Origin of the sequence: Paraburkholderia sp. J41, assembly GCF_905220235.1 — a bacterium.
In the GTDB taxonomy this organism is placed as follows: Bacteria; Pseudomonadota; Gammaproteobacteria; order Burkholderiales; family Burkholderiaceae; genus Paraburkholderia.
This window is the reverse complement of record NZ_CAJMZE010000019.1, coordinates 1-56,221: the sequence shown is the minus strand read 5'-3', so window position 1 is coordinate 56,221 and position 56,221 is coordinate 1. Positions and strand designations below refer to the sequence as shown.

Here is a 56,221-nt window from a genome sequence, read left to right as displayed (position 1 = left end):
CCAGGGCGCGCGGTGTCTTGATCCTGTTTCGGCCGTCAGCTTCGTGCCGGCGCCTTCGCGGGATCATGCAACATGGGGAGATCTGTAGATGAATACCTGGTTATCGTGGTGGCGTGCCGATGAGCGTGTCGCTCTCGGCCTCCGTGCGCTGCTGCGTCGTGGCACCCGCCTGAGTCATCACCTGTTCAGCATCGTCGGCGGTTGCGCCTTCGTGCTCGCGCTCGCCCTCTGGCTGCTGCCCGCGTGGCGCGGCACGCTGGCGGCGCGCATGATGCCCTTCGTTTCGGCGGCCGTGCAAGCCGGCCCCGCGCGCCTGCTGCAAGGCAATCCGCTGCCGTCCTTCACGCCGTCCGGCGCCGGCGCCACCGACAACGAACCGCTCGCCAGCAACGGCGCCAACGATTCCGGCGTCGGCGAGGGCGGCGAAACGCCCACCGTGGCGCCCGCGCTCGTGCCCGACACGGGCGTGACGCCCGCCGGCTCGAACGGCGCCGTCTCGCGCGTCGCCAGTTCGGTGTCGAACGGCGGCATCGCCACGCTCGACGCCGTCACGCTGAACGGCCTCGATCCGCGCGCGTTGCCGAGCGTCGGCTCGCTCGCCCGCATGATTCCCGCTCAGCGCATCACGCCGGACGCCCGCGACGACCGCGTGCTCGTTTCGGCGCGCGAGCAGGCGCTCGTCGCCACCTACCTTTCGCGCCGCTATCGCGTGGCCCAGGAACCCGTGGGCGAACTGGTGAAGGCGGCGTTCGACACCGGCCGCGAAGTCGGTCTCGATCCGCTGCTGCTGCTCGCGGTGATGGCCATCGAATCGGGCTTCAACCCGTATGCCGAAAGCGGCGTGGGCGCGCAAGGCTTGATGCAGGTCATGTCGAAGGTGCATTCGGACAAGTTCCAGTACTTCGGCGGCCAAAGCGCGGCACTCGACCCGCTCGCGAACATCAAGGTCGGCGCGTTGGTGCTGAAGGATTGCATCGCGCGCGGCGGCTCGCTGCCCGGCGGCCTGCGCCTGTACGTGGGTTCGTCGACCCAGGACGACGGCGGCTACGGCGCCAAGGTGATGGCCGAGCGCGGACGCCTGCGCGACGTCGCGCACGGCCGTAGCGTGCCGATCAACGCGCCGCAGGCGCCCGCGACCACCACGGCGAGCGCGCCCGTGCAGAAGGTGGCGAGCGAGGCCGGCGACAAGCGCGTACACGTGACGCTCGACGGCGCGCATGCGCTCGACGAAAAAGCCGCGACCACGCCGGTCAAGGCTTCGTCCGAGCAGGACGACGCCAGCAGCGGTTCGCCCGCGCCGAAGCGCGCGGCGCCGGAACTGGGCGCCTGATCCGGGCGCCTGATTCCCGCTTGCGTGGCGGCGTCGCATAAGGAAAAAGGCACCTTCGGGTGCCTTTTTCATGCGTACGACAAACTTGCGGGCTTGCGCGAAATCAACGTCCGAAAAAACCGCGCAGCCGCTCCACGGCTTCCTCCAGCCGCGCATACGCCGTGGCGTAGGACAGCCGCACGTACCGGTGCGGCGCGGCCACGCCGAAGTCCATCCCCGGCACGATCACCGTGCCCGCCTCGTGCAGCATCGCGCGCGTGAGCGCGTCGCTGTCGCCGGCGGCGGGATGATTGACGTTCGAGCAGTCGGCGTACACATAGAACGCGCCGTCGGGCATTACGGGAACCGTGAAGCCGAGCGATGCGAGCGCGGGCGCGATGAAGTCCCGGCGGCGCTTGAATTCGAACCGGCGCGCTTCGTAGATTTCAAGGGTGTCCGGCTCGAAGCAGGCGAGCGCCGCGTGCTGCGCGAGCGCCGACGCGCAGATGAACAGGTTCTGCGCGAGCTTCTCGAACGCGCCCACCAGCGCGGGCGGCACCACCAGCCAGCCAAGGCGCCAGCCGGTCATGTTGAAATATTTCGAAAAGCTGTTGACGGTGACGACGTCCTCGCCGAACGAGAGCGCGGAAACGGGCGGCGCGTCGTACGAGAGGCCCTGGTAGATTTCGTCGACGATCGTGAAGCCGCCGCGCTCGCGCACGGCATGCACGATGCGCTCGAGTTCGGCGGGTTCGATCGACGTACCTGTGGGATTGGACGGCGAAGCGAGCAGCACGCCGCGCGTGCGCGGCGTCCATAGGCGCTCCACGTCGGCGGCCGTGAGCTGGAAGCGCGCTTCGGGGCCGCTCGGCACGAGCACCGGTTTGCCTTCCGCGGCGGCCACGAAGTGCCGGTTGCACGGATAGCTCGGGTCGGGCATGAGCACTTCGTCGTCGCGGTCGACGAGCGCTGTGCATGCCAGCAGCAGCGCCGCCGAGGCGCCCGCCGTCACGACGATGCGCGCGGGGTCGACCTCGACGCCGTAGGCGTTCCGGTAGTGCCCGGCGATCGCCTCGCGCAGCGCATGAATGCCGAGTGCGCCCGTGTACTGCGTGACGCCGCGGCGCAGCGCGGCGGCCGCGGCCTCGACGACGGGCTCGGGCGCCGTGAAGTCGGGTTCGCCGATACCCATGTGGATGATGTCGCGTCCGGCGCGTTCGAGCGCAGCCGCTTCCTTCGCCAGTTCCATGACGTAGAAAGGCTGGATCGCGTCGACGCGCGCGGCAAGCCGCAGCAGCGGTTCGGCAACGGTGTTCATGCGGGCGTTTCCAATGCAGACAGATCGCGGCGCGGGGCAGGGCGCGCGTTCGAACGTGAATACGAACGCGAATCCCGCCGCGCGGCGCTCGGGTACGACCGGGGGCTAACGGCCCAAGACCTACGACTTACGACTTGCGCGCGGCCTGCGCTTCGGTCGAGCGCAGTTGCGCCGCGATCTTGTCGAGCACGCCGTTCACGTACTTGTAGCCGTCCGAGCCGCCGAACGTCTTGGTCAGTTCGACCGCCTCGTTGATGACGACGCGATACGGAATGTCGACGTGATGCTGGAACTCGTAGGTCGCGACCATCAGCACCGCGCGTTCGACGGGCGAAAGCTGTTCGATCGGACGGTCGAGACACGGTGCGATCGCGGCCGACAGCGTGCCGGCTTCGCGAATCACGCCGTGCAGGAGCGCGTCCAGGTGCTCGTGATCGGCCTTGTCGTAGCCCTGCGAACCGCGCAGTTGCGCGTCGATTTCGCCGGCGGGCACACCCGACAGCAGCCACTGATACAACCCCTGCGTGGCCAGTTCGCGGGAGCGGCGGCGCGCGCTCTTCATTGCTGTTCCTCTTCGTCTTCCTCGTCTTCTTCGTCGTCGCCGCCGTCCAGTTGTTCGAGCGCGACCGTGAGGTTCGCCATCTCGACTGCGACGCGCGCGGCGTCACGACCCTTTTCGGTCATGCGCGCGACGGCCTGTTCGTCGTTTTCCGTGGTCAGCACCGCGTTGGCGATGGGCACGTTGAAATCGAGCGAAACGCGCGAGATGCCCGCGCCGCTTTCGTTCGAAACGAGTTCGAAATGATAGGTTTCGCCGCGCACGACCGCGCCGAGCGCGATGAGCGCGTCGAACTGGCCGCTTTCCGCGAGCTTTTGCAGCGCGAGCGGAATTTCGAGCGCGCCGGGCACCGTGACGAGCAGCACATCTTCGCCCGTCACGCCGAGGCGTTCGAGTTCTTCGATGCAGGCGTCGGCGAGGCCGTTGCACACGGGTTCGTTAAAGCGCGACTGGACGATGCCGATGCGCAGTCCGTCGCCGTCGAGGTTCGGTTGATATTGTCCGATTTCCATGTGGTATCCGTTGTCCGTTGGTTCGGTTGAGCGTGGTGACGCGCGTTGATATGTTGGGTTGTGAGTGGGCGCGGCGCTGGTTGCTGGGCTTTCCGCGGTGCCGTTGCCGTGTTCGTCAGCGTTCGTTCGTGCCCGTATTACGCGCGTTCGGCCGCGTCGGGCGGGCACGGCGCCTGGGCGCTGCTGCCGGGCATCGGCACGAAGCCCGTGACTTCCAGACCGTAGCCCGACATGCTGCCGAGGCGGCGCGGCTTCGAAAGCACCTGCATGCGGCCTACTCCCAGCTCGCGCAGGATCTGTGCGCCGATCCCGTACGTCTTGAAGTCGACGGGACGCCGCGCGAGCGCCTCCGCGCGCTCTTTCTGGTCGAACGCCTTGAACACGTCGATCAGATGTTCCTTGCTCTCGCCGCAATTGAGCATGACGATCACGCCAAGTTCCCGCTCGGCGATTTCGCGCATGGCCGCGTCGATGGTCCACGAGTGCGTGGACGAGCTGGTTTCGAGCAGATCGAGCATCGAAAGCGGCTCGTGTACGCGCACGGGCGTTTCCTTTTCGGGCGTGGGCGCGCCGCGCACGAGCGCGACGTGCGGCGTGCCGGTCGGCTGATCCACATACATGATCGCGCGAAACGCACCGTGCGCCGTTTGCATGGTGCGCTCGGCCACGCGTTCGACGATCGATTCGGTGCGGCTGCGATAGTGGATCAGGTCGGCGATCGTGCCGACTTTCAGGCCGTGCTCCCGCGCGAATTCCATGAGGTCGGGCAGGCGCGCCATGGTGCCGTCGTCCTTGATGACCTCGCAGATCACCGAAGCCGGCGTGAGGCCCGCGAGCGCCGTGAAGTCGCAACCGGCTTCCGTGTGGCCCGCGCGCACGAGCACGCCGCCCTGCTGCGCCATGATCGGAAACACGTGGCCCGGCTGCACGATGTGCTCGGCGCGCGCGTTGGGCGCGACCGCCGCCTGGATCGTGCGCGCGCGGTCCGCCGCCGAAATGCCCGTCGTGACGCCTTCCGCCGCCTCGATGCTGACCGTGAACGCCGTGCCGTATTGCGTGCCGTTGCGATGCGTCATGAGCGGCAGGTTGAGCAGCTTGCAGCGCTCCTGCGTGAGCGTGAGGCAGATCAGACCGCGGCCGTGCTTCGCCATGAAGTTGATCGCTTCGGGCGTGACGAATTCCGCCGCGATGACGAGGTCGCCCTCGTTCTCCCGGTCTTCTTCGTCGACGAGGATGACCATCTTGCCGGCTTTGAGTTCGGCGATGATCTCTAGGGTGGAAGCGAGCGTCATGTTCGGATTCTGGCTGGAAAGCGCGTATTTTACGCCACGCGGACGGGCGCGTCGCCCGAACGCGGGTCGCGCGCATGCGTTTTTGCCGGCTCGCCGCGCCGCCGGCGCGGCAATCGGCGCCGGTTTGCATTGGCCGAATGGCCGAAGGGCCGACCGGTGCGGACATCGAAGTTTACGACGATAGTAACGCTTGACGTTATTAACGTGATCCGTTACTACCGTAATCAGTTTGTTTGCGTGGCGCGGCCATTCGCAAGCCGCAGCGGATTCGCGCGGCGGCCACGCTTTTGTTTCGGCCGCGCGCCGCCGGCCAACCGGCTTGAGCGCCCGGGCGGCGAACCCGATGGCCGGCACCGCATCCGCATCGAGGCGCAATGGCGCATCCGTTTTCATTTCGCGCACGGCGAGCATCCGAAGTGCGCATCGTCGGCCTGTCACCGAGGAGTTCCATCATGTCGCGCGAAGTCCCGCTTGCCACGCCAGGCGAGATTCTCAACGAGAACTGGCTCAAGCCCATGGGCATCAGCCAGTACGCGCTCGCCAAGGCGATCGGCGTGCCGGCGCGCCGCATCAACGAAATCGTGCTCGGCAAGCGCGCGATCACGGCCGACACGGCCGTGCGCCTCGCCGTCTATTTCGGCACCGACGCGCATGGCTGGATGGAACTGCAAGCGCGCTACGACACCGAAATCGCGCGCGAGGCGCTCGCCGAGGTGCTCGCGGCCATTCGCCCGCATCCGCGTGCGGGCGCGGCCACCCCCGCCGCCGAACCGTCCGCCTGAGGCGCCGCGCCCGGTCTCTCGCCGCGCCGGCCGGGAGCAGCCGCGCGGGCGGCGGCGCTAGCGGAGGATCACGTCGTCGGCGAGACCTTTGGTCAGTTCCAGCGCCTGGCGCTCGAACAGGCGGCGGTAAAGGCCGTTCTCGCGGCGCACGAGCGCGTCGTGCGTGCCTTCCTCCACCACGCGCCCGCGATCCAGCACGAGCAGCCGGTCGAGCGCGCGCACGGTGGAAAGCCGATGCGCGATCACGACCGTCGTGCGGCCGACCATGAGCCGCTCCATCGCTTGCTGGATCAGCACTTCGCTTTCGCTGTCGAGGCTCGAAGTGGCTTCGTCGAAGATCAGAATGGGCGCATTGGCGAGAAACGCGCGCGCGATGGCCACGCGCTGGCGCTCGCCGCCCGAAAGCTTCACGCCGCGCTCGCCCACGAGCGTGTCGTAGCCGTGGGGCAGCGCCATGATGAAGTCGTGCGCGCTCGCGAGCTTCGCCGCGTGTTCGATTTCGGCGCGCGTCGCGCCCGGCCGCGCATAGGCGATGTTTTCCGCGAGCGAGCGGTGGAACAGCACGGGCTCCTGCTGGACGATGGCGATCTGCGAGCGTAGCGAAGCCTGCTGCACGCGCGCGATATTTTGGGCGTCGATGCTCACGCGGCCGCCCGAGACGTCGTAGAGGCGCTGGATCAGCTTGACGAGCGTCGTCTTGCCCGAGCCCGAATGGCCGACCAGCCCCACGCGCTCGCCCGGCGCGATGCGCAGCGTGAGATTTTCGTAGAGCGGCCGTTCGTGCGCGCCGTAGCGGAACGTCATGTTCTCGAAGCGAATGTCGCCTTGGTCGATGACGATGGGCGGCGCGCCGGGTGCGTCGTCGATGCCGAGGGGTTCGGCGTCGAGCATCACGAGTTCTTCCATGTCGTTCACGGAGCGCTGAAGGTTGCGCACGTGCATGCCTACGTCGCGCAAATAGCCTTTCAGCAGGAAGAACAGCGTGAGCGCGAAGGTGATGTCGCCCACGCTCGCGAGGCCGCGCGCCCACAGCAGCAGCGCCGAGCCGAGAATGGCCGCCTGCATGCCCACGAGCAGCACGCCCTGCACGCCGCCGTTGAAAGTGCCGCGCCGCCACGTGCGCCGCGTGCGGCTATTCCATTTGGCGATCACGCGCGCGAGCCGCGCTTCCTCGCGCGACTCGGCGCCGAACGCCTTGACCACGGCGTTGCAGGAAATGGCGTCCGCGAGCGCGCCGCCCATTTTGGTGTCCCACTGGTTTGCGAGGCGTGCCGAGGGCGCGACGTAGAACAGCGAGAGCGAGACCGTGATCGCGAGATACAGCACGGAGCCCAGGCCCACGACGAGCCCCATCACGTGCCATTGCAGCGCGAGCAGCAGCGTCGAGCCGACCAGCATCACGAGCGACGGAAAGAGCGCGACGAGCAGCGTGTCGTTGAGCAGATCGAGCGCCCACATGCCGCGCGTGATCTTGCGCACGGTCGAGCCCGCGAAGCTGTTCGCGTGCCAGTCGGTCGAGAAGCGCTGCACGCGGTGGAACGCCTGCGTGGCGATCTCGCTCATCATGCGCAGCGTGAGCACGATGATGTTGCGAAACGCCGCCTGGCGCATCATCGTGCCGATCAGGCCGAGCGCCGTGAGCGCCCAGAACGCGACGACGGCCGCGTGCCACGCGGCGGCGTTGCCCGCCGTGGCGTCGTGCGTGAGCGCGTCGACCAGTTGGCCCGCGTAGTGCGGCGTGAGCACGTCGGCGACGGCGCCCAGCAGCGAGGCGAGCGCGACCGCGCTCACGCGCACCGGCTGGCTCGCCCAGTGGCGGAAGGTGAAGCCGAGAACCTTGCGGAACGTCTGTCCGCCCGACTCGGGCTTCGCGTCGGATGATCTGTTGGACTCTGTCATGGACAGCCTGCTCCGGGCCGATGCCCGAAGACTCTCCTGGAATAGTGCGTTGATGCGGCGAGCAAGCGGAATACGGCATACGCGCGCCCGAACCCGGAAGGCCGGACGGCGCAAATTCGAAAAACCGCAAAAACCGTAAAAAACCGCGAGGGGCCACTGAAGGCCGAAGCGGCGGCTGGAAACCGCTCGCCGGCCGGGAAACCGCGCTAACGCGCTACGGCAGCGCGGGAAGCGGAAGCGTTGCGCGCATGCCGGACGGCGCGGGCAACGGCGCCCGAACCGGCGGCATGGCGGCGGTCGTGTCGATCAATGCCATGCATGCCTCCCTGTGCGGTTCGGGTGATGAAGGCGCAACGCGAAGCCGCGCGCGCGGAAAAAGAATGCCGATTCTATCAGCGGCCGGCCGCGCATGCTCGCGCCCCGGCCGGTTCGGGCTCGCCCGCGCCTAGTCCTTGTCGACGAGCTTGTCGGCGGACAGCATGCGCTCCACGTACCGCGCGATCAGGTCGATCTCCAGATTGACTTTCGAGCCCGCCTGCAAATGCTTGAGCGTCGTCACTTCAACGGTGTGCGGGATCAGGTTGATCGAGAATTCGCAGCCGTCCGCGCGGTCGTCCACCGTATTGACCGTGAGGCTCACGCCGTTCACCGTGATCGAGCCTTTGTAGGCGAGATAGCGGCCGATTTCGGCTGGCGCGAGCACGCGCAGCTCGTGCGATTCGCCCACGGGCGCGAAGCGCGTGACGGTGCCCAGACCGTCCACATGACCGGAAACGATATGGCCGCCCAGCCGGTCGTTCGCGCGCAGCGCTTTTTCGAGATTCACTTCGCCCGGCTGCGTGAGGCCGACCGTGCGGTTCAGGCTTTCGCGCGATACGTCGACGTCGAAGGTCGTGGCGGTCTTGGCGATGGCGGTCATGCACGCGCCCTGAATGGCGATGCTGTCGCCGAGCTGCACGTCGTCGAGGCCGAGCGTGCCCGCGTCGACGGTGAGGCGCACGCCGGCGTTTTCGTCGGCGCCCAGCGGCGTGATCGATTCGATGCGGCCCACTGCCGCGACGATTCCGGTAAACATCGTGTGGTTCCTCGTATTCGATAGGGATAAACGGTTCAGTCGTCCTGCGTGGCGACGACGCGCGCGAGCACGCGCAGGTCGGCGCCGACGCGATCGACGGCATGGAAGGCGAGCCGCGTGCGCCAGTCGAGCTTGTCCGGCGCGGCGATGTCGATCATGCCGAGCGCGTTCGTGCCGAGCAGCGAAGGCGCGAGGTACACGAGCAGTTCGTCGACGCAGCCTTCGCGCATCAGCGAGCCGTTGAGTTTGTAGCCGGCTTCCACGTGCAGCTCGTTCACGCCGCGCGCGGCGAGTTCCGCGAGCATCGCGGGCAGATCGACCTTGCCGTGCGGGTTGCCGAGCGCGACGATCTCCGCGCCGCGCGCGCGCAGTTGCTCCGCGCGTTCCTCGTTGCCGGCGTCGAGCGCCGCGCAGAACACGAGCGTGGGCGCGCCCACGAAAATCTGCGCGAGCGGCGAGACGTCGAGGCGGCTGTCGATCAGCACGCGCCGGGGCTGGCGCGGCGTGTCGATCGCGCGCACGGTCATGCGCGGGTCGTCTTCCTTCACCGTGCCGATGCCCGTGAGGATCGCCGAGGCGCGCGCGCGCCACGCGTGGCCGTCGGCGCGCGCGGCTTCGTCGGTGATCCACTGGCTTTCGCCCGAGGGCAGGCCGGTGCGGCCGTCGAGCGTCGCCGCCACTTTCATGCGCACCCAAGGGCGCTTGCGCGTCATGCGCGAGACGAAGCCGATGTTCAGCTCCCGCGCCTCGTTGGCGAGCAGCCCGCAGCGCACGTCGATACCGGCTTCGCGCAGCATCGCGAGACCCCGGCCCGACACCTGCGGATTCGGGTCTTCCATCGCCGCGATCACGCGCGCGACCTTCGCCTCGATCAGCGCATTCGCGCAGGGCGGCGTGCGGCCGAAGTGGCTGCACGGTTCGAGCGTCACGTAGGCGGTCGCGCCGCGCAGATCGTGGCCGCGCGCGCGGGCATCCTTCATCGCCTGGATTTCGGCGTGATCGAAACCGGCGGGCTGCGTGAAACCTTCGCCGATCACCACGCCTTCCTTCACCAGCACGCAGCCCACGCGCGGGTTCGGGTCGGTCGTGTAAAGGCCGCGCACCGCGAGGGCGAGGGCGCGTTCCATATGGACGAAATCGGATTGCGAGAACATCGGTGTGCTTTCTCTCGGGCGGCGGTTGAGCGCGGGTGCGTGGCGGCGCGGTGGTGCGGTGGTGCGATACGCGCCCGGCCTGAAAGGCGCGGGCGCGCCGGTGCGGCTTGCGCGGTTATTGCGTGACGTTGTCCGCGGCGGCTTCGGCGGCGAACGCGCGGCGCGCGGCCTCGATGGTTTCGTCGAGAATCGCGTCGTTGTGCGTGCTGGAAACGAAGCCGGCTTCGTACGCCGAGGGCGCGAAATAGACGCCCGCATCGAGCATGCGATGGAAGAAGCGGTTAAAGCGCGCGATGTCGCTCTTCGTGACCTCGGCGAAGCTGCCCGGCACGGCGTCGGCGAAATAAAGGCCGAACATGCCGCCCACGGAGTCGGCGGCGAACGGCACCTGCGCCGCGCGCGCGGCTTCGCTCAAGCCTTTCACGAGGCGCTCCGTTTTCGCGCCCAGTTGCTCGTAGAAGCCCGGCGCCTGGATCAGTTGCAGCGTCTTGAGACCGGCCGCGACGGCGATCGGGTTGCCCGAGAGCGTGCCCGCCTGATACACCGTGCCGTTGGGCGCGAGGTGGTCCATGATCTCGCGGCGCCCGCCGAAGGCCGCTGCCGGCATGCCGCCGCCGATCACCTTGCCGAGACACACCATGTCGGCTTGCACGCCGTAGAGCGCTTGCGCGCCGCGCAGGCCCACGCGGAAGCCGCACATCACTTCGTCGAAAATCAGCACGCTGCCGTGCTTCGCCGTGAGGCTGCGCAACGCGCCGATGAATTCGGGCGTGGCCTTGACGAGATTCATGTTGCCCGCGACGGGCTCGACGATCACGGCGGCGATCTCGTCGCCGAACGCCTTGAACGCTTCTTCGAGCGCGGCGACGTTGTTGTATTCGAGCACCGTGGTGTGCTTCGCGACGTCCACCGGCACGCCCGCCGAAGTCGGATTGCCGAACGTGAGCAGGCCCGAGCCGGCCTTCACGAGCAGGCTGTCGGCGTGGCCGTGATAGCAGCCTTCGAACTTCACGATGCGATCGCGCTTCGTGTAGCCGCGCGCGAGCCGCAGCGCGCTCATGGTCGCTTCGGTGCCGCTCGAAACCATGCGCACCTGTTCCATCGACGGCACGATCTTGCAGATTTCCTCGGCGATCTCGATTTCGGCTTCGGTCGGCGCGCCGAACGAGAAGCCGTTGGCGAGCACGCGCTGCACGGCTTCGAGCACTTCGGGATGCACGTGACCGACGATCATCGGGCCCCACGAGCCGATGTAGTCGATGTAGCGCCGGCCTTCGGCGTCCCAGAAGTACGGGCCTTGCGCTCGCTCGATGAAGCGCGGCGTGCCGCCCACCGAGCGGAAGGCGCGTACCGGCGAGTTCACGCCGCCGGGAATCGTGCGCTGGGCGCGTTCGAAGAGGGCGGCGTTGCGCGACGTCGTGCTGGACTGCGGAGTAGGGTTGGCGGACATGAGTGCGGGACCTGCGAGAGTGATGTGGCGCGCGGCGGCGCGGCGCGCGGCAACCGCGCGGCGAGCGCGGGCAGTGCGCCGCTCATGCCGTCGGGCGGACCCATGCGGCGCGCGAGGCGCGGGCACGGGGCGGGCGATAAGCGATTTTCCTGAAATTGTACCTAAGACGGGCGGATCGGGCCGGGCGCTCCGGCGGCGCTGCCTGGGCGCGAGGAACGGGGCCGCCGTTGGCGGCCGCCCGCGGGCGATGGGGCGGGCCGCCCGTTCGCGCCGGCGGCAACGCGGGTTCGGCCGCGCACGAGTGCCGAATGAGCGTGGAAAGAAGGGCTTCTCGTTGCGTCGAATGGGCGTCAGGGACGGGAAGGGCGGCTGCGCCGGCGCCTGGGCGCGGCGGGTTGCTGCGGCGCGGTGTCGCGCGTCGTACCGGCCGTGCGGGTCTGGCTGGCCCGTTTTCGCGCGGGTTTGCCATCGCCCGGTTCCAGCGGCGATGCCGCTCCCGTGCGTTGCGCGTCGTGCCACGCCTGCATGGCCGCGAGCGCGGCCACAGGCATCGGCCGCTTGCCGGTCAGATCGGCCCAGCGCTTTTCGAGCGGTCCTTCCGCTACCGGCTTGATGACGGTGCCCGAGCTTTGCGCGTCCCAGGTCTGCACGGAAAACGGATGCGCGCGCAACGCGTCGCGCGCGATCACGACGTTCTCGCCCGCATCGACGAGCCAGTCGTAGACGAAGTCGATGCACAGCCGGTAGCCGCGCTTGTACGCGGCGTCCGGCACTTCGTAAGGCGCGCGCGTGACGTAGCCGGAGCCGAACAGCCCGCGCGGCTCGGCGGCCACGCGGTGCAGGAACACGCGGTCGCCGGGGAGGATGCCGCGCGCGAAGCCGCAGCCCCACGTATCGGCGACGGCCTCGCCCGCGCGCACGCGGCGCGCGAAGTCGGGCAGTTCGGGCCAGGGCCACTTCTTGGGGCTCCAGATCAGCAGGAAGGCGGTCATGTGGGGCGCGGCGAGATTGGAAAACGGCGAAAGCGGCCGGGAGCGGGCAAACGCAAACGAACGCAGGCGAATGCAGACGAACGCGGGCAAACGCAAACGACTGCTGACGAACGCAGGCAAACGCAGGCAAACGCGGGCAGCTTAGCGCAAAGCGGCGTGCCGCCGCGCCGAAGGCTTCCGGTAAGCGTCGGGTACAATGCGGCGGCACCGTTGCCGCTGTTCGCGCGCCGATGGCCCGGCTTTACGCGGGCTGTCGCGCGGTGGCCTCGGTTGTCTTCGTCGTCGTCACACTCGAAGCGCGCCGCATCGCGCCATGCAAACGCAGTGCCGCGCAATGCCGCGCGCAACACAACGCCACGCAACGCAACGCACAAGCGCACCTCGTCGCCACTCACACCATGTCCCATTCCCCGCGCCGCCGGCCCGATGGCCGGCTGATCGTGTTGCTCGGTGCGCTGGCCGCTTGCGGCCCGCTCGCCACCGACATGTACCTGCCGAGCCTGCCCGCCATCGCCCAGTCGTTCGGCGTGAGCGCTTCGGCGGCCGCCGCGACGCTCACGAGCTTCATGGCCGGCTTTTCGGTCGGCATGCTGCTCTACGGTCCCGTTTCCGACGCCTACGGCCGCCGCCCGGTGCTGCTCGGCGGCATCGCGCTGTTCACGCTCGCGAGCATCGCGTGCTGGCTCTCGTTTTCGGCGGGCGAACTGGCGATCGTGCGCTTTCTTCAGGCGCTCGGCGCGGGCGCGGCTTCGGTGCTCGCGCGCGCCATCGCACGCGACGCCCACGAGCCGTCCGACGCGGCCAAGGTCTTGTCGATGGTCGCCATCGTCACGTCGATCGGGCCGCTGCTCGCACCGCTCATCGGCGGGCAGTTGCTGCTGATCGGCGGCTGGCGCGTGGTGTTCGTCGCGCTCACGCTGTTCGGCATCGCCTGCGGCGTGGCCGCCTGGCTGCGCGTGCCCGAAACCTGGCCCGCCGAAAAACGCGAGAGCGCGGCCGTGCTGCGTTCGTTTGCGGCGTACGGGCGGTTGCTGCGCGACCCGCTCGTGTGGGGGCACATGCTCTGCGGCGGCATGGCATTCGCCTCGATGTTCACCTATATCTCGGCCACCCCCTTCGTCTACATCGAATACTTCCACGTCTCGCCGCAGCACTACGGCTTCTTCTTCGGCATGAACGTGTTCGGCATCATGCTCGGCAATTTCCTCAACACGCGCTTCATCGGCCGGTTCGGCACGCTGCGCATGGTGTCGGCAGCGTCGGGCGTGAGCATCGTCGCGTCGTTGTTCGTCGCGTTCGTGTGCCTGACGGGCCTGGGCGGCTTGTGGTCGATCGTCGCCGGGCTGTTCTTCGTGGTGAGCGTGGTGGGGCTGCTGGGCGCGAATTGCGCGACCGACCTCATGTACCGCTACCCGAAAAACGCGGGCGCGGCGGCGGCCGTATTCGGCGCGGCGCAACTCGGGCTGGGTGCGTTGGCGAGCGCCGTGGTCGGCTGGTTTCCGGGCGTCTCGCCGTTCGGCATGGGCTGCACGATCGGCGCGTGCGGCGTGATGACGTGGATCGGACGCCGTATCGTCGTGAAATGGCACGGCCGTCCCGCGCCGGGCGCGGCGGCGGTTTCGCCGCGGCAGATTTGATTCGCCGATGTCGGCGATCGGGATGCGCGATCGCAACTAACAGCCGAGCGTGAGCGCGCGACGACGTGGGGGAGCACGCCGCAGCGTGAATGCGCGCGCCGCAGCGTAAGTGAGCACGCGACAACGTAGGTGAGCGCGCCACAACGTGGGTGAGCACGCGACAACGTGGGTGAGCACGCCACAACGTGGGTGAGCGCGCCGCAACGTAAATGCGCGCGCCACAGCGTAACTGAGCACGCCACAACGTAAGTGAGCACGCGACAACATAGGTGAGCACGCCACAACGTAAATGCGCACGCGACAACCTAACGACGCCCACGCCGCATAAAGCAAAACGGGACGCCCGCTGGACGTCCCGTTTTTTCATGGCGCCGCGTGAATCCGCGACCTCAGCCAGATCGCCGCGCTCACTCGCGCGCCGATGGCGAAGCGCCGTGGCTCAGCCAGTCGAGCACGGCCGATGCGTCGTCGTCGGCATGCTCGCGCGCTTTCTCGACCGCGTTGCTCACGTTCGCATCGGGCGAGGCGCGGCGAATCGCAACGCCGACCGCGAGGATGTCGATCATCAGCAAATGCAAAATGCGCGAGATCATCGAAAGCTGCGACTCGCGCATTTCGATGTGATCGGTTTCGAGCGCCACCGTCGCGCGCTTGGCGAGCGGCGTGTTGCTCGACGTGATGGCGATCACCTTCGCGCCCGCCTGCATCGCCACGTCCAGCACTCGCAGCAGCTCCGGCGCGCGGCCCGACTTCGAAACGGCCACGATCACGTCGCCCTTGCCGAGCAGCGCGGCCGAAGCCGCCTGCATGTACAGGTCGCCGTAGGCAATGGTCGGAATGCCGAAGCGGAAGAACTTGTAATGCGCGTCCTGCGCGACGATGTGCGAGTTGCCGAGCCCGTAGAACTCGATGCGGCGCGCGCCGTTGAGCAGCGTGATGGCCTGTTCGACGTGCTCGAAATTCAGATGCTCGCGCAGTTGCAGAATGGCCGACACGGTGTTGTCGAGCACCTTCGCGCCGAAGTCCGTGGCCGTATCGCCGAGATGCACCTGGCTATGGCTCACGGGAATCGTGCCCGTCAAACCGGTGGCGAGCTTGAGCTTGAAGTCCGACAAACCCTGGCAGCCGAGCGAGCGGCAGAAGCGGATCACGGTCGGCTGGCTCACGTCCGCCTTGCGCGCGATGTCGACGATCGGATCGTTGATGATCGAGCGCGGGTGGTTCAGCGCAAGGTCGGCCACGCGTCGCTCGGCGGGCGTGAGCGCGTCGCGCATCTGGCGAATGCGCTCGAACACCGCCGACGAGCCGCCGCCCGCGCGGTTCGACAGTTGTTCCGCGAGAATCGCCGAAACGCCGAGAAACGCCGGATATTCGGCCGTGATCACGTAGGTGGGCACGTTCGCGAGATAGCTGTCGAAGCGGCCCTTCGCCTCGAAACGCTGGCGGAACGACGAGCGCGTGAACAGTTCGCCCAGCCGCGGCACGACGCCGCCGCCCACGTAGATGCCGCCGAGCGAGCCGAGCGTCATGGCGATATTGCCCGCGAAGCTGCCGAGAATGCCGCAGAAGCATTCGACGGTTTCGAGCGCCAGCGCGTCGCCGTCATGCGCGAGCTTCACGATGTCGGCGACTTCGAGCGTCTCGGGCAGCTTCTTCTTGTCGCGCGCGGCCAGCGCCCGGTGAATCAACTCGATGCCGGGACCGGCGCACACGCGCTCGAACGAGACATGCGGCCACTTCGTGCGCGCGTGCCGCAGCACCAGATCCTCGCGCTCGTCCTGCGGCGAGAAGCTCGCGTGGCCGCCTTCGCTGCCGAGCGCGATCCAGCGGTCGTCGGCGGGAATCAGGCCCGAAACGCCGAGACCCGTGCCGGGCCCGAGCAGGCCGATCACGCTGTTCTGGCGGCGCTGGCCGCCGCCCACCTGCACGCGCTGCGTGTCGGTGAGGCCCGGCAGCGCCATGGCGAGCGCGGTGAAATCGTTCACGACCAGCAGCGTGTCGAAGCCGAGCGCGCGGCGCGTGGCCTCGATCGAGAAGGTCCAGTCGTGATTGGTCATGCGCACCTGGTCGCCGTCGACCGGGTTCGCGATGGCGATGGCCGCGTGGTTGACGCGGCCGATCTTCGTGTCCTTCAAATACTGCTGAATCACCTCCGCGACGCCCGGATACTGCGCACACGGATACACGCGCACCTGGCCGATCTCGCCGGGCGCCGTCTCCAGCGCGAAACGCGCGTTGGTTCCGCCGATATCGGCGAGCAGCCTCGGTCCGTCGGCGTGCTGGCCCGCGCCAGGGGCAGTTCTAGTTTGCACACCAGTAGACATCGAGTCTCACTCCCTTGTCGTTCGCCAGTCTGGAAATGGCGTTGTTTTGTTCGGCCGCAGCGGCCTGTTGCAATACTTCGAGCTTGCGTTGTCCCGCGATCAGCAGAAAGAGGCGGTCGACCTGGCGCAGCGCCTGCATCGACCACGAAACGCGCGCGTGCGGCGCGGCCTGCGGATGCACGGCGACGAACGGGCGCGCGGTGGTGATCGCCTCGTGCCATTCGGGCGCGTCGGCGAAGATCGAGGCCGTGTGGCCGTCCTCGCCCATGCCGAGCACGGCGACGTTCGGCAGTTTGCGCGCCGGGTCGGCGTTGAGCGCGGCCACGTGCGCCTCCAGCTCCCGCGTCACGTCGACGAGCGGCAGGAAATGCGCGTGCGCCGCCTCGTGCCTGAGCAGCGTTTCGCGCGCGAGACGCGCGTTGCTGGCGGCGTCGGTGTCCGGCACCCAGCGGTCGTCGACGAGCGTGACGTCGATGTTGGCCCAGTCGAACCGATGCGTCGACAAGGCTTCGAGAAACGGCCGCGGGCTCGTGCCGCCCGAGACGGCGAGCGTGGCGCGGTTTACCGCGCCGCCCGGCGCGGCGGTTTGAGTCGCGAGCGACGCATGTAGCGCGTCGCCCACGGCTCGCGCCAGCGCGTCGGATTGGGCGCGCGGGTCGTCGAATACGTGAAGCTCGATCACTTCTCCTCCATGCTGCTTTTTTGTCTAACTGCGGTGTCTGTCGTCACTTCCGGCGTCGGGTGCCGCTTCAGTTCTCTTCCTCGAGCCAGCAGGTGCCGTGCTGCGCGAGCATCGCGCTCGCCGCCGCCGGTCCCCACGTGCCCGCCGCGTACGGCTTGGGCGGACGCGGCGCGGCGGCCCATTCGTTGAGAATGGGCTCGACCCACTTCCATGCCGCTTCCTGCTCGTCGCGGCGCACGAAGAGGGCAAGCCGGCCGTTGATCACGTCGAGCAGCAGACGCTGATACGCTTCCATCTGCCCTTCGCGGAAGAACTGGTCGAACGCGAGATCGAGGTGAACGCTCGCGAGGTTCATGCCTTCGCCGGGCTGCTTGGCGAGGCAGTAAAGGCGGATCGTCTCGTTCGGTTGCAGGCGGATCACGAGCCGGTTCGAGCCCGCGCGCAGCGCCGGCGCGCCGAGCGCCGAATGCGGCACGGGGCGAAAGTTCACGACGATCTCCGCCACGCGGTCGGCAAGACGCTTGCCGGTGCGCAGGAAGAACGGCACGCCCGCCCAGCGCCAGTTCTCGATCTCGACCTTGAGCGCGACGAAGGTTTCCGTGCGGCTGTCGGGCTTTACGCCGTGTTCGGTCGCGTAGCCGGGCACCGCCTGGCCGCGGATCACGCCCGCGTGATACTGGCCGCGCACCGCGACCTTGCTGATGTCGAGCGGATCGATGGGCTTGAGCGCGCGCAGCACGCGCAGCTTCTCGTCGCGCACCGAATCGGAATCCATCGAATGCGGCGGCTCCATGGCCACGATCGAGAGCAACTGCAACAGGTGATTCTGCACCATGTCGCGCAACGCGCCGGTGTTGTCATAAAAGTCGCCGCGCGCCTCCACGCCCAGCTCCTCGGCGATGGTGATCTGAATGCTCTCGACCCATTCGCGGCGCCACAGCGGCTCGAACAGCGCATTGCCGAAGCGCAGCGCGAGCAGGTTCTGCACGGGCTCCTTGCCGAGGTAATGGTCGATGCGGTAGATCTGCTCCTCGGCGAAGATTTCGCCCACGGCGTCGTTGATCGCATTCGACGACTTGAGGTCGTAGCCGAGCGGCTTTTCGAGCACGACGCGCGCGTTCTGGTTCAGGCCGACGGTGGCGAGCGCGCGGCAGATCGGCACGAAAAGGGACGGGCCCGTGGCTAGATAGAACACGCGAATGCCGGGCAGCCCGGCAATGCCGTCGCGCAGCGTGGTGAAGTCCTCGGCGCGCGAGAGATCGAGCTTCACATAGACGATGCGCTCGACGAAGCTCGCCCACGCGGCTTCGTCGAAGCCGCCGTTCTTCTTCACATGCGGCTTGACGTGCTCGTCGACCCACTGGACATAGGCGGCACGATCCTCCTCGTGGCGCGCGACGCCGACGATCTTCCCGCTCTCCGCGAGCATGCCCGAGCGGTGCGCTTCGTACAGGGCCGGAAGAATCTTGCGCATCGACAAATCGCCGGTGGCGCCGAAGAGCACGAACGTGAAACCTGAATCGGTCTGGTTTTGCATGAGTCTCCGTCACAGTCCTGGGTGGCCGCAGCAAGGTGGGTCGAGCGCCGGTTCCGGGCTTGGCGGAAGGGCGGTTCGAGCGGCCGTAGTCCGATAAAATTTTTTTTGACACTGAATTGTAGTTTAACTACAATTCAAATCAAGAGGTAACGTTCATTCGATGTAAAAAGCGTAAGACGCAGGTGTTACGGCGGTCTTGCGCGGTTTGGCGAGTGGACGGAATGCCCCCTCATGGTAACGGAGAACGTTGCGGGACCTTGCCGCGCTCGGCCAAGCGAGCCGGCGGCCCAATTGCCGCGTATTCCGCCCTGGGAGAGCTTCGGGCCGCGCGACGCAAGCGGCGCCTCGGCCGGCCGAACGGCCGGTGAAAATCAAAAGAGGAGACAGTCAAGTTGCATTCCGAACCACTCATCTCTTGAGCGTCCTGCGGCCGGACACCGGCCCGCGGCCCGCGCGCATCGAACGAAAAGCACGCGCGCGGCACTCCGGCGCCCGACCGTCCAGTGTTTTGCCTGTTTTAGCCTGTTTGACCAACCACCGCTCCCTGGCGGTTCAGGGGCCAACCGTTTTTTGTTCAGGTGTCTGGAGGAGATAAGCAATGAAATTCCGCGCGATCATGGGCGCCCTGTGCGCCGCAGGTCTGTTGGGCAGCGTCGCTACGGCGCAAGCAGCCGAGTCTCTCGAAGTGCTGCATTGGTGGACGTCGGGCGGCGAGTCGAAAGCCGTCGGCGTGCTCAAGGACGACATGCAGAAGCAGGGCTATGTGTGGAAGGACTTCGCGGTCGCCGGTGGCGCGGGCGCGGCGGCCATGACCGCACTGAAGACCCAGGTCATCTCGGGCAACGCGCCCACGGCCGCCCAGATCAAGGGTCCGCTGATCCAGGAATGGGCCGAGCAAGGCGTGCTCGCCCCGATCGATTCGGCCGCGACCGACTGGAAGGCCAACCTGCCGCCGCAGATCGACAAGATCATGCACGCCGACGGTCATTACGTCGCGGCGCCGTTCTCGGTACACCGCGTGAACTGGGTGTGGATCAACAAGGCCGCGCTCGACAAGGTCGGCGCGAAGCCGCCTACCACGTGGCCGGAGTTCTTCGCCGTGGCCGACAAGCTCAAGGCCGCCGGCATCCAGCCGGTCGCCGCGGGCGGCCAGCCGTGGCAGGACCTGACGCTGTGGGAAGACGTGGTCCTCTCGCAAGGCGCCGACTTCTACAAGAAGGCGATCGTCGACCTCGACCAGAAGACGCTCACGTCGCAGCAGATGGTCGGCGTGTTCGACACGGTCCGCAAGATCGAGTCGTACATGGACAACGGCCGCACGGGCCGCGACTGGAACCTCGCCACGGCCATGGTCATCAACGGCAAGGCCGGCATGCAGTTCATGGGCGACTGGGCCAAGGGCGAGTTCGCGAACGCGAACAAGCAGCCGGGCACGGACTACATCTGCGCGCCGGTGCCGGGCACGGCGAAGGGCTACACCTTCAACGTCGACTCGTTCGTGTTCTTCCAGCAGAAGGGCCAGAAGGCCGCGACGCCGGGCCAGCTCGCGCTCGCGAAGACCATCATGTCGCCGGCGTTCCAGGAGCAGTTCAGCCTGAACAAGGGCTCGATTCCGGTCCGTCTGGGCGTGGACATGAGCAAGTTCGACGCATGCGGCAAGCAGTCGTACGCGGACGAGCAAACGGCGATCAAGTCGGGCGGCTATGTGCCGTCGCTCGCACACGGCATGGCTCAGCCTGACGCCACGGCCGGCGCGATCACCGACGTCGTCACCAAGTTCATGAACTCGACCCAGGATTCGAAGAGCGCGGTGGAAGCGCTCGCGAAGGCCGCGAAGACGAAGTAAGCCTCAACGCAGCACAGCAGTTGTAAAGCGGGGCGCGCCGCGCGCGGCGCGCCCCGGGCATGAAGGTTCCACCGAACCCCATCATCGTGCGGAGCCATTGCGGTCCCGCACCGTTCCAGGAGTTGCGCAGTGACTGCTTCTCTTAGCGGCAACGGCAAGGCGGCCACGCCTGCTACGCGCCGCGCGTCGCCGATGGCGGCGCTCGCAGACCGCTGGATTCCCAAGCTGGTGCTTTCTCCCAGCATTGTGATCAGCATCGTATTCGTCTACGGCTTCATTCTCATCACCGGCTATCTGTCGCTGTCCAGTTCGCGACTGATGCCGCGCTACGACTTCGCGGGCTTCGATCGCTACAGCGAGCTGTTCTCCAACGACGTCTGGTGGACGTCCGCGCAGAACCTCGGCTGGTTCGGCATTCCGTTCATCGCGATCTGCGTGGCGCTCGGTCTCTTTCTCGCGATCCTGCTCGACCAGCAGATTCGCCAGGAAGGCGCGCTGCGCGCGGTGTTCCTTTATCCGATGGCGCTTTCGTACATCGTGACGGGCACGGCGTGGCAGTGGATCTTCAACCCGGACCTCGGCATCCAGCAGGTGCTGCATCAGTGGGGCTGGACGAGCTTCCAGCTCGACTGGCTCAACGACCCCGACAAGGCCATCTTCTGTATCGTCGTGGCGGCGGTGTGGCAATCCACGGGCTTTTGCATGGCGCTGTTCCTGGCCGGCCTGCGCGGCGTCGACAGCGAAATCTTCAAGGCGGCCCAGGTAGACGGCGCGACGCTGCCCACGATCTACCGCAAGATCGTGATTCCGAGCATGCGCCCGGTGTTCTTCTCCGTGCTGCTCATTCTCTGCCACATCACGATCAAGACGTTCGACCTCGTGGTGGCGCTCACCGCGGGCGGCCCGGGCACGTCGTCGTCGCTGCCGGCCATCTTCATGTACACGTTTTCGTTCAATCGCGGGCAGCTCGGTGTCGGCGCGGCGTCGTCGATGATGATGCTCGCAACGGTGGTGGCCGTGCTCGTGCCGCTCATGTATCTGGAATCGAGGAGCACGCGCAATGCAGCCTAAGATGAAGGTGAGCCGCATGTTCGTGTACGCGGCGCTGATCCTGTTCGCGTTGTACTTCCTGTTTCCGCTGTACGTGATGCTGTCGACGTCGTTCAAGTCGCTCGACCAGATTCACACGGGCAACATGCTCACGCTGCCCACGCACCCGACTTTCGCGCCGTGGGTCAAGGCGTGGAGCGAAGCATGCACGGGCGTGCGCTGCGACGGCATGCAGCCGTTCTTCATGAACTCCGTGAAGATGGTGATTCCGGCCGTGCTGATCTCGTCGATCATCGGCGCGTTCAACGGCTACGTGCTCACGCACTGGCGTTTTCGCGGCGCGGACGCGCTGTTCACGATGCTGCTCGTGGGCTGCTTCATTCCGTTCCAGGCCATTCTTCTGCCGATGGCGCGCGTGGAAGGCTACTTCGGTCTGTCGAATACGATCGGCGGCCTCGTGCTCGTACACGTGGTCTACGGCATTGCGTTCACGACGATGTTCTTCCGCAACTTCTACGTGAGCGTGCCGGCCGAACTCGTGAAGGCCGCGCGCATCGACGGCGCCGGCTTCTTCATGATCTTCACGAAGATCATGATGCCGCTCTCGCTGCCGATCTTCATGGTGTGCCTGATCTGGCAATTCACGCAGATCTGGAACGACTTCCTGTTCGGCATCGTGTTCTCGGGCGTCGATTCGATGCCGATCACGGTCGCGCTGAACAATCTCGTGAACACGTCCACGGGCGTGAAGGAATACAACGTCGACATGGCCGGCGCGATCATCGCCGCGCTGCCCACGCTGCTCGTCTACGTGATCGCCGGCCGCTACTTCGTGCGCGGCCTCACGGCGGGCGCGGTGAAGGGCTAACGCTCTCATTCGATTAAAAGGATTTTTGGTATGGCAAGCCTTTCCATTCGCGACGTCTACAAGACCTACCCGAACGGGGTGCCCGTCCTCAAGGGCGTGAACATCGACATCGAAGACGGCCAGTTCCTGATTCTGGTCGGCGGCTCGGGTTGCGGCAAGTCCACGCTGCTCAACATGATCGCGGGTCTCGAAACCGTGACCAAGGGCGAGATCTGCATGGACGGCAAGGTGGTGAACAACCTCTCGCCGAAGGACCGCGACATTGCAATGGTGTTCCAGTCGTACGCGCTCTATCCGTCGATGACGGTGCGCGAGAACATCTCGTTCGGCCTGAACATCCGCAAGGTGCCGAAGGCCGAGCAGTCGCAGATCGTCGATCGCGTTTCCAGCATGCTGCAAATCCAGCATCTGCTCGACCGCAAGCCGGGCCAGCTTTCGGGCGGCCAGCGCCAGCGCGTCGCGATGGGCCGCGCGCTCGCGCGCGACCCGATCATGTTCCTGTTCGACGAGCCGCTTTCGAACCTCGACGCCAAGCTGCGCATCGAAATGCGTTCGGAAATCAAGCTGCTGCATCAGCGCGTGGGCAAGACCATCGTCTACGTGACGCACGACCAGATCGAGGCGATGACGCTCGGCGACCGCATCGCCGTGATGAAGGACGGCATCGTGCAGCAGTTCGGCGCGCCGCAGGACATCTACGATTCGCCGTCGAACCTGTTCGTCGCGGGCTTCATCGGCGCGCCGCCGATGAACTTCATCAACGGCAAGCTGGTGGAGCAGGGCTCGGGCGTGGGCATCGAACTCGACACGGGCGTGGCGCGCAACGTGCTGAACCTGCCGTTCGAACAAGGCAAGCTGCGCGGCCACATCGGCCAGGAAGTGGTGCTGGGCCTGCGCCCCGAGCGCATCACCGACGCGCGCAGCTCGCACGACGGCCACGGCCACGAACTGCAACGCCACACGGTGAAGGTCGACGTGATCGAGCCGACCGGCCCGGACACGCTGGTGTTCGCGCAGGTCAACGGCAAGCGCGTGGTGAGCCGCGTACACCCCGGCGCGAATCCGCAGCCGCTCAACAGCATGGAGCTGCTGTTCGACGTGTCGAAAGCCGTGCTGTTCGACCCGAAAACGGAGGAGCGCATCGCGTAAGCGTTCTGCTCCGGGCGATAAAAAACCCCGCTCGCTGCACCGGCAGCGGCGGGGTTTTTTCTTGCGGGCGGCGCGGCCTCAAGCCGGCTGCCGATGCTGGATGTGCGAATGCGGCTGCAACAGCACGAGCACCGCGCCCGCGCCGCCGTCATGCGGCCGCGCCTCGCAAAACGCGATCACTTCTTCCTTCTGTACGAGCCACGCGCGCACCTTGCCCTTGAGCACCGGCTCCTTGCCGACCGAGCCGAGCCCCTTGCCGTGGATGATGCGCACGCAACGCAGCCCGCGCTTGCCGGCTTCGCGGATAAACGCTTGCAGCGCCTCGCGCGCTTCCTCGCGGCGCAGCCCGTGCAAATCGAGCTGCGCCTGCACGATCCACGCGCCGCGCCGCAGTTTCTTCACGACTTCGGCGCTCACGCCGGGGCGGTGATAAAACAGCGATTCGTCGGATTCGAGATGCGCTTCGGGATCGAATTCATCGGAAATGGCTTCGTGCAGCACGGCCTGCTCGTCGAGCCGCGTTTGCAGCGGCAGCGGCACGGGCGCCTCGCGGCGCGGCAACGCGCGCGAAGGCTGCCTGAGCGGCGCGACCATGCCGATCTCGCGGCGGAACAGGTCGCTGTCGGCGGCTGCCTCCGCACGCGCGGCTTTTTCCACCGCGCGTTCGCGCTCGCGCTGACGCGTTTGCGCCTTGAGCGCGTCGCGCAGGCCGCCGAGTCCGGCGAAACCCGCCGGCGGCGCGGTTTCCGCGGCTTTCGTCGCGGGCGGCGCGGGCGGCGCGGCGGGCCGGGGCGCTGCGCGCCGCGGTTCGCCGGGATGGGGCTTGTTCTTGGGCATGACGGAATACGCTGAATGACTGTCGTGACGGCGAGGCTTCCGCAGGGAACGCCGCAAAAGCAAAGGGCCGCTGGCTGACTGCCCACGGCCCTTTTGGCGACGATCGCCGCGTACCGCTTCACCCACCGGGCGAGGTGCGCATCCAAGCGCGCATCGAAGCGCGCTTCGAAGTGTGCTTCAAGGCGCGCCTATCTGGCCGCACCCGGCCGCACCCGGCCGGCATGCCGGCCAAGAACGCCGGCTCGCGTGCGGGCTTAGCGCTCGGCTTCGGCGCTCATCACGTGCGCCTGGCCGAGTTCGTGGACGCTTTCCAGGTAGCGCTGCGCGTCGAGCGCGGCCATGCAGCCCGTGCCCGCGCTCGTAATGGCCTGGCGGTACACGTGATCCTGCACGTCGCCGGCCGCGAACACGCCGGGCACGCTCGTGCCGGTGGCGTTGCCGTTCAGGCCGCCGTTCGTGACGATGTAGCCGTTCTTCATCTCCAGTTGGCCTGCGAAGATGTCGGTGTTGGGCTTGTGGCCGATCGCGACGAAAAGGCCTTGCAGGTCGATGTCGGTGGTCGCGCCCGTTTCCGTGCTCTTGATGCGCAGGCCGTTCACGCCGCCTTCGTTGCCCTTCACTTCGTCGAGCACGTGATTCCACTTGATCTCGACGACGCCTTCCTTTTGCTTTTCCAGCAGGCGGTCGATCAGGATCGGCTCCGCGCGGAACTTGTCGCGGCGGTGAATGACCGTGACCTTTTTCGCGATGCCCGAGAGGTACAGCGCTTCTTCGACGGCCGTGTTGCCGCCGCCGACCACGGCGACGTGCTGGTTGCGATAGAAGAAGCCGTCGCAGGTCGCGCAGGCCGAGACGCCGCGGCCCATGTAGAGTTCCTCGCTCGGCAGCCCGAGATATTGCGCCGAGGCGCCGGTCGCGATGATGAGCGAGTCGCACGTGTACTCGCCCGAATCGCCGATCAGGCGAATGGGCTTTTCGTCGAGCTTTGCCGTATGGATGTGATCGAACACGATTTCCGTGTTGAAGCGCTCGGCGTGTTCGAGGAAACGCTGCATCAGTTCGGGGCCCTGCACGCCGTTCGGGTCGGCGGGCCAGTTTTCGACGTCGGTCGTGGTCATGAGCTGGCCGCCCTGTGCAAGACCGGTGACGAGCAGCGGCGAAAGGTTCGCGCGCGCCGCGTAGACGGCTGCCGTGTAGCCGGCGGGGCCGGAACCGAGAATCAGGACTTTGGCGTGTTTGGTGGCAGACATGATCGATTTCCGTGGAAAAACTGCGTGGCGCCCGCTCGTGGCGACGCGGCGCGAATTCGGCCGCCCGGCGCCGCCGGGGCGCGCTCTGGGCATACGCATCTAGTTGGGCATCAGCGCGCAATTATAAAGGGCGGGGGGATTCGCTGCTCCATGAAGCTTTCCGATGACGGCGATAGCCCCCGCCGTACGGCGAGGCCCGGCCGTGGCGCGAGGCGGCGGCGCGCGTTGTCAGTTACCGTCATTTACAGCGTGAGACAGCCGGGGCCGAAACAACCCGTTTACAATAGGCCGCTGACGGACGAACGCACCAAGCACCAGGTTTTTAGCCCAGGGTTCAATGGCCAAAGCTCCTTATTCCGCGCAGGCGCAGGCATTGCCGCACCGCATGTCGCGCCTTTTCACCGAAATCCGCTGGATTTTGCAGGTCGCGCTCGGCGTGTTCCTGCTGATGGCGCTCATCAGCTACAGCCGCCACGACCCGAGCTGGACGCACGCCGCGCAGGTCGATCACATCGCCAACTGGGCGGGCCGCGTGGGCGCGCGCATCGCCGACGTCCTGCTGCTGCTGTTCGGCCTCTCCGCCTACTGGTGGGTCGTGCTGCTCGGGCGCTTCATTTCGGCGAATTACCGCCGCATCACGCACCGCGAAGCCAACGCCGACGACGAAGAAGAGAAGCCGCGCGACATCACCTGGATCGCCGAAGCCTTCGCGTTCGCGCTCGTGGTGCTCTCGTGCTGCGGCATCGAGGCGCTGCGCATGTGGTCGCTCAAGGTGCAATTGCCGGCCGATCCGGGCGGCGTGGTCGGCGCGGCGGTGGCGCGCGGCGTCTCGCACGCGCTCGGCTTCACGGGCGGCACGCTTGCCATGCTGCTCGCGCTCGCCATCGGCCTGTCGCTGTATTTCCGCTTTTCGTGGCTCACCGTCGCCGAAAAGGTCGGCGAATCCATCATCAACGGCGTGACGATGGCCAAGCTGCGCCGCGAAGCGGGGCGCGACCGCAAGCTCGGCGAAGCCGCCGCCGTCAAGCGCGAAGGCAAGGTCGAGCGCGGCCGCGTCAAGATCGAGGAGCACGAGCCCGTCACGATCGTGCCGCCCGTGGTCACGCCGCAGCGCTCGGAGCGCGTGGAGAAAGAGCGCCAGGTGCCGCTTTTCACCGATCTGCCCGGCGACTCCACGCTGCCCGCCATCGCGCTGCTCGATCCCGCGCCCGCAACCCAGGAAACCATCTCCGACGACACGCTCGAATTCACCTCGCGCCTCATCGAGAAAAAGCTCAAGGACTTCGGCGTGGACGTGGCCGTGGTGGCCGCGTATCCGGGCCCGGTCGTCACGCGCTACGAAATCGAGCCGGCCACGGGCGTGAAGGGCAGCCAGATCGTCAATCTCGCCAAGGACCTCGCGCGCTCGCTCTCGCTCGTCTCGATCCGCGTGGTGGAAACCATTCCGGGCAAGAATTTCATGGCGCTGGAACTGCCCAACCAGCGCCGCCAGACCGTGCGCCTTTCGGAAATTCTCGGCTCGGCCGTGTATGCCGATGCGCCTTCGGCGCTCACCATGGGACTTGGCAAGGACATCGGCGGCAAGCCCGTATGCGCCGATCTCGCGAAAATGCCGCACCTGCTCGTGGCCGGCACGACCGGCTCGGGCAAGTCGGTCGGCATCAACGCCATGATCCTCTCGCTGCTTTATAAAGCCAGCGCGGAACAGGTGCGCATGATCCTGATCGACCCGAAGATGCTCGAAATGAGCGTCTACGAAGGCATTCCGCATCTGCTGTGTCCGGTGGTGACCGACATGCGCCAGGCCGGCAACGCGCTGAACTGGACCGTCGCCGAAATGGAGCGCCGCTACAAGCTCATGAGCAAGCTGGGCGTGCGCAATCTCGCGGGCTACAACAACAAGATCGAGGAAGCGAACAAGCGCGAGGAGAAGATTCCGAACCCGTTCAGCCTCACGCCCGACGATCCCGAGCCGCTCGCGAAGCTGCCGAACATCGTCGTGGTGATCGACGAACTCGCCGACCTGATGATGGTGGTCGGCAAGAAGGTCGAAGAGTTGATCGCGCGCATCGCGCAGAAGGCGCGCGCGGCCGGCATCCACCTGATTCTCGCCACGCAGCGCCCGTCCGTGGACGTCATCACGGGCCTCATCAAGGCCAACGTGCCCACGCGCATGGCGTTCCAGGTGTCGTCGAAGATCGACTCGCGCACGATTCTCGACCAGATGGGCGCGGAGTCGCTGCTCGGCATGGGCGACATGCTGTATCTGCCGCCCGGCTCGGGGCTGCCGGTGCGCGTACACGGCGCGTTCGTCTCCGACGAGGAAGTGCATCGCGTGGTGGACAAGCTCAAGGAGCAGGGCGAACCGAACTACATCGAAGGCTTGCTCGAAGGCGGCGTGGCGGGCGAGGGCGACGAAGGCACGGCAAGTGTTTCGGGCACCGGCGACGAATCCGACCCGCTCTACGATCAGGCCGTCGAGGTGGTCATCAAGAACAAGCGCGCGTCGATCTCGCTCGTGCAGCGGCATCTGCGCATCGGCTATAACCGCGCGGCGCGGCTGCTCGAGCAGATGGAGCAGTCGGGGCTCGTTTCGGCGATGTCGTCGAGCGGCAACCGCGAAATTCTCGTGCCGACGCGCGACGCGGACTGAACCCCCGGTTCGCCAGCGAGCCCACGAATTCCCCTACCTGGAGAACGATAGATGCAGTTTTCGGCTGGACTTCCGACCCGCTTCGAGCGCCTCGCGCGCCGCGCACTGTTTGCCGCGATCGGCGCGTCGGTCCTGATGGTTTCGCACGCCTACGCGAGCGGCACGGATCAACTCAAGCAGTTCGTCGCGCAGGTGCATGCCGCGCGCGGCAGCTTCGTGCAACGCGAACTCAAGGCGCAGTCGAACGCGAAGAACGCGAGCGACGCGCTCGCCACGGCCACGCTCAACTCGAAGGTGTCGAGCGGCACGTTCGTGTTCGCGCGTCCCGGCAAGTTCGTGTGGTCGTACGAGAAGCCGTATCAGCAGGTGTTGCAGTCGGACGGCGACAATCTCTACGTCTACGACAAGGACCTGAACCAGGTCACGGAGCGCAAGCTCGGCGGCGCGCTGGGCGCAAGCCCGGCCGCGATCCTCTTCGGCAGCAACGACCTCGACAGGAACTTCACGCTCTCCGACGCGGGCGTGAAGAACGGCATCGACTGGCTCGAACTGATTCCGAAGGCGCGCGACACGCAGTTCAAGAGCGTGGGCATCGGCTTCAAGGACGGCAATCTCGAAGCCATGGAGTTGCACGACGTGTTCGGCAACGTGACGCTGCTCACGTTCTCCAACATCGAGAAAAACCCGTCGCTGCCGGCCACGGCGTTCAGGTTCGTGCGGCCGAAGGGCGCTGACCTCATTACGGGCGGCGGCAACTAGGTCGCGGGCAACGCAGTTCGCTTCAGGCAAAACGGGCGGGCTCTTTCGAGCCGCCCGTTTTTTATTGCGCCAGCGCCGGCGAGAGCGGCGAGAGCGGCGCGATTGGCCTGCGCAACGTGCTCAAGATGCGAAACAGGGCGCAAAACAAGGCGCTAACAAGACGAAAAACGGATCACGCCGTTGGCATCCGTCGCGCGCTGGAGCTTGCCCGCGAGCCACAGCAGATGCAGGTGCGCGAGCGCCTCGCCCATCGCGAACGTGGTCTGGTGAATGTCGAGTTCGCGCTTGAACATGATCGGCACGATGTCGGCGGCGCTTTGCGGCGCGCGTTCGCACGCGGCCATGACTTCGGCGAGCCGCGCGTCGTGGTGCGCGCGCAGTTGCGCGATGCGCGTGCGCACGCCGCGAAAGGGCTTGCCGTGGGAAGGCAGCACGAGCGTGTCTTCGGGCAGCGTTTCGTAGCGGCCGAGCGAGTCCAGGTACAGCCCGAGCGGATTGCTTTCGGGCTCCATGTCGAACACGGAAACATTGGTCGAGATGCGCGGCAGCACCATGTCGCCCGAGATCAGCGTGCCGATGGATTCGCAGTACAGCGCGCAGTGCTCGGGCGAGTGGCCGTAGCCCGTGACGACCCGCCAGTCGCGCCCGCCGATGCGCACGGTGTCCGCCTCGCGCAGCCGGCGGTACTGCGAGGGCAGCGCGGGCACGAGCTTGCTGTAGTAGTCGCGCCGGTTGCGCAGCTTGTCGAGCGCGGTTTCGTCGGCAAGACCGTGACGCGCGAAATGGCGCGCGGCGCCTTCGCCGCCCGCGTTGGAGCCGTCGCCGGCGGCCATCACGCGCGCCTGCATGTATTCGCCGTGCGTGGCCCACAGGCGCACGTCCCAGCGCGCCTTGTCGCCGCCCGTGCAGAGCCAGTGCGCAAGCCCGATGTGATCGGGGTGGCAATGCGTGACGATCACGCGCAGCACCGGCAGTCCTTCGAGCTGGCTCTCGAACACCGCTTCCCAGCGCGCCTTGATGGTTTCGTCGGTGATGCCGCAATCGACCACGGTCCAGCCCGGCTGGCCGTCGATCTCGTCGCGCAGCAGCCAGAGATTGATGTGATCGAGCACGAACGGCAGCGGCATGCGCAGCCATTTCACGCCGGGCGCGACTTCGAAAACGTGGCCGGGCTCGGGAAGCGTGTCGGCGAAGGGATAGTCGAGCTGGTGTTCGAGGGCGTTCATTGCGGGCGTGGGCTCCGGTCTCTTTCGTGATTCTCGTGGATGGCGCGGGTTGCGCGCGCGTCAGGTTGACGATAACGTAAACGTCGATTCTATCGCCGCTTGCGCCGTCGTGCCGGCGACGCCACACGAGCCACGCAACCCATGACGACCCAGTACACGATCACCGAGCTTGCGCGCGAATTCGACGTTACGCCGCGCGCGATCCGCTTCTATGAGGACCAGGGCTTGCTCGCGCCGAGCCGCGAGGGCGCGGGCGGCTTGCGGCGCGTGTTTTCCGGGCGCGATCGCACGCGGCTGAAGCTCACGCTGCGCGGCAAGCGCCTCGGCTTCACGCTTTCGGAAATCCGCACGCTGCTCGATCTTTACGAGTCGCCGACCGACACGCTGCCGCAGCTTCAGGCGTTTCTCGACACGGTCATGCACCATCGCGACATCCTGGAGCGCCAGCGCGCCGATCTCGACGCGACGCTCGAGGATCTCGCGCAATACGAGGCACAGGCGCGCACGCTGCTCGAGCGGGCGGCGGAGCGCGCGAAGCCGTGACGCAAGCGTGTAACGCAACGTGGTAGCGGCAAGGTGGTAGCGGCAAGGTGGTAGCGGCAAGGTTGTAACGCGCCGACCGCACAACGGGCGGCCGTGCGGAAACCTCGCATCGACATCCGATTCGAGACATCCATCGAAGGAGACACACCATGAGTGAGACGCAACAGGATCAGGACGCCATTGTGATCGTCGCGGCGGCGCGTACGCCGATGGCCGGTTTTCAGGGCGATTTCGCATCGCTCGCGGCGCCCGAGCTGGGCGCGGCCGCGATCGCGGCCGCCGTCGAGCGCGCGGGCCTGAAGCCCGAACAGGTCGACGAAGTGGTGATGGGCTGCGTGCTGCCGGCGGGGCAGGGCCAGGCGCCCGCGCGGCAGGCGGCGCTGGGCGCGGGCTTGCCGCTCGCGGCGGGCGCCACCACCGTCAACAAGATGTGCGGCTCGGGCATGCGTGCCGCGATGTTCGCGCACGACATGCTGCGCGCGGGTTCCGTCGACGTGATCGTGGCGGGCGGCATGGAAAGCATGTCGAACGCGCCCTACCTGCTGCCGAAGGCGCGCGCGGGCATGCGCATGGGCCACGGCCAGGTGCTCGATCACATGTTTCTCGACGGTCTCGAAGACGCCTACGACAAAGGCCGCTTGATGGGCACGTTCGCCGAGGAATGCGCGGGCGAATACGACTTCTCGCGCGAGCGCCAGGACGCGTTCGCGATCGAGTCGCTCAGGCGTGCGAAACGCGCCAACGAGGACGGCTCGTTCGACTGGGAAATCGCGCCGGTCAAGGTCGCTTCGCGCGCGGGCGAAACCACCATTGCGCGCGACGAGCAGCCCTTCAAGGCCAACCCCGACAAGATCCCCACGCTCAAGCCCGCCTTCAGCAAGACCGGCACGGTGACGGCGGCGAATTCCTCGTCGATCTCGGACGGCGCGGCCGCGCTCGTGATGATGCGCGCGTCCACGGCGGCGCGCCTCGGGCTCACGCCGCTCGCGCGCGTGGCCGGGCATTCGACGCACGCGCACGAGCCCGCGAAGTTCACGACGGCGCCCGTCGGCGCGATTGCGAAGCTGTTCGACAAGACCGGCTGGAAGGCGGCCGACGTCGATCTCTTCGAAATCAACGAAGCCTTCGCCGTGGTCACGATGGCCGCGATGAAGGCGCACGACCTGCCGCACGACAAGGTCAACGTGAACGGCGGCGCGTGCGCGCTCGGGCACCCGATCGGCGCGTCGGGCGCGCGTATTCTCGTCACGCTGCTCGGCGCATTGCGCGCGCGCGGGCTCAAGCGCGGCGTGGCGGCGTTGTGCATCGGCGGCGGCGAGGCCACGGCGATGGCCGTCGAACTCCTCCAGGCCGGCGGCTGAAAACGGCGCGCGCCGCGCGAAGGCGGCGCGCGGCACGCACGAGAAAGGTGGCGAGATGAAAACAGCGTTGATCGTGGGCGCGTCGTGCGGGCTCGGGTTCGAGGCCGTGCGGCAGTACAGGAAGGCCGGCTGGCGCGTGCTGGCCACGGCGCGCGCGCCGGAGGCGCTACAGGCGTTGGGCGAGGCGGGCGCGCAGGCGTTTTCCCTCGACATCACGCGCCCCGAGGAAATCGCGGCGCTCGGCTGGAAGCTCGACGGCGAGCGGCTCGACGCGGTGCTCATCAACTCGGGCGTCTACGGCCCGCGCACCGAGGGCGTGGAAGTCGTCGCGGCGGAAGATTTCGAGTACGTGATGAACACCAACGTGCGCGGCCCGATGCAACTGATCCCGGTGCTGCTGCCGCTCGTGGAGGCCGCGCATGGCGTGCTGGCCGTGGTGTCGAGCCGCATGGGCAGCATCGCGCAGGCGACGGGCACGACGGGCTGGCTCTACCGCGCGAGCAAGGCCGCGCTCAACGACGCGCTCCGGATCACCGCGCTGCAAACGCGCCGCGCGACCTGCGTCTCGCTGCATCCGGGCTGGGTGCGCACCGAAATGGGCGGCGCGAACGCGGCCATCGACGTGGCGGCGAGCGTCGCGGGCATGCGCGAAGTGATCGCCGAAGCCGCCGCCGCGCGCGAAGTCTTTAACGGCCGCTTCTTCCAGTACGACGGCACCGAACTCGACTGGTAAGGCCGCGCGCTTTTGCGCTACGCTTGCCGGCCCGCGAACCTCCGCAACCGAACCGATGAACGCCGATACCCCGCGCGCCGCCCGTCCCGCCGAATGTCCCTGCGGCGGCGCCGCGCCGAATCAGAAGGCGGGTGCGAAACCGCCGCGCTACGCCGCATGCTGCGGCCGTTTTATCGACGATGCCGCGCTGCCCGCCACGGCGCTCGAACTCATGCGCTCGCGCTACACGGCTTACGTGCTCGGCGAGGAGGCGTATTTGCGCGCGACGTGGGCGAGCGAAACCTGTCCCGCCGATCTCGACGTCGATCCGGCCGCGCCCGGCGCGCCGCGCTGGCTCGGCCTTGACGTGAAGCGCCACGAGCAGCAGGACGACGCGCACGCGATCGTCGAATTCGTGGCGCGCTACAAAACGGGCGGCCGCGCGGTGCGCTTGCAGGAAACCAGCCGCTTCACGCGCGGCGGCGACGGGCGCTGGCGCTACGTCGAAGGCGACGTGGACGCGCGCTGAAACGGCGCTTCGAGCCTTCTCGCGTCCGCATGGCCCGACCGGCACGCGACGCCTGTCGCATGCAAAAGCGCGCCGCAAAAATCGGTACAAATTGCGTACTGTTGGCTGCGCGCGACGTTTGTCATCGCGCTCTTTTTACGATCCCTTTCCTTCGCAACGCCCCGCAGGACGCCGATGCGCGGCCCCGCAAGGCCCGCGCGCCGCTGGCATGCGTTATGCCGGGTAAGCCCTGAATTGCACAACAAATATTTGTCGTGCGAGTATCAATCCACGGTGTCTGTTCCGGCCCGTAAGCACCTGGTGAAAAGCTTTTTCTTTCAGCAGCTTACGAGCGCGCGAGCAGAGGCTGGCGGCGGGTCTGATCGACGATAGAACTGCGCCGCGCAGGGTTTCCGGTCGGTTTTACTCCCCCGAGACGGGTCACACGCAGCGCCTGGCTTTCGAGCCCCGCGCAACGGTGATTCGTTGTGCGTGCAACGGGTTCAACCGGCGGCAAGTCAGATTCTCGGCAGGTTTTTTTGCGGGTGGTGTTGCGCATGGCGTTCAGGAAGCTTCTTACCGGATGGGTCGTAGCCGGCACCGCGTGTCTGCTTTCGGTCGCTCACGCCGCGACGCCGGCCGCACCCGCGGGCGACGCCGCCGATGCCTCATCCAACGTTTCCGCGAACGCGCGCGAGGCGCATTCCGGCGCCGCGCGCGCCGGCCTTGCGGGCGGTCCGCTCGGCAATGCCCGCGTGCCGCGCATCGCGCTCGACGACGCCTATCTTCCGGCCGTGCGCGCCGATCTCAACGAGCAGGTGATTCGCGTTCCCGTCGATGCATCGGGCGACATCACGCTCGAAACCACGGTTTATCGCCCCGACGGCCCCGGCCCGTTCCCGATGGTCGTGTTCAATCACGGCAAGATTCCGGGCGATCCGCGCCTGCAAACGCGCAGCGACCCGCTTTCGTTCGCGCGCGAATTCGTGCGCCGCGGTTACGTGGTCGTCGCGCCGAACCGGCAGGGATTCGCCGATTCCGGCGGCACCTATCAGCAAGACGGTTGCGATGTCGCGACCAACGGTCTGGGCCAGGCGTCGGACGTGGCGGCCACCGTCGCCTACATGTCGAAGCAGCCTTACGTGGACGCGAACCAGATCGTCGTGGCCGGCACCTCGCACGGCGGCCTTGCCACGATGGCCTACGGCACCGAGGCCGCGAAGGGCGTGCGCGCGCTCATCAACTTCTCGGGCGGGCTGCGCCAGGACGCCTGCACGGGCTGGCAAGGCAACCTGACCCAGGCGTTCGGCGATTACGGCGGCAAGGCGCGCGTGGCCTCGCTCTGGCTGTACGGCGACAACGACTCGGTGTGGTCGCGCGATCTCGTCGGCAAAATGTTCGACGCCTACCGCGACGCGCAAAGCGGCGAGGACCGCCCGGCCGCGATCGCCAAGCTCGTCGATTTCGGTTCGTACAAGAACGACGCGCACCGTCTGGTCGGCGACCGCGACGGTGTGAAGGTCTGGTGGCCCACGGTCGAGGCTTTTCTCGCCTCGGCCGGCTTGCCGACGGCGGTGCAGTACCGCGTCAACACGCCGGCCGCGCCCAACGGCACGGGCTATGCCGCCATCGACTCGGTGGGCGCCGTGCCGTTCCTCGATCAGGCGGGCCGCGACGGTTACCGCAACTTCCTCAAGCAGTACCCGAGCCGCGCGTTCGCCGTGTCCGATTCGGGCGCGTGGTCGTGGGCCGAAGGCGGCGACAATCCGATGTCGGTGGCGATCGCGAACTGCGAAAAGCACAGCGCCGACCCGTGCCGCCTCTACGCCGTCAACGAAACGGTCGTCTGGAACGACAATACGGCCGCCACCACGGCCCAAAACAGCGCGAACGGCGCGAACGGCGCCGACGACACGAGCGCGGCGCAGGCCGCCGCCGCGTCGGCGGACAACAACGTCGCCGACAACTCGCACTCGCTCGCAAGCCGCTAGTTCCGCGTTTTTCCCCCTTATTTCTCCACCCGGGCGGCTCTTTCGCGAGCCGCCCGGCGTTTTTGCGCGGGCTTCATTTTTTCCTCGATACGCCATTCGCCGGTCGCGCCGCATCGTGGTTGCGTGAGCGCGTTACGCCGCGCCGCCAATTTTTTTGCGTAAGGCGGGTTCACTTTGTCGTCGTCATCTGCGGGCATTTCGGGCTTTCTCGCCGCAACGGTTCCAAGCTGCGCCGAATCGCGCGCAACGCCACGCGGGCAGGGCATCCGGGCCGATTTTCGGGGTAGTGCATTGCGGCCCCGAACGCGCTAATCTCGGCCCGCTGTTGTTCCTGGAGCCGTACTTGAATCCGCACTCGAATACCGCCCGCGACGGTTTTGCCACAAGCGATGAAACGCGCGACTGGATCGCGCGCAGCCTGCGCGCCGTCTGGCATCCCTGCACCCAAATGAAGCACCACGAGCGCGTGCCGCTCGTGGCCGTGGCGCGCGGCGAAGGTCCGTGGCTTTACGACCGCGAAGGCCGCCGCTATCTCGACGCGATCAGCTCGTGGTGGGTCAATCTGTTCGGCCACGCGAATCCGTCGATCAACGCAGCGCTCAAGGCGCAGCTCGATACGCTCGAACACGTGATGCTGGCGGGCTGCACGCACGAACCCGCCGTCGAACTCGCGGAGCGGCTTGCCGCGCGCACGCAGCACGCGCTCGGCCATGCGTTCTTCGCGTCCGACGGCGCGTCGGCGGTCGAAATCGCGCTCAAGATGAGCTTTCATGCGTGGCGCAATCGCGGCGAAGCGGACAAGCGCGAATTCGTGTGCCTCGCCAACAGCTACCACGGCGAAACGATCGGCGCGCTCGGCGTGACCGACGTGAAGTTGTTCAGGGATGCTTACGATCCGCTGCTGCATCACGCGCACGTGGTCGCTTCGCCCGATGCCCGCCTCGCGCAGCCCGGCGAAACCGCCGCCGACGTCGCCGCGCGCGCGCTTGCCGACGTCGAGCGTGTGTTCGTCGAGCGCGAAGGCCGCATTGCCGCGCTGATCGTCGAGCCGCTCGTGCAGTGCGCCGCCGGCATGGCCATGCACGATCCCGCCTATCTGAAGGGCTTGCGCGCGCTGTGCGACCGCCATCGCGTGCATCTGATCGCCGACGAAATTGCCGTGGGCTGCGGGCGCACCGGCACCTTTTTCGCGTGCGAGCAAGCGGCTGTCTGGCCCGATCTGCTCACGCTCTCGAAGGGCATCAGCGGCGGCTATCTGCCACTTTCGATCGTGCTGTCGAGCGACGACATCTACGCGTCCTTCTACGACGACGACACCACGCGCGGCTTTCTGCATTCGCATTCGTACACCGGCAATCCGCTCGCGTGCCGCGCCGCGCTCGCCACGCTCGACCTGATCGAACGCGACGACGTGCTCGCGGCCAACGCGCGGAAGTCGGCGCATTTGCGTGCATCGTTCGCGCCGCTCGAAGCGCATCCGCTCGTGCGCAACCTGCGCCAGTGCGGCACGATCCTCGCGTTCGACGTCGCGCTCGCCGACACGCGGCGCGCCGCCACGTTCTCGCGCCGTTTCTTCGAGCACGCATTGCAGCGCGAATTGCTGCTGCGCCCTATCGGCACGACGGTCTACGTCATGCCGCCCTATATTCTGGACAACGAAACACAGGCGTTGCTCGCCGCGCGCACGCGCGAGACGTTCGACGCCACCGTCGCGGAGGACCTGTGATGACGCTGCTCGATACGCTCGAACAAGGGCTGCGCGAGATCGACGCGCGCGGTTTGCGCCGCCGCCGCCGCACCGCGGACACGCCGTGCAGCGCGCACATGCAGGTGGACGGCCGCGCGACGATCGGCTTCGCCAGCAACGACTATCTCGGCCTCGCCGCGCATCCTCGGCTGACGGCGGCGCTCGCCGAAGGCGCGCAGCGTTATGGCGCGGGCAGCGGCGGCTCGCATCTGCTGGGCGGCCATTCGCGCGCGCACGCGCAACTCGAGGACGATCTCGCGGCATTCGCGGGCACTTTCGTGCCGGCGCCGCGCGCGCTGTACTTCAGCACCGGCTACATGGCGAATCTCGCCGTGCTCACGGCGCTTGCGGGCCGCGGCGCGACGATCTTTTCCGATGCGCTCAACCACGCCTCGCTGATCGACGGCGCGCGGCTCTCGCGCGCGCAGATCGAAATCTATCCGCATGCCGATGTCGATGCGCTGGCCGCGCGGCTCGAAGCGTCCGATGCGCCGACGAAGCTGATCGTGAGCGACACGGTGTTCAGCATGGACGGCGACGTCGCGCCGCTCGCGCGCCTGCTCGAACTCGCCGGGCGTCACGGCGCGTGGCTCGTGCTCGACGACGCGCACGGCTTCGGCGTGCTCGGTCCGCAAGGGCGCGGCGCGATTGCGCAAGCGGCGTTGCGCTCGCCGCAGCTCGTGATGGTCGGCACGCTCGGCAAGGCGGCGGGCGTGTCGGGCGCGTTCGTGTGCGCGCACGAGACCGTGATCGAATGGCTCGTGCAGCGCGCGCGCCCGTATATCTTCACCACGGCGTCGTCGCCGGCGGTGGCGCATGCGGTTTGTGCGAGCCTGCGCGTGATCGAGAGCGAAGAGGGCGACGCGCGGCGTGCGCATCTCGCGCGCCTCATCGCACGCACGCGGGCGCTGCTCGCGCAAACCCGCTGGCGTCCCGTGGATTCGCATACGGCCGTGCAACCGCTCGTGATCGGCGAAAACGCAGCGACGCTCGCGCTCCAGGCCGTGCTCGAACGCGACGGCCTGTGGGTGCCCGCGATTCGTCCGCCGACCGTGCCCGAAGGCACGTCGCGCCTGCGCATTTCGCTTTCGGCAGCCCATTCCGAAGCCGATCTCGACCGGCTCGACGCGGCGTTCCAGCGCGCGAGCCTCGAGGCGCGAGAGGTGGCGGCATGACGCTCGGCGTATTCGTCACCGGCACCGATACGGAGATCGGCAAGACGTTCGTGAGCGCGGCGCTGTTGCGCGGCTTCGCGCGCGCGGGCCTGCGCGCGGCGGCGCTCAAGCCGGTCGCGGCGGGCGCGTTCGAACGCGACGGCGTGTGGCACAACGAAGACGCCGATCAACTCGATGCCGCCGCGAGCGTGCTGCTGCCGCCCGAGATCCGCACGCCGTTTCTGCTGAAGGAGCCGGCCGCGCCGCATATCGCCGCCGCGCTCGAAGGCGTGACGCTCGACATGGCGCGCATCGCCGATTGCCATCGCGAGGCTTGCGCGCGCGCCGATGCCGTCGTGGTGGAGGGCGTGGGCGGCTTTCGCGTGCCGCTCACGCGCGAGCACGACACGGCCGATCTCGCCGTGGCGCTGGGCTTGCCCGTGGTGCTCGTGGTCGGCATGCGGCTCGGCTGCATCAGCCACGCGCTGCTCACGGCCGAAGCGATTGCCGCGCGCGGTCTCGCGCTCGCGGGCTGGGTCGCGAACCGCATCGACCCGGCCATGACGTTCCCCGGCGAAAACATCGACGCGCTGCGCGAACGTCTCGCCGCGCAATACGACGCGCCGCTGCTCGGTGTCGTGCCGCATCTGCGCGGCGCGAGCGCCGACGAAGCATCAGGACACCTGAATATCGACGCATTGCTCGCGCGGCTCGGCGCATTCGCCGGCCGCCGCACGGCGTCCTCACGCTAAACAGTCAAAACGTCCCGAAGGATCACGACATCATGACGCAAACCCATATCGACCTCACTTCGCTCAAGGCCACCGCACCGAGCGCGCAGGCCGCGGCGGAAGCCGCTTCGCGCTGGCGCGTGGCCGACGTCGCCGCGCTCTACGAATTGCCGTTCAACGATCTGATGTTCCGCGCGCAGCAAGTGCATCGCGAGCATTTCGACGCGAACGCCGTGCAGCTTTCCACGCTGCTGTCGATCAAGACCGGCGGCTGCGAGGAAGACTGCGCGTACTGCCCGCAGTCGTCGCATCACGACACCAGCGTGGACGCGAGCAAGCTGATGGAAGTGCAAGCCGTGCTCGACGCCGCGCGCAACGCGAAGGCCAACGGCGCGACGCGCTTTTGCATGGGCGCGGCGTGGCGCAATCCGAAGGATCGCCATCTGGAGCCGATCAAGGACATGATTCGCGGCGTGAAGGCGATGGGTCTCGAAACCTGCGTGACGCTCGGCATGCTCGAAGATCACCAGGCGAAGGCGCTGGCCGACGCGGGCCTCGACTACTACAACCACAACCTCGATACGTCGCCGGAGTTCTACGGCAAGATCATCTCGACGCGCACCTACGAGGACCGTCTGGAGACGCTGGAACGCGTGCGCGACGCGGGCATCAACGTGTGCTGCGGCGGCATCGTCGGCATGGGCGAATCGCGCCGCGAACGCGCGGGCCTGATCGCGCAGCTCGCGAACATGGAGCCGTACCCGGAGTCGGTGCCCATCAACAATCTCGTGCAGGTGAGCGGCACGCCGCTCGACGGCACGGAGCCGCTCGATCCGTTCGAGTTCGTGCGCACGATCGCGGTGGCGCGCATCACCATGCCGAAGGCGATGGTGCGTCTTTCGGCGGGGCGCGAGCAAATGGACGACGCGCTCCAGGCGCTGTGCTTCATGGCCGGCGCGAACTCGATCTTCTACGGCGACCAGTTGCTCACGACGAGCAATCCGCAGGCGGAAGCCGACCGCAAACTGTTGCAGCGGCTCGGCATCGGCGCGCAGGCGGCGCAGCACTTGCCCGCCGACGCGCACGGCCACGATCACGCGCATCACGCGCACGCGGGCTGCGGTCACTGCGAGTAAGGCCCGCTAGCGTCGATGCCGTCGGTATGCGCTCGCTAGGGCAAGGCGCGCATCGTTGCGTTAAATGAAAACGCCACGCCATGACAGCGTGGCGTTTTCCGTTGCGCGGACGATCGCGAGTCAGCACGCGATCGCGGCGGCGTTACGCGTAAGCCGCGCGCCGGCGTCCCGTCAGCACGAGATAGCACACCGCGCCCACCACGAGCGCGGGCAGCGTTGCGCCGAGGTTCGGCATCCACTGATTGAGCGCGTGATACGCGGCGATGCCGAGCGCCCACGCAATGAACGCGCTCACATGCCAGCCTCCCGAATAACCGTACACGCCGGCGGGATCGGCGAGCGCGCCGGCTTCGATGCGGCGGCGACGCACGATGAAGTGATCGGCGAGCACCACGCCAAAGAGCGGTGCGAACACCGAGCCGATGAAGAGCAGGAAGTTTTCGTACTTCGCCATCGGCACGACGAGGCCGATCAGCGTGCAGAGCGCGCCGAACGCCGCCGACAGCCACGGCACGCTGCCGCGCGACCAGAATGTGCCCGTGGAAACGGCGGCCGAATGGATATCGGCGAAGGCGTTGTCGATTTCGTCGATCAGCACGAGCAGCAGCGCGAAGCCGCCGCCCGCCTGCGCGAGCGCCGTGGTGAGGAGCGCGTCGCCGCCGCCCGCCGCGAGGCCGTAGATCGCGCCGAGCGCATAGAACCACAGGTTCGCGATGCCGTAGCCGAGCAGCGTGCCGCGGAAGGTTTCGCCGGCCTTGCGGCCGAAGCGCGTGTAGTCGGCGATGAGCGGCAGCCACGAAAGCGGCATCGCCACCACGAGGTCGATGGCGCTGCCGAACGGCATCTCGCCCGTGCCGGGGCGGCGCATCAGCGCGTTGATGTCGTGCTGCGCGAGCAGGCTCCACGTGAGCCACGCGGCGCCCGCGAGCAGCAGCCAGATGCCCCACGTGCGCAGGAAGCGCCGCACGAACGAGAGCGGACCGCTCACGGCGAGCAGCGTGGCGAGCACGCCGAACACCACGGTCCAGACGAGCGGCATCGAGAAACCGAACGCCTGCTTGCCGAGCGCGTCGGCGGAATCGCGCATCACGATGATCTCGAACGAGCCCCAGCCCACGAGCTGCACCATGTTGATGACGGCCGGAATGGACGCGCCGCGAACGCCCAGTGTCGGGCGCAGCGACGACATGGCCGCGAGCCCGGTGTCGGTGCCGATCACGCCCGCGAGAGCGAGCAGCACCACGCCGATCACGCTGCCGATGCCGATCGCCCAGAGCGCGTGCGGCAGCGAGAGGCCCGGCACGAGCAGCGCGCCCGCCTGCGCGACCAGCAGGCCGATGCCGAGCGAGAACCAGAGCGCGAAGGCGTCGCCGGTGCGGAACTGGCGGCGCGCGTCGGGCACGGGAAGATTGGGCGCGTAGGCGGAGCCGGCGCCTTCGCCCGAACTCGTCTGGCGGGGTTGGGAGTCTTGAGTCATCTGGAACGCTTTCCTTTGAGTCTTTTGAGTTGTCCGCTGTTCTGCCCGCTTTGCCGGCGTCGCGCGGCGGCGCGCACTGTCATAATGGACGGCTGCATCCGGCGCGCCTGCCGGCCGACCGTCCGGGACGCGCACTGTCCCCGATTCGTCGCCCCTCGGCGCGCTGCCGCAAAGCCGTCATTATCGCGAAAACGTCATGTTTGAAGAAACCCGTGCCAACGTCCCGCTCGCCGAGCGGCTGCGCCCGCGCTCCATCGACGAAGTCATCGGCCAGAAGCATCTGCTCGGGCCCAACAAGCCGCTGCGCGTCGCGTTCGAGTCCGGCGAGGCGCATTCGATGATCCTCTGGGGGCCGCCCGGCGTCGGCAAGACCACGCTCGCGCGCCTCATGGCCGATGCGTTCCATGCCCAGTTCATCGCGCTTTCGGCGGTGCTTTCGGGCGTGAAGGACATTCGCGAGGCCGTCGAGCAGGCGCAACTGCATCGCGCGCACGGCCATCAGACGCTCGTGTTCGTCGACGAAGTGCATCGCTTCAACAAGAGCCAGCAGGACGCGTTTTTGCCGCATGTGGAATCGGGCTTGTTCGTGTTCGTGGGCGCGACCACGGAAAACCCGTCGTTCGAGGTGAACAGCGCGCTGCTGTCGCGGGCCGCCGTCTACGTGCTGAAAAGTCTCGACGAGGAGGAGCAGGGCGAACTGCTCGCGCGCGCGAGCGAGGAACTCGGCGGCCTCACGTTCACGGACGAGGCGAAGAAGGCGCTGATCGGCTCCGCCGACGGCGACGGGCGCAAGCTCCTCAACAACCTGGAGATCGTCGCGCGGGCGGCCGCCCAGCAGAAGAAAACGGAAATCGACGGCGAACTGCTCGGCAGCGCGCTCGCCGAGAACCTGCGCCGCTTCGACAAGGGCGGCGACGCGTTCTACGACCAGATCAGCGCGCTGCACAAGTCGGTGCGCGGCAGCAACCCGGACGGCGCGCTCTACTGGTTCTGCCGCATGCTCGACGGCGGCGCCGACCCGCGCTATCTCGCGCGGCGCATCGTGCGCATGGCATGGGAGGACATCGGTCTCGCCGATCCGCGCGCGGCGCGCATGACGCTCGACGCCGCCGAAACCTACGAGCGCCTGGGTTCGCCCGAAGGCGAACTGGCGCTCGCGCAGGCCGTGATCTATCTCGCGGTCGCGCCCAAGTCGAACGCGGGCTATAACGCCTATAACGCGGCGCGCGGTTTCGTCGCCAAGGACCAGTCGCGCGCGGTGCCGATCCATCTGCGCAACGCGCCGACCAGGCTCATGAAGGAACTGGGCTACGGCCACGACTACCGTTACGCGCACGACGAACCCGACGCCTACGCGGCCGGCGAAACCTATTTGCCCGACGGCATGCGCGAGCCGCGCTGGTATCAGCCCACGCCGCGCGGGCTCGAAGGCAAGATCGGCGAAAAACTCGCGCGTCTCGCCGATCTCGACGCGCAGTGGCGCGAGGAGCATCGCGACGAAATCGCCGAGGAAGCGCGCAACCGCAAGCGGCGGGACTAGAGCGGCACGCCGCCGGTGCGGGCTCGTGCGCGTCGTCGTCCTGGCCGAACGGCCAACGCGGTCCGCACGGGCGCGGTTTGCGTGCGCCGGTGCGCTAAAATCGACACTTCATACAACGAAACTGCGTCTCACAATCCCATGCTCGACATCCAGCTGCTGCGCAAAGACCTCGACGGCGTCGCGAAGCGCCTCGCCGACCGCGGCTACATCCTCGACGTCGCGGCTTTCTCCGCGCTCGAAGCGGAACGCCGCGCCATCCAGACCCGCACCGAAGACCTGCAGGCGCGCCGCAACAGCCTGTCGAAGCAGATCGGCGCGATGAAAGGCCGGGGCGAGGACACCTCGGCGGTCATGGCCGAAGTGGGCGGGATCGGCGACGAAATGAAGGCGTCGCAGGTCAAGCTCGACGAGATCCAGGCGAAGCTTTCCGATTTGATGCTCGGCGTGCCGAATCTGCCGCACGAAAGCGTGCCCGCGGGCAAGGACGAAAAGGACAACGTGGAAGTGCGCCGCTGGGGCACGCCGCGCACGTTCGACTTCGCGGTGAAGGATCACGTGGACATAGGCACGCCGCTCGGTCTGGACTTCGAAACGGGCGCGAAGCTTTCCGGCGCGCGCTTCACGATGCTGCGCGGCCAGATCGCGCGCCTGCATCGCGCGCTCGCGCAGTTCATGATCGACACGCACACGCAGCATCACGGCTACACGGAAACGTACACGCCCTACATCGTCAATCCGGAAATCCTGTACGGCACGGGCCAGTTGCCCAAGTTCGCCGACGATATGTTCCGCGTGGAAAAGGGCGGCGCGGAAAACACGGTCACGCAGTATCTGATCTCGACTTCCGAAATCTCGCTTACGAACACGGTGCGCGAGAGCATCGTCGAAGGCAGCGCGCTGCCGATCAAGCTCACCGCGCATTCGCCGTGCTTCCGCTCGGAAGCGGGTTCCTATGGCCGCGACACGCGCGGCATGATCCGTCAGCATCAGTTCGACAAGGTCGAAATGGTGCAGATCGTCGCGCCTGAAACGTCGTACGACGCGCTCGAACAAATGGTCGTGCATGCGGAAACGATTCTGCGGAAGCTGGGCTTGCCGTATCGCGTGATCACGCTGTGTACCGGCGACATGGGCTTTTCGGCCACCAAGACTTACGACCTCGAAGTCTGGCTGCCCGCGCAGGACACGTATCGCGAAATTTCGAGCTGCTCGAACACGGAAGCGTTCCAGGCGCGTCGCATGCAGGCGCGCTACCGCAACGCGCAGGGCAAGCCGGAACTCGTGCATACGCTCAACGGCTCGGGTCTCGCCGTGGGCCGCACGCTCGTGGCCGTGCTCGAAAACTACCAGGAAGCCGATGGTTCGGTCACGGTGCCGGAAGTGCTGCGGCCGTACATGGGCGGCGTGGCGCGTCTCGAAGCGACGGCTTGAGCGGCCTGGAGCGGCTTGGAGCGTGTCTGGCGGGCGCCGCGCGCGTGCAGCGCCGCGTCCGCGTTGAACGCTTTGTCGTCTCGCTGATGGTCCCGCAAGTTTTTTCGCAAGAGAGCTTGCAAAAGCCGAAAAGTGTTCTATAATCTTCGCTTCTCCAGTCGACGACCAAGACTTGAGAAGCAGTAAAAACGCAGTAGCCCGGAGAGGTGGCAGAGTGGTCGAATGTACCTGACTCGAAATCAGGCGTACGGTTTCCCCGTACCGTGGGTTCGAATCCCACCCTCTCCGCCAAATTCAAAAAACCCCGCAAGTCGAAAGACTGCGGGGTTTTTGCTTTGCGATTGCAATTCTTGCAACTGCCATTTTTGCGCGGCGCGGATGCATCTGCACCGTGCCGCGCATTTCCAGCATCACCTCATCCCATCACTTCTTCACGTTCCCGCGCAGTTCCAGCGCATGCATATACGTGCCCGAGATCGACGATCCGCCATGATGGGTGATCTTTTCGTCGATCAGCGCCCACACCGGCATGCCCGATTCGCGCGCACGCCGGCAGAACGACAAATCCTCCGAAAGATAGACGCCTTTCTCGCTGATGGTGTCGAAGAAACCGAAAAAGCGGCCGTCAGGAAGGTACGGCGCGTATTGCGAGGGCGGCCGGTAAAGCTGCGTGAGCGGTTGCATGGCTTCGACCGCGTCGCGGCGCACGAGGAAAATGCCCGTGCCGATATGGCTTACCTCCGCCCAGCCGCCGAACACCTGGCTATTTCCCTCTGCATCCGCGAGCACGGCGGTGTTGTAGTCGACGGTTTTTTCCTGCCATTCGCGCAGCGAGAGCCCGACGTCCTCGCCGGTGATTTTCTTCTCGCGGTCGAAGAAGCGGTACGGGCAGGCGATGCCGGCCACGGGTTTGTCGCCGGCGAGCAGGCGGGGAATGGCCTCGACCGAAAAGTCCATGTCCGTGTCGAGAAAGAGCAGATGCGTGAACTCCGGGCGGCTCAGAAAGTAACTCGCGAAGAAATTGCGCGCGCGGATGATGTGCGACGAGGCCGTGTGGATGTATTCGTAGCCGATGCCGCGCTCCTTGAGCGTTCCCATGAGCTTGGCGAGCGCCATCGCGAAGTCGAAGTGGACCGAGTTGTCGTAGGTCGGCAGCGCAATCAGGATATTCGGGCGCGCCGAGGCGGTAGCGGGGGAGGAGGTCATGATCGAAAATCGCCTTGCGATGTAAGATATTTCCTATTCTTGACGGAGGCTGGCGCGCCAACAATCGGACGTATCTGAAAATTCAATCGCGGCCGGCCGAGTTCCCGCGCAGGCAAAGCCGTCGCGCCGGTACAATCGCTCCTTTGAATTGGCGGCGGAGTGTCGCGCTACCCTGCGCGCCGCCGCGCCCACTTCGGTTCTCAGATGCCTATCACCTACAAGTCTGCCGACGATATCGCCCGTCTGCGCATTTCGGGCCGGCTCGCCGCCGACGTGCTCGCGATGATCGGCGAACACGTCAAGCCGGGCGTCTCCACCGACGACCTCGACGCGATCTGCAACGACTTCATCGTCAATACGCTCAAGGCCGTGCCCGCCAATGTGGGCTACCTCGGCTTTCCGAAGACGATTTGCACGTCGGTCAACTCGGTCGTGTGCCACGGCATTCCAAACCGCGGCGAGATTCTCAAGGACGGCGACATCGTCAACATCGACGTGGCTGTCATCAAGGACGGCTATTTCGGGGACACGAGCCGCATGTACACCGTCGGCACGCCGAGCACGGTGGGCCGTCAACTCATCGACACGACCTACGAGGCGATGCTCGCGGGCATTCGCGAGGTGAAGCCGGGCGCGACGCTCGGCGATGTCGGCCATGCCATCCAGAAGCGCGCGCAGGCCGAGGGCTTTTCGATCGTGCGCGAGTATTGCGGGCACGGCATCGGCAAGGTCTATCACGAGGAGCCGCAGGTGCTGCATTACGGCCAGCCGGGGCAGGGCGTGCGCCTGAAGCCGGGCATGGTCTTCACGATCGAGCCGATGATCAACGCCGGCCGCGCGGGCACCACCGTGCAGCGCGACGGCTGGACCGTGGTGACGAAGGACCGCTCGCTTTCCGCGCAATGGGAGCACATGGTGGCCGTCACGGAAGATGGCTACGAGCTGCTGACGCCCTGGCCGGACGGCACGGGCGCGTACGAGGCGCCGTGAGCGCGGCGGCGCGGCCGGGCGGGCTCGCGGTCAAGATGGGTGTCGGGGCCGTGATGCGGCGCGATGCGTGGCATGAATTGTCAAATAAGGATTTGACTCTCAAGCCAGTTCGGTTAAAGCTACGCGTTAGCGCTTTATTGGGGTTTACGACTGCATGAGTCCGTCACTGTCACTGACCGTTCGCCGTATCGCCGCCGATCAGGGTGCCGTGCTCCGCGAGCTGCGAACAGCTTCGTTGCGCGACGCGCCCTATGCATTCGGCGACACGCTCGAAGACGCGCTGTCCGCCGACGCAGCCGTATTCGACGCTGCGGCGGCTCGGCATGCGGTCTCGCACTCGGGCACGACGTTCATTTTGTATACCGAAGGCCATCCCGCCGGTTTGATCGGCGCGAGCTTCGAGAGCGCGCCGGCACGCCGCGCGTTCGTTTCGGCGTTGTGGGTTGCGCCCGCGGTGCGTCATCTGCGCGGCGGCGAACTGCTGCTCAACGCGGCCATCGACTGGCTCGTGAGCGAAGGCGCCGCGCAGGTTTTTGCGTGGATCACCGATTCGAACACCACGGCCATGCGCTTTTACGAGCGCCTCGGTTTTGTCGCCACGGGCGATCACGCGCGCAGCCAGCAGTCGCCCGAGCAATGGGAAACGCTGCTCATGCGCGACGTGAGCGCGCCTGTGAAGGCCGCGTCTTCCTGATCTTTCCTGGTAGCGGGCATTGCGCCGGCTCGGGTTTCGCTCGACGCCGGGGTTTGCCGCATGTTGCAGCGGCATGTTGCGCCGTTCGCAGCGCGGCTGTTGCCTCGTCATTGGCGGGCCGCTGCCGGCGGTATTGGCGTGAGCGGCGTCGCGCCGCGCTTTTTCCGCTTTTCCCGTTCCATTTTCGTCTTTCGCGCACGCGGCTTCGTCGTGGGCTGGCGTGGCGTTGCCCGGCGCGAGCGCGGCGCGCATGCATGGCGTTCTGGTTTTGCTTGCGCGAATCGTTTGCGCAAAACGGGCCAAATACACCGTTAAAAAAAATGGCCGTGCGCGTTGACGCCTGTAAAATACGCAAAATTTTTAGCCGAACGCCATGTCGCCCAGGAAATCGCCATATTTTGAACTGAAGAGCGGTTCAGTCGATACGCTTCTGTTCGTGATCAAGACGACCGAGCTCGACGCCATGCGCGCGGAACTCACGCGCCGCTTCGAGGCGACGCCTGAATTCTTCGCGAACGACACCGTCGCGATCGACGTGCGGCGTCTTGCCGAGGGCGAGCAGGTCGCGCTCGGCGACATCGTGCGCTTGCTCGAAGGCGTGCGCATGCGTCCGGTAGGCGTGGTCGCGCATGCCGCGCAGCAGGAATGGGCCGCCGGAGCGGGCCTGCCGTTTCTCGAAGCGCGCGACCGTCGCGCCGCGAGCGCGAAATCCGCCGAAGAGGCGAGCGAACCCGGCGTGCCGGTTGCGGCAGCCGAATCCGCGCCAATGCCCGCCGCGGCCCAGCCCGAACTCTTTTCCGCCGAGACGAACGGCGTCGCCGTCGAACTCGACAGCGCGGCGGCCCCCGAAAGCGACGCGCGCGGCGCGCGCCCGGAAACGCTCGTCGTCGACCGGCCGCTGCGCTCGGGGCAGCGCATCTACGCGAAAGGCGACGTGGTCGTGCTGGGCCTCGTTTCGAACGGTGCGGAAGTCATCGCCGAAGGCAACATCCATATTTACGCGCCGTTGCGCGGCCGCGCGCTCGCGGGCGTACACGGCAATCACGACGCGCGCATTTTCTGCACGTGCCTCGAAGCGGAACTGATTTCGATCGCGGGCATCTACCGTACGACCGAGGTCCCGCTCACGGCCGACGTGAAGGGCAAGCCGGTGCAAATCCGGCTCGACGAAGAAAAGTTGTTGATCGAACCGTTGAGGCTCACCTGATTCGCCGCGCGAGCAAGAGCGGCACGCGATGAGACCAAACTGGAAACTGACGAACGCAAGGTAAGGGAATGGCAAAAATCATTGTGGTGACTTCGGGCAAGGGTGGTGTCGGCAAGACGACCACGAGCGCGAGTTTCGCATCGGGCCTCGCGTTGCGCGGCCACAAAACCGCGGTCATCGACTTCGACGTGGGTCTGCGCAATCTCGACCTCATCATGGGTTGCGAGCGCCGCGTCGTGTACGACCTGATCAACGTGATCCAGGGCGAGGCGAATCTCAACCAGGCGCTCATCAAGGACAAGAAGTGCGAGACGCTTTTCGTCCTGCCCGCTTCGCAGACGCGCGACAAGGACGCGCTCACGAAGGAAGGCGTCGAAAAGGTGATCGACGATCTGATCAAGATGGACTTCGAGTACATCGTCTGCGATTCGCCGGCCGGCATCGAATCGGGCGCGCTGCTCGCGATGCATTTCGCCGACGAAGCGCTGATCGTGACGAACCCGGAAGTGTCGTCGGTGCGCGACTCGGACCGCATTCTCGGCATGCTTTCGTCGAAGACGAAGCGCGCCATCGAAGGCAAGGAGCCCATCAAGGAACACTTGCTCATCACGCGCTACAACCCGAAGCGCGTGAGCGAAGGCGAAATGCTCTCGCTCTCCGACATCGCGGAAATCCTGCGCATCGAGCTGATCGGCGTGATTCCCGAATCGGAAGCCGTGCTGCACGCATCGAACCAGGGCGTGCCCGCCGTCCATCTCGACGGCACCGATGTCGCCGAATCCTATAAGGACGTCGTGGCGCGCTTTCTCGGCGAAGAAAAGACGCTTCGCTTCACCGACTACCAGAAACCGGGGCTCCTGCAGCGCCTGTTCGGCAGCAAGTAAGGGAGGCGCACGTCATGTCGTTTCTTTCGTTTTTTCTCGGCGAGAAGAAGAAGTCCGCCTCGGTAGCGAAGGAACGCCTGCAGCTCATCATTGCTCACGAGCGCGCAGGCGGTCATCCGCCCGCCGATTACCTGCCGGCCTTGCAACGCGAACTCGTCGCGGTTATCTCTAAATATGTGAAGATTTCCGACGAGGACATTCGCGTGAGTCTCGAACGTCAGGACGATCTCGAAGTGCTCGAGGTCAAGATCGAAATTCCGCAGGCCTGAGGTTCAGCGCGCGGCCCTGGGCGCCGCGCGCTTCGCTGTTTTATCGCTCTTTGTTGTGTCCTCCGGCGCGCGTTCCGTGCGCTTTTTTCGACCGCGCTCCGCGGTGTCTCTCGCGGCAAACCGCCCGCGGAAATATTCGGTTTCACTTCACCCTTCGCCGTTACACCGCGCGTGTCAGCGCGGCGGCGCGCTCGCGCATTGATTGCGTAACGCCCATCGCGGCGTCCAACTTCAAGGGTGATCACTATGAACAACACGCTTCGTCACTTCATCGCCAAGGCTGCCATCGTCGCGGCCGGAACCTGCGCTGTCGCCGCGCCCGCGTTCGCCGCCGTGGTGATCGTGGAACCGAACGTCGCGCCGCCGCCCGAGCGCGTGGAAGTCGTGCCGGCGCCGCGCGCGGGCTTCGCGTGGGACAAGGGCCACTGGCAATGGGTGCGCGGCCACTACGTGTGGGTGCAGGGCCACTGGCAGCGCGAGCGGGTGGGTTATCACTGGGTGCCGGGCCACTGGGTCGCGCACGGCCCGAACTGGCGCTGGATCGACGGCCATTGGGCCGCTTGACCGCAGCTTGCCTCGATAACGGACGTTGACGGCGCGCGGTTCGCTACGCGCGCCGCCCAGGAGAACTTCATGAGCAGGAAGCTGCTTGCCGTGGCTGCGCTGGCTTTCGTGCTGGCGGGCTGCATTGTCGTACCCGCGCAGCCGGTGCATGTCCGGCCTGTGGTGATCTACTGACGTTTCATTGGATTGGCGTGCGCCCGGTGCGCGCTGGCGGTGCGGTTTGCCGCCGGCGTTCATCGGGCGCATTGCGTCTGGAGCGGGCGCGCAGCAACGCGCTCTGCGTTACTCGGCCTCGCTCTATTACACGCGTGTTAGAAGTGTGCCCGTTGCCTGGCGCGCGCGGCCGCAAAGGCGCGCCCACGCGTACAAGGGGCGCGCGGTGTTACACGGGCCATACCGCTACTTACAAATTGCAACGCCTTGGCGGTGTGGCGTCGTGTTCAATCTGAACTGTCCGGCCGACATCGCAGGCCCGGACACAGACATTGACTTGACGGGAGAAACGAAGTGAAACGATTGACGCTTACCCTCATCGCCGGCGCCTTGCTGGCGGCCTCGCTGGGCGGCTGCGTCGTGGTGCCGGCCGGCGGCTACTACGGCGGCGGCTACCATCACGGCTACTACTATCGCTGATCGCCGTCGGCTGTCATGGCTTGCCGGCTTCGGCGCTTGCCGAAGTCAGGCGAGCAGCATTTCGATGGCGACGACCGCGGCAATGGCGGCCGCGTTCGCCGCAATCGCTTCGAACACCACGGCGCGCCAACTGGCCACGCGTAAGCGGAAGGCCAGCACGAGCGAAATGCCTAAGGCGAGCGCCATGATCGACACGATGTCGGCGTTGCTCAGATAGAGGTTCATCGTCGGCTCCTCGCGAGGTCGCTCGCGGCCTTTGCACCGAGTATAGACGGGCATTGCGCCCGCCCAAACTGAACAAAAAAGCGGCGCCGGAGAAATCCCGGACGCCGCTTTTTTATCGACGATGATCCTGCTCGAGCGCCGCTACCCGTGGTTCACGTGAGCGACGTGTGACGCGTTTCGCGCATGCAAAGCACGCCGACGAGACTCACGGCCGCGGCGATCGACACGTACATGCCCACCCACGACAGGCCGCCGCGCGCGGCCAGCACCTGTGCGATGTACGGCGCGACCGACGCGCCGAGAATGCCGCCGAGGTTGTATGCCACGCCCGCGCCCGTGTAGCGCACGCTGGTGGGGAACAGCTCGGGCAAGAGCGCGCCCATCGGGGCGAACGTCGCGCCCATCAGGAACAGTTCGATCACGAGGAACAGCAGCACGAGCGGCAACTCGCCGCTGCCGAGCAGCGGCTGCATCGTGAAGCCCGAGAGGATCGCGAGAATGCAGCCGACGATCAGCACCGGCTTGCGGCCGAAGCGGTCCGAGAGCCAGGCCGAGATCGGCGTGGCGATGCCCATGAACACCACGGCGATGCACAGCATGCCGAGGAACGTGGGACGCGGAATGTGCAGCGCGCCCACGCCGTGCGAAAGCGAGAACACCGTGGCGTTGTAGAACAGCGTGTAGCAGACGACCATCGAAAGCGCGCCGAGCAGCGTGGGCACCCAATGCTTCGAAAGCAGCGTCGCGACCGGCACGCGCACGCGTTCCTTGCGCTCGATCGCGGCCTTGAACGCCGGGGTTTCGGCGATCTTCAGCCGCACGTACAGGCCGAGCGCGACGAGCACCGCCGAGACGATGAACGGCACGCGCCAGCCCCAGTCGCGGAACTGCTGGTCCGAGAGCGTCGTTGCGAGGCCGAAGAACAGCCCGTTCGAGGCGAGAAAGCCCACCGACGGCCCGAGCTGCGGGAACATGCCGAACCAGCCGCGCTTGCCTTGCGGCGCGTATTCGGTGGCGAGCAGCGCCGCGCCGCCCCATTCGCCGCCCAGGCCGATGCCCTGGCCGAAGCGCAGCACGCACAGCAGGATCGGCGCGAGGCTGCCGATGGCGTCGTAGCCGGGCACGAAGCCGATGAGCGTGGTCGAAAGGCCCATCACGAGCAGCGAGGCGACGAGCGTCGACTTGCGGCCGATGCGGTCGCCGAAATGGCCGAACAGGAACGAGCCGATCGGGCGCGCGACGAACGCGATGCCGAACGTGACGAACGCGGAAAGCGCCTGCGCGGTGGCCGAACCGTGCGGGAAGAACACGGGACCGATCACGAGCGCGGCGGCCGTGGCGTAGACGTAGAAGTCGTAAAACTCGATCGCGGTGCCGATAAAGCTCGCGAAAATCACGCGCGCGGTGCTTTGCGGCTTGGCTGCGGCGGTTTCGTCCGCGCGCGCGGGCGAAATGGGTGAAGTGGACATCGAAGGTCTCCAGTCGTTGTGACGCGCGCTGGCGCTTCAGGCATGCCGTGGCGGCGCGGGCGTCTTTGTTCAGCTTGGGGTCGCATGTCGGGCGTGGCGCGCCCGGAGGACGCGCGGTGCGCCGTCGGTCGGGCAATGCCGAGTCGCCAGTATGCATCGCGTCTGGGCGGCTGTGCGCGCGAAATCCTGTCCGTGCGTGCCGCGTTCGGCGCGAGCCGCGCGGGCCGGCAGCGGGTGCGCGCGAAACTCCGACTGCGTGCCTGTACGATTTCACGCGCTAATTTCGTGCGGATAAGCGCGAAAGAGCGGGGATTCGGTCCGGCGCTCGTGTGCCCTGAAGCGGCGCGGGTAGCGCCAGGTGGGCACGACCGGCGGGCGCCGGCGAGGGATAGCGAAAAATTATAACGAGCGCGGGCGCCGCGCAGCAAGGCGGCCGTTGGCCGATCTGCGGTTTTTTGCGGCAAAAGAAGGACCGCCGCGCGCGCCAAACCGTTGCGCCGGCATCAATCGAAGCTCTGCGCTTGCGGCGACGCGATCGTGCGTAGCTGGAACTTGCCGTTGTCGTTGAAAAGCCAATCCTCGAACAGTTCGATCTGACCGGCGGAATTCAGCAGGCGCGCGGGTGGCGTGGGCAGCGGCGCCGCGCGGCGCAGCGTGGAGAGGGCGGTGGCTTCGGCTTCGTCGTCGCCGTTGGTGCGATACACCGACGACTTCACGACTTGCCCGTTGCGGTCGACCGTGAACGAGACGACCACGAGCGAGCGCAGCATCGCTTGCGGCGTGCCGTGCAGGACATAGGACGGATTGCGTTCGACGATGCGCTTCGCGATGGCGGCGCGATAGTCGTCGAGCGTGGTGCTGTTGAGCGCCGCGGGCGGAATGACGAGCAGCGGCTTTTGCGGCAGGGTGATCGTGCAGGCGGCGAGCCAGGCGCTCAGCGCGAGCGCAACGATTTGCTCAAAACGCCGCGCAAGGACCGCACGTCGCAGGAGTAGGCGGGTACGGCAAACGCGGATCGGCATGTTCGGCGGCTCGAAGCGGAACCTGAATCGAGCTTAGCCGAAACGCGGCGGGATTCAATCGGCACAATCGGCAATGTCCCGCGCGCCGGCGGACGAGCGGTGCGACGCCGGGCAGTGCGTTATTCGACGGGGAATTGCGCGCAGGGATCCGAAACGGTGGTGGCGCAAGCGTAGGAGTATTCGCCGCTCTTGAGGAACAGTTCCTTGCCGACCTGGAAGTTATCGCGCAAATCCGGCGACGATTCCCATGCGATATAGCTCGAACAGGTGACGGCAAACAGGCAGACGAAGGAAAAGGCGAGCTTTTCCAGCAGATGGTATCGGTGCGGCATGGTGATTTATCCCTTCAATGGTCGGGATTTTACACCGGGATTAGGGTTTTCACCTAGGGTGTTGTGCAAATGCCGAATAAGGCGATTGGTTTCCGACCCTAATTTTTGGTTCTGCGTGTGCTTTGGCGCGGGATCTTGTTATTTGTGAGCGAGCAGGACGGCACGAAATACGGCGGGGGAAGCGGAAATCGGTGGAAAGGAAAGGGGCAAGAACACGGCGGAGCGCGTGGCGTGATTCGAACCTTGGGAATAGCGGACGATGAGCAAACAGCGGGAGGCCGAGACCGCCGCCGTACCCGTCAGCGTATGCACGCAGTAATGCAATGGGCCTGGGTGCACGGTCATATCGCAGCAAACCCGGTTAGTGTGGTCGTCACCTTTTACCGAAGCAGAACGCGAAGAAGGAACACCAGCCCGCGATGCCGTGGAGTGACATACCGGCATTCGTGAAAGCGCAGCTTAACGATATTGAACCCGGCGACAACACGCGCGGCTCGATGCTATTCGCGATTCTGACGGGCGCGCGTAGCGGCGAAGTGCGCGGCGCGACATGGGGCGAGTTTGACCTCGACGCCGCTGTGTGGACCATCCCCGGCACAAGAATGAAGGCGAAAGAGCCGCACCGCGTCCCGCTCTCGTCGGCGGCGCTCGCGCTCGTCAAGCGGCTCAAAGAGTCAAAGCAGCACGAATCCTTGGTGTTTCTGTCGCCGCGCGGCAAGGTGTTATCCGATATGACCTTGACGGCGCTCCTGCGCCGCGTGAAGGCAAAGAGCGATACGCCGGGGCGCGTCGCGACGCTGCACGGGTTCCGCTCCAGCTTCCGCGATTGGGCGAGCGAAAACGGCTATGCGCGCGACCTTGCCGAGCGGGCGCTCGCTCATACCATCGCGAACAAGGTTGAAGCAGCCTATCACCGGACTGATTTGCTTGAAGCGCGCCGCCGCCCGATGATGCAAGCGTCGGCGGCGCATGTTTGTGAAATGGCCGGTTGATTCACAGTCCCGGCTATCGCACGATGCCGGGACAACAGTCAATCGAAGATCAACGAAACGCGCCAACAGGTCTTGGGCACATCGCGGTGACGGTATACGACGGCGGCAAATCAATTTATACATTGCGTGGTAGTTGTTGAGAGCGGAGAAATTCTTCCCGTACTATTGAGTAAGAATTCCTTTTGCCTACACTCCTCACCGCGATTGGTGGATGCTGAAATGTGATATTTCGCAACAAGCAACCTGCTATTTGCCTTGCTAAGTAATTCCGTCAAATAGCGGCGACCATCTCTCGTCAGAGTGGGAGTATCACCTCCAGAGGAAAACATATCCAAATAGTCGTAATCCTTTCCGGTAGTTAGATCGCTGAGCGTGTAATAGACGCATTCTGTCCCACAACTGTGCCTGCCAATAAAATACTTTCCTGAAAAATTGACATGCGGAATGTCGACCAATTTTCCCTCATCATCGCGCCACCCGTCGGCGGTTTTTTTATAATAATCTGGTATTTTGAGTTCACCCTTAAAAACATCGACACTGTACTTTAAAAATTCATCGGATGCAGTTTTGCACTCCGCACCAAATGAGATCACAAACAGGCATGCTACCGCAGTGATAAATTTAACAATTTTCATAAAGTTATTTTATCAAATAGTCCAAACCGCCAATTGGAACCGCGAGTTCCGTTTGCCCGGCAAGCTCTTCCTTAACGTATCTTTGAAAATTCTGATTCACCGACTGCATTGTGACGCCACCTTGGTCATATTGGTTGCCGGGAAGACTTGCCCACTCCAAATTACAATGATGCTCGAACACCGCACTTTCCATATCCCCTCTCTTTACTGCATCTAGAGCATGCCGTTTGAAGGACAGTAACGCAACAGCGTACTTGTCTTGGGAAATGGGGGAGAAATCCGTGATATGAGCATTTTGGCGGTACACCCTGCCGTCGCTACTCTCCCAATTGTATCCCATGACCTGATATGCCCCGGCTGCCGATGATGTAACGGGCCTTCCGTGTATCATCCTTGTCACCATAATATGAGGATGGTCACTAAAATCACGGCCATAATCTTTAATGAAGGATTGCCCGCCAAATAAGCGCTCATAACTGTCCAAGCCGTGGGTGCCTTCTCCAGTTCGGATCATCCGGAGAAAGGCTCTAACGCGGGCTTCTTCTAAGGTAATAGTGCCAGTGCAACCCGCAAAATTCCCCACCAATCCGATTGGGTGAATATGCCAA

50 protein-coding genes, 1 tRNA gene and 1 pseudogene are annotated in these 56,221 nt (G+C 66.2%); 28 read left to right on the top strand and 24 right to left on the bottom strand.

Annotation, left to right across the window (positions count from 1 at the left end):
- Positions 1-88 precede the first annotated feature (88 nt).
- Complete coding sequence (locus U5805_RS20045) at positions 89-1,330, top strand: lytic transglycosylase domain-containing protein (protein WP_322105241.1); 1,242 nt, start codon at positions 89-91, stop codon at positions 1,328-1,330.
- Positions 1,331-1,433: 103 nt separating this feature from the next.
- On the opposite strand, the gene U5805_RS20040 is transcribed toward U5805_RS20045, so the two are convergent.
- From U5805_RS20040 to ribBA, 4 genes are all read right to left on the bottom strand, one after another.
- Positions 1,434-2,627: a pyridoxal phosphate-dependent aminotransferase gene (locus tag U5805_RS20040; RefSeq protein WP_322105240.1), complete on the bottom strand. Its 1,194-nt coding sequence runs from the start codon at positions 2,625-2,627 to the stop codon at positions 1,434-1,436.
- 127 nt (positions 2,628-2,754) lie between these two features.
- Complete coding sequence (gene nusB / locus U5805_RS20035) at positions 2,755-3,189, bottom strand: transcription antitermination factor NusB (RefSeq protein ID WP_322105239.1); 435 nt, start codon at positions 3,187-3,189, stop codon at positions 2,755-2,757.
- The gene (gene ribH, locus U5805_RS20030; RefSeq protein ID WP_322105238.1) at positions 3,186-3,698 is read right to left on the bottom strand and encodes a 6,7-dimethyl-8-ribityllumazine synthase; all 513 of its coding nucleotides are present in this window, start codon (positions 3,696-3,698) and stop codon (positions 3,186-3,188) included. Before ribH ends, nusB begins: the two co-directional genes overlap by 4 nt.
- 137 nt (positions 3,699-3,835) lie before the next feature.
- Positions 3,836-4,990: a bifunctional 3,4-dihydroxy-2-butanone-4-phosphate synthase/GTP cyclohydrolase II gene (gene ribBA / locus U5805_RS20025; RefSeq protein ID WP_322105237.1), complete on the bottom strand. Its 1,155-nt coding sequence runs from the start codon at positions 4,988-4,990 to the stop codon at positions 3,836-3,838.
- A gap of 452 nt (positions 4,991-5,442) precedes the next feature.
- Between ribBA and U5805_RS20020 the strand changes: the two genes are divergently transcribed.
- Positions 5,443-5,772 carry a HigA family addiction module antitoxin gene (locus U5805_RS20020; RefSeq protein WP_322105236.1) on the top strand — a complete coding sequence of 110 codons (330 nt, stop codon included), beginning with the start codon at positions 5,443-5,445 and terminating at the stop codon, positions 5,770-5,772.
- 57 nt (positions 5,773-5,829) lie between these two features.
- Here U5805_RS20020 and U5805_RS20015 read toward each other — a convergent pair whose 3' ends face one another.
- The 5 genes from U5805_RS20015 to U5805_RS19995 all read right to left on the bottom strand — a co-directional run bounded on the left by U5805_RS20015 (position 5,830) and on the right by U5805_RS19995 (position 12,342).
- Positions 5,830-7,671, bottom strand: coding sequence for an ABC transporter ATP-binding protein (locus U5805_RS20015; protein WP_322105235.1), 1,842 nt, complete (start codon positions 7,669-7,671; stop codon positions 5,830-5,832).
- A 445-nt stretch (positions 7,672-8,116) separates the two neighbouring features.
- A complete protein-coding gene (locus U5805_RS20010) occupies positions 8,117-8,746 on the bottom strand; it encodes a riboflavin synthase (RefSeq protein WP_322105234.1) in 630 nt (209 codons plus the stop codon).
- A gap of 35 nt (positions 8,747-8,781) precedes the next feature.
- Complete coding sequence (ribD, locus tag U5805_RS20005; protein ID WP_322105233.1) at positions 8,782-9,900, bottom strand: bifunctional diaminohydroxyphosphoribosylaminopyrimidine deaminase/5-amino-6-(5-phosphoribosylamino)uracil reductase RibD; 1,119 nt, start codon at positions 9,898-9,900, stop codon at positions 8,782-8,784.
- Between the two features lie 115 nt (positions 9,901-10,015).
- Positions 10,016-11,350 (bottom strand): glutamate-1-semialdehyde 2,1-aminomutase, encoded by a 1,335-nt coding sequence (gene hemL, locus U5805_RS20000; RefSeq protein WP_322105232.1) that lies wholly within the window; start codon positions 11,348-11,350, stop codon positions 10,016-10,018.
- A gap of 350 nt (positions 11,351-11,700) precedes the next feature.
- The gene (locus U5805_RS19995; RefSeq protein ID WP_322105231.1) at positions 11,701-12,342 is read right to left on the bottom strand and encodes a hypothetical protein; all 642 of its coding nucleotides are present in this window, start codon (positions 12,340-12,342) and stop codon (positions 11,701-11,703) included.
- 398 nt (positions 12,343-12,740) lie between these two features.
- On the opposite strand from U5805_RS19995, the gene U5805_RS19990 reads away from it, so the two are divergent.
- Positions 12,741-13,979: a Bcr/CflA family multidrug efflux MFS transporter gene (locus tag U5805_RS19990; protein ID WP_322105230.1), complete on the top strand. Its 1,239-nt coding sequence runs from the start codon at positions 12,741-12,743 to the stop codon at positions 13,977-13,979.
- Positions 13,980-14,386: 407 nt separating this feature from the next.
- Here the strand turns inward: U5805_RS19990 and U5805_RS19985 are convergent, their stop codons facing one another.
- From U5805_RS19985 to zwf, 3 genes are all read right to left on the bottom strand, one after another.
- A complete protein-coding gene (locus U5805_RS19985; protein ID WP_322105229.1) occupies positions 14,387-16,303 on the bottom strand; it encodes a bifunctional transcriptional regulator/glucokinase in 1,917 nt (638 codons plus the stop codon).
- Positions 16,281-16,985: a 6-phosphogluconolactonase gene (gene pgl, locus U5805_RS19980; RefSeq protein ID WP_322105228.1), complete on the bottom strand. Its 705-nt coding sequence runs from the start codon at positions 16,983-16,985 to the stop codon at positions 16,281-16,283. The genes U5805_RS19985 and pgl overlap by 23 nt, the downstream gene beginning before the upstream one ends.
- A 67-nt stretch (positions 16,986-17,052) precedes the next feature.
- Positions 17,053-18,522 carry a glucose-6-phosphate dehydrogenase gene (zwf, locus tag U5805_RS19975; RefSeq protein WP_322105227.1) on the bottom strand — a complete coding sequence of 490 codons (1,470 nt, stop codon included), beginning with the start codon at positions 18,520-18,522 and terminating at the stop codon, positions 17,053-17,055.
- A 598-nt stretch (positions 18,523-19,120) separates the two neighbouring features.
- On the opposite strand from zwf, the gene U5805_RS19970 reads away from it, so the two are divergent.
- The 4 genes from U5805_RS19970 (at position 19,121) to U5805_RS19955 (ending at position 23,435) form a co-directional block, all read left to right on the top strand.
- Positions 19,121-20,368, top strand: a complete 1,248-nt coding sequence (locus tag U5805_RS19970; protein WP_322105226.1) for an ABC transporter substrate-binding protein — start codon at positions 19,121-19,123, stop codon at positions 20,366-20,368.
- Between the two features lie 129 nt (positions 20,369-20,497).
- Positions 20,498-21,439 (top strand): sugar ABC transporter permease, encoded by a 942-nt coding sequence (locus U5805_RS19965; protein WP_322105225.1) that lies wholly within the window; start codon positions 20,498-20,500, stop codon positions 21,437-21,439.
- On the top strand, positions 21,429-22,286 hold the full coding sequence (locus U5805_RS19960; protein ID WP_322105224.1) for a carbohydrate ABC transporter permease: 858 nt from the start codon (positions 21,429-21,431) through the stop codon (positions 22,284-22,286). The genes U5805_RS19965 and U5805_RS19960 overlap by 11 nt, the downstream gene beginning before the upstream one ends.
- A 30-nt stretch (positions 22,287-22,316) precedes the next feature.
- Positions 22,317-23,435 carry a sn-glycerol-3-phosphate ABC transporter ATP-binding protein UgpC gene (locus U5805_RS19955; RefSeq protein WP_322105223.1) on the top strand — a complete coding sequence of 373 codons (1,119 nt, stop codon included), beginning with the start codon at positions 22,317-22,319 and terminating at the stop codon, positions 23,433-23,435.
- A gap of 78 nt (positions 23,436-23,513) precedes the next feature.
- Here the strand turns inward: U5805_RS19955 and U5805_RS19950 are convergent, their stop codons facing one another.
- Together U5805_RS19950 and trxB are read right to left on the bottom strand one after the other, a co-directional pair.
- A complete protein-coding gene (locus U5805_RS19950) occupies positions 23,514-24,272 on the bottom strand; it encodes a Smr/MutS family protein (protein WP_322105222.1) in 759 nt (252 codons plus the stop codon).
- A 254-nt stretch (positions 24,273-24,526) separates the two neighbouring features.
- Positions 24,527-25,522 (bottom strand): thioredoxin-disulfide reductase, encoded by a 996-nt coding sequence (trxB, locus tag U5805_RS19945; protein ID WP_322105221.1) that lies wholly within the window; start codon positions 25,520-25,522, stop codon positions 24,527-24,529.
- 337 nt (positions 25,523-25,859) lie between these two features.
- On the opposite strand from trxB, the gene U5805_RS19940 reads away from it, so the two are divergent.
- Positions 25,860-28,175, top strand: coding sequence for a DNA translocase FtsK (locus U5805_RS19940; RefSeq protein WP_322105220.1), 2,316 nt, complete (start codon positions 25,860-25,862; stop codon positions 28,173-28,175).
- Between the two features lie 51 nt (positions 28,176-28,226).
- Positions 28,227-28,934, top strand: coding sequence for an outer membrane lipoprotein chaperone LolA (gene lolA, locus U5805_RS19935; RefSeq protein WP_322105219.1), 708 nt, complete (start codon positions 28,227-28,229; stop codon positions 28,932-28,934).
- Positions 28,935-29,086: 152 nt separating this feature from the next.
- Here the strand turns inward: lolA and U5805_RS19930 are convergent, their stop codons facing one another.
- Entirely contained in the window at positions 29,087-30,160 is a 1,074-nt protein-coding gene (locus tag U5805_RS19930) for an MBL fold metallo-hydrolase (protein ID WP_322105218.1), read from the bottom strand.
- Between the two features lie 141 nt (positions 30,161-30,301).
- On the opposite strand from U5805_RS19930, the gene U5805_RS19925 reads away from it, so the two are divergent.
- The 5 genes from U5805_RS19925 to U5805_RS19905 all read left to right on the top strand — a co-directional run bounded on the left by U5805_RS19925 (position 30,302) and on the right by U5805_RS19905 (position 35,275).
- Positions 30,302-30,703, top strand: a complete 402-nt coding sequence (locus U5805_RS19925) for a MerR family DNA-binding transcriptional regulator (RefSeq protein WP_322105217.1) — start codon at positions 30,302-30,304, stop codon at positions 30,701-30,703.
- A 149-nt stretch (positions 30,704-30,852) separates the two neighbouring features.
- Entirely contained in the window at positions 30,853-32,064 is a 1,212-nt protein-coding gene (locus U5805_RS19920) for an acetyl-CoA C-acetyltransferase (RefSeq protein WP_322105216.1), read from the top strand.
- Between the two features lie 55 nt (positions 32,065-32,119).
- Positions 32,120-32,797 carry an SDR family oxidoreductase gene (locus U5805_RS19915; protein ID WP_322105215.1) on the top strand — a complete coding sequence of 226 codons (678 nt, stop codon included), beginning with the start codon at positions 32,120-32,122 and terminating at the stop codon, positions 32,795-32,797.
- A 55-nt stretch (positions 32,798-32,852) separates the two neighbouring features.
- Positions 32,853-33,305, top strand: a complete 453-nt coding sequence (locus U5805_RS19910) for a YchJ family protein (protein WP_322105214.1) — start codon at positions 32,853-32,855, stop codon at positions 33,303-33,305.
- Positions 33,306-33,841: 536 nt separating this feature from the next.
- A complete protein-coding gene (locus U5805_RS19905; RefSeq protein WP_322105213.1) occupies positions 33,842-35,275 on the top strand; it encodes a dienelactone hydrolase family protein in 1,434 nt (477 codons plus the stop codon).
- Between the two features lie 17 nt (positions 35,276-35,292).
- Here U5805_RS19905 and U5805_RS19900 read toward each other — a convergent pair whose 3' ends face one another.
- Positions 35,293-35,472, bottom strand: a complete 180-nt coding sequence (locus tag U5805_RS19900) for a hypothetical protein (protein WP_322105212.1) — start codon at positions 35,470-35,472, stop codon at positions 35,293-35,295.
- 146 nt (positions 35,473-35,618) lie between these two features.
- On the opposite strand from U5805_RS19900, the gene bioA reads away from it, so the two are divergent.
- Genes bioA through bioB form a run of 4 tightly spaced genes read left to right on the top strand, consistent with a single transcriptional unit; the run spans position 35,619 to position 40,043 of the window.
- A complete protein-coding gene (bioA, locus tag U5805_RS19895; RefSeq protein ID WP_322105211.1) occupies positions 35,619-37,001 on the top strand; it encodes an adenosylmethionine--8-amino-7-oxononanoate transaminase in 1,383 nt (460 codons plus the stop codon).
- Positions 37,001-38,197 (top strand): 8-amino-7-oxononanoate synthase, encoded by a 1,197-nt coding sequence (bioF, locus tag U5805_RS19890; RefSeq protein WP_322105210.1) that lies wholly within the window; start codon positions 37,001-37,003, stop codon positions 38,195-38,197. The genes bioA and bioF overlap by 1 nt, the downstream gene beginning before the upstream one ends.
- Entirely contained in the window at positions 38,194-38,928 is a 735-nt protein-coding gene (bioD, locus tag U5805_RS19885; RefSeq protein ID WP_322105209.1) for a dethiobiotin synthase, read from the top strand. The genes bioF and bioD overlap by 4 nt, the downstream gene beginning before the upstream one ends.
- Positions 38,929-38,960: 32 nt before the next feature.
- A complete protein-coding gene (bioB, locus tag U5805_RS19880; RefSeq protein WP_322105208.1) occupies positions 38,961-40,043 on the top strand; it encodes a biotin synthase BioB in 1,083 nt (360 codons plus the stop codon).
- 142 nt (positions 40,044-40,185) lie between these two features.
- On the opposite strand, the gene cytX is transcribed toward bioB, so the two are convergent.
- Complete coding sequence (gene cytX, locus U5805_RS19875) at positions 40,186-41,520, bottom strand: putative hydroxymethylpyrimidine transporter CytX (protein ID WP_322105207.1); 1,335 nt, start codon at positions 41,518-41,520, stop codon at positions 40,186-40,188.
- A 196-nt stretch (positions 41,521-41,716) separates the two neighbouring features.
- Here cytX and U5805_RS19870 point away from each other — a divergent pair, with 196 nt between their 5' ends.
- The 3 genes from U5805_RS19870 to U5805_RS19860 all read left to right on the top strand — a co-directional run bounded on the left by U5805_RS19870 (position 41,717) and on the right by U5805_RS19860 (position 44,782).
- On the top strand, positions 41,717-43,060 hold the full coding sequence (locus U5805_RS19870; RefSeq protein ID WP_322105206.1) for a replication-associated recombination protein A: 1,344 nt from the start codon (positions 41,717-41,719) through the stop codon (positions 43,058-43,060).
- 138 nt (positions 43,061-43,198) lie between these two features.
- The gene (serS, locus tag U5805_RS19865) at positions 43,199-44,491 is read left to right on the top strand and encodes a serine--tRNA ligase (protein ID WP_322105205.1); all 1,293 of its coding nucleotides are present in this window, start codon (positions 43,199-43,201) and stop codon (positions 44,489-44,491) included.
- 200 nt (positions 44,492-44,691) lie between these two features.
- Positions 44,692-44,782: transfer RNA gene (locus U5805_RS19860), tRNA-Ser, on the top strand.
- 132 nt (positions 44,783-44,914) lie between these two features.
- Here U5805_RS19860 and U5805_RS19855 read toward each other — a convergent pair.
- Positions 44,915-45,697, bottom strand: a complete 783-nt coding sequence (locus tag U5805_RS19855) for a hypothetical protein (RefSeq protein ID WP_322105204.1) — start codon at positions 45,695-45,697, stop codon at positions 44,915-44,917.
- Positions 45,698-45,901: 204 nt separating this feature from the next.
- Between U5805_RS19855 and map the strand changes: the two genes are divergently transcribed.
- From map to U5805_RS19825, 6 genes are all read left to right on the top strand, one after another.
- A complete protein-coding gene (gene map / locus U5805_RS19850) occupies positions 45,902-46,687 on the top strand; it encodes a type I methionyl aminopeptidase (RefSeq protein WP_322105203.1) in 786 nt (261 codons plus the stop codon).
- 154 nt (positions 46,688-46,841) lie between these two features.
- Positions 46,842-47,381 carry a GNAT family N-acetyltransferase gene (locus U5805_RS19845; protein ID WP_322105202.1) on the top strand — a complete coding sequence of 180 codons (540 nt, stop codon included), beginning with the start codon at positions 46,842-46,844 and terminating at the stop codon, positions 47,379-47,381.
- 373 nt (positions 47,382-47,754) lie between these two features.
- The gene (minC, locus tag U5805_RS19840; protein WP_322105201.1) at positions 47,755-48,588 is read left to right on the top strand and encodes a septum site-determining protein MinC; all 834 of its coding nucleotides are present in this window, start codon (positions 47,755-47,757) and stop codon (positions 48,586-48,588) included.
- 68 nt (positions 48,589-48,656) lie between these two features.
- Positions 48,657-49,472: a septum site-determining protein MinD gene (minD, locus tag U5805_RS19835; RefSeq protein ID WP_322105200.1), complete on the top strand. Its 816-nt coding sequence runs from the start codon at positions 48,657-48,659 to the stop codon at positions 49,470-49,472.
- Positions 49,473-49,486: 14 nt separating this feature from the next.
- On the top strand, positions 49,487-49,741 hold the full coding sequence (gene minE, locus U5805_RS19830) for a cell division topological specificity factor MinE (protein WP_027795398.1): 255 nt from the start codon (positions 49,487-49,489) through the stop codon (positions 49,739-49,741).
- Positions 49,742-49,987: 246 nt separating this feature from the next.
- Positions 49,988-50,305 (top strand): hypothetical protein, encoded by a 318-nt coding sequence (locus U5805_RS19825; RefSeq protein WP_322105199.1) that lies wholly within the window; start codon positions 49,988-49,990, stop codon positions 50,303-50,305.
- Positions 50,306-50,983: 678 nt separating this feature from the next.
- On the opposite strand, the gene U5805_RS19820 is transcribed toward U5805_RS19825, so the two are convergent.
- The 4 genes from U5805_RS19820 to U5805_RS19805 form a co-directional block, all read right to left on the bottom strand.
- A complete protein-coding gene (locus U5805_RS19820; RefSeq protein WP_322105198.1) occupies positions 50,984-51,163 on the bottom strand; it encodes a hypothetical protein in 180 nt (59 codons plus the stop codon).
- Between the two features lie 152 nt (positions 51,164-51,315).
- Positions 51,316-52,632, bottom strand: a complete 1,317-nt coding sequence (locus U5805_RS19815) for an MFS transporter (protein WP_322105197.1) — start codon at positions 52,630-52,632, stop codon at positions 51,316-51,318.
- Between the two features lie 503 nt (positions 52,633-53,135).
- Positions 53,136-53,654, bottom strand: coding sequence for an energy transducer TonB (locus U5805_RS19810; protein ID WP_322105196.1), 519 nt, complete (start codon positions 53,652-53,654; stop codon positions 53,136-53,138).
- Positions 53,655-53,773: 119 nt separating this feature from the next.
- Positions 53,774-53,986 carry a hypothetical protein gene (locus tag U5805_RS19805; RefSeq protein ID WP_322105195.1) on the bottom strand — a complete coding sequence of 71 codons (213 nt, stop codon included), beginning with the start codon at positions 53,984-53,986 and terminating at the stop codon, positions 53,774-53,776.
- Positions 53,987-54,405: 419 nt separating this feature from the next.
- On the opposite strand from U5805_RS19805, the gene U5805_RS19800 reads away from it, so the two are divergent.
- Complete coding sequence (locus U5805_RS19800; RefSeq protein ID WP_322105194.1) at positions 54,406-54,978, top strand: site-specific integrase; 573 nt, start codon at positions 54,406-54,408, stop codon at positions 54,976-54,978.
- 110 nt (positions 54,979-55,088) lie between these two features.
- Here U5805_RS19800 and U5805_RS19795 read toward each other — a convergent pair whose 3' ends face one another.
- Both U5805_RS19795 and U5805_RS19790 read right to left on the bottom strand, forming a co-directional pair.
- Entirely contained in the window at positions 55,089-55,613 is a 525-nt protein-coding gene (locus U5805_RS19795; RefSeq protein ID WP_322105193.1) for a hypothetical protein, read from the bottom strand.
- Positions 55,614-55,617: 4 nt separating this feature from the next.
- Positions 55,618-56,221, bottom strand: a pseudogene (locus U5805_RS19790) (glycoside hydrolase family 104 protein); the annotation flags it as partial.

What these genes read in the sequence shown, in the direction of transcription:
- U5805_RS20045 (WP_322105241.1), top strand. Translation starts at nt 89, where the DNA reads ATGAATACCTGGTTATCGTGGTGGCGTGCCGATGAGCGTGTCGCTCTC.
- U5805_RS20040 (WP_322105240.1), bottom strand. Translation starts at nt 2,627, where the DNA reads ATGAACACCGTTGCCGAACCGCTGCTGCGGCTTGCCGCGCGCGTCGAC.
- nusB (WP_322105239.1), bottom strand. Translation starts at nt 3,189, where the DNA reads ATGAAGAGCGCGCGCCGCCGCTCCCGCGAACTGGCCACGCAGGGGTTG.
- ribH (WP_322105238.1), bottom strand. Translation starts at nt 3,698, where the DNA reads ATGGAAATCGGACAATATCAACCGAACCTCGACGGCGACGGACTGCGC.
- ribBA (WP_322105237.1), bottom strand. Translation starts at nt 4,990, where the DNA reads ATGACGCTCGCTTCCACCCTAGAGATCATCGCCGAACTCAAAGCCGGC.
- U5805_RS20020 (WP_322105236.1), top strand. Translation starts at nt 5,443, where the DNA reads ATGTCGCGCGAAGTCCCGCTTGCCACGCCAGGCGAGATTCTCAACGAG.
- U5805_RS20015 (WP_322105235.1), bottom strand. Translation starts at nt 7,671, where the DNA reads ATGACAGAGTCCAACAGATCATCCGACGCGAAGCCCGAGTCGGGCGGA.
- U5805_RS20010 (WP_322105234.1), bottom strand. Translation starts at nt 8,746, where the DNA reads ATGTTTACCGGAATCGTCGCGGCAGTGGGCCGCATCGAATCGATCACG.
- ribD (WP_322105233.1), bottom strand. Translation starts at nt 9,900, where the DNA reads ATGTTCTCGCAATCCGATTTCGTCCATATGGAACGCGCCCTCGCCCTC.
- hemL (WP_322105232.1), bottom strand. Translation starts at nt 11,350, where the DNA reads ATGTCCGCCAACCCTACTCCGCAGTCCAGCACGACGTCGCGCAACGCC.
- U5805_RS19995 (WP_322105231.1), bottom strand. Translation starts at nt 12,342, where the DNA reads ATGACCGCCTTCCTGCTGATCTGGAGCCCCAAGAAGTGGCCCTGGCCC.
- U5805_RS19990 (WP_322105230.1), top strand. Translation starts at nt 12,741, where the DNA reads ATGTCCCATTCCCCGCGCCGCCGGCCCGATGGCCGGCTGATCGTGTTG.
- U5805_RS19985 (WP_322105229.1), bottom strand. Translation starts at nt 16,303, where the DNA reads ATGTCTACTGGTGTGCAAACTAGAACTGCCCCTGGCGCGGGCCAGCAC.
- zwf (WP_322105227.1), bottom strand. Translation starts at nt 18,522, where the DNA reads ATGCAAAACCAGACCGATTCAGGTTTCACGTTCGTGCTCTTCGGCGCC.
- U5805_RS19970 (WP_322105226.1), top strand. Translation starts at nt 19,121, where the DNA reads ATGAAATTCCGCGCGATCATGGGCGCCCTGTGCGCCGCAGGTCTGTTG.
- U5805_RS19960 (WP_322105224.1), top strand. Translation starts at nt 21,429, where the DNA reads ATGCAGCCTAAGATGAAGGTGAGCCGCATGTTCGTGTACGCGGCGCTG.
- U5805_RS19955 (WP_322105223.1), top strand. Translation starts at nt 22,317, where the DNA reads ATGGCAAGCCTTTCCATTCGCGACGTCTACAAGACCTACCCGAACGGG.
- U5805_RS19950 (WP_322105222.1), bottom strand. Translation starts at nt 24,272, where the DNA reads ATGCCCAAGAACAAGCCCCATCCCGGCGAACCGCGGCGCGCAGCGCCC.
- trxB (WP_322105221.1), bottom strand. Translation starts at nt 25,522, where the DNA reads ATGTCTGCCACCAAACACGCCAAAGTCCTGATTCTCGGTTCCGGCCCC.
- U5805_RS19940 (WP_322105220.1), top strand. Translation starts at nt 25,860, where the DNA reads ATGGCCAAAGCTCCTTATTCCGCGCAGGCGCAGGCATTGCCGCACCGC.
- lolA (WP_322105219.1), top strand. Translation starts at nt 28,227, where the DNA reads ATGCAGTTTTCGGCTGGACTTCCGACCCGCTTCGAGCGCCTCGCGCGC.
- U5805_RS19930 (WP_322105218.1), bottom strand. Translation starts at nt 30,160, where the DNA reads ATGAACGCCCTCGAACACCAGCTCGACTATCCCTTCGCCGACACGCTT.
- U5805_RS19925 (WP_322105217.1), top strand. Translation starts at nt 30,302, where the DNA reads ATGACGACCCAGTACACGATCACCGAGCTTGCGCGCGAATTCGACGTT.
- U5805_RS19920 (WP_322105216.1), top strand. Translation starts at nt 30,853, where the DNA reads ATGAGTGAGACGCAACAGGATCAGGACGCCATTGTGATCGTCGCGGCG.
- U5805_RS19915 (WP_322105215.1), top strand. Translation starts at nt 32,120, where the DNA reads ATGAAAACAGCGTTGATCGTGGGCGCGTCGTGCGGGCTCGGGTTCGAG.
- U5805_RS19910 (WP_322105214.1), top strand. Translation starts at nt 32,853, where the DNA reads ATGAACGCCGATACCCCGCGCGCCGCCCGTCCCGCCGAATGTCCCTGC.
- U5805_RS19905 (WP_322105213.1), top strand. Translation starts at nt 33,842, where the DNA reads ATGGCGTTCAGGAAGCTTCTTACCGGATGGGTCGTAGCCGGCACCGCG.
- U5805_RS19900 (WP_322105212.1), bottom strand. Translation starts at nt 35,472, where the DNA reads ATGCCCGCAGATGACGACGACAAAGTGAACCCGCCTTACGCAAAAAAA.
- bioF (WP_322105210.1), top strand. Translation starts at nt 37,001, where the DNA reads ATGACGCTGCTCGATACGCTCGAACAAGGGCTGCGCGAGATCGACGCG.
- bioD (WP_322105209.1), top strand. Translation starts at nt 38,194, where the DNA reads ATGACGCTCGGCGTATTCGTCACCGGCACCGATACGGAGATCGGCAAG.
- bioB (WP_322105208.1), top strand. Translation starts at nt 38,961, where the DNA reads ATGACGCAAACCCATATCGACCTCACTTCGCTCAAGGCCACCGCACCG.
- cytX (WP_322105207.1), bottom strand. Translation starts at nt 41,520, where the DNA reads ATGACTCAAGACTCCCAACCCCGCCAGACGAGTTCGGGCGAAGGCGCC.
- U5805_RS19870 (WP_322105206.1), top strand. Translation starts at nt 41,717, where the DNA reads ATGTTTGAAGAAACCCGTGCCAACGTCCCGCTCGCCGAGCGGCTGCGC.
- serS (WP_322105205.1), top strand. Translation starts at nt 43,199, where the DNA reads ATGCTCGACATCCAGCTGCTGCGCAAAGACCTCGACGGCGTCGCGAAG.
- U5805_RS19855 (WP_322105204.1), bottom strand. Translation starts at nt 45,697, where the DNA reads ATGACCTCCTCCCCCGCTACCGCCTCGGCGCGCCCGAATATCCTGATT.
- map (WP_322105203.1), top strand. Translation starts at nt 45,902, where the DNA reads ATGCCTATCACCTACAAGTCTGCCGACGATATCGCCCGTCTGCGCATT.
- U5805_RS19845 (WP_322105202.1), top strand. Translation starts at nt 46,842, where the DNA reads ATGAGTCCGTCACTGTCACTGACCGTTCGCCGTATCGCCGCCGATCAG.
- minC (WP_322105201.1), top strand. Translation starts at nt 47,755, where the DNA reads ATGTCGCCCAGGAAATCGCCATATTTTGAACTGAAGAGCGGTTCAGTC.
- minD (WP_322105200.1), top strand. Translation starts at nt 48,657, where the DNA reads ATGGCAAAAATCATTGTGGTGACTTCGGGCAAGGGTGGTGTCGGCAAG.
- minE (WP_027795398.1), top strand. Translation starts at nt 49,487, where the DNA reads ATGTCGTTTCTTTCGTTTTTTCTCGGCGAGAAGAAGAAGTCCGCCTCG.
- U5805_RS19825 (WP_322105199.1), top strand. Translation starts at nt 49,988, where the DNA reads ATGAACAACACGCTTCGTCACTTCATCGCCAAGGCTGCCATCGTCGCG.
- U5805_RS19820 (WP_322105198.1), bottom strand. Translation starts at nt 51,163, where the DNA reads ATGAACCTCTATCTGAGCAACGCCGACATCGTGTCGATCATGGCGCTC.
- U5805_RS19815 (WP_322105197.1), bottom strand. Translation starts at nt 52,632, where the DNA reads ATGTCCACTTCACCCATTTCGCCCGCGCGCGCGGACGAAACCGCCGCA.
- U5805_RS19810 (WP_322105196.1), bottom strand. Translation starts at nt 53,654, where the DNA reads ATGCCGATCCGCGTTTGCCGTACCCGCCTACTCCTGCGACGTGCGGTC.
- U5805_RS19805 (WP_322105195.1), bottom strand. Translation starts at nt 53,986, where the DNA reads ATGCCGCACCGATACCATCTGCTGGAAAAGCTCGCCTTTTCCTTCGTC.
- U5805_RS19800 (WP_322105194.1), top strand. Translation starts at nt 54,406, where the DNA reads ATGCCGTGGAGTGACATACCGGCATTCGTGAAAGCGCAGCTTAACGAT.
- U5805_RS19795 (WP_322105193.1), bottom strand. Translation starts at nt 55,613, where the DNA reads ATGAAAATTGTTAAATTTATCACTGCGGTAGCATGCCTGTTTGTGATC.